Source organism: Micromonospora sp. DT233, assembly GCF_049841815.1.
Classification (GTDB): Bacteria; Actinomycetota; Actinomycetes; order Mycobacteriales; family Micromonosporaceae; genus Micromonospora.
In genome coordinates this window covers 1-57671 of record NZ_JBNCLB010000003.1, presented here as the reverse complement: position 1 = coordinate 57671, position 57671 = coordinate 1, and the positions used below count along the sequence as shown (strand labels likewise).

At 73.8% G+C, this 57671-nt stretch carries 34 protein-coding genes and 2 pseudogenes; 6 read left to right on the top strand and 30 right to left on the bottom strand.

What is annotated here, in order from left to right; translation table 11 throughout:
- Positions 1-136: 136 nt before the first annotated feature.
- From manA to ACLQ2V_RS08200, 7 genes are all read right to left on the bottom strand, one after another.
- Positions 137-1297 (bottom strand): mannose-6-phosphate isomerase, class I, encoded by a 1161-nt coding sequence (gene manA / locus ACLQ2V_RS08230; protein WP_425717793.1) that lies wholly within the window; start codon positions 1295-1297, stop codon positions 137-139.
- A gap of 2 nt (positions 1298-1299) precedes the next feature.
- Entirely contained in the window at positions 1300-2358 is a 1059-nt protein-coding gene (locus ACLQ2V_RS08225; RefSeq protein WP_425717792.1) for a cation diffusion facilitator family transporter, read from the bottom strand.
- A 28-nt stretch (positions 2359-2386) separates the two neighbouring features.
- Positions 2387-3583, bottom strand: coding sequence for an SIS domain-containing protein (locus ACLQ2V_RS08220; protein WP_425717791.1), 1197 nt, complete (start codon positions 3581-3583; stop codon positions 2387-2389).
- The gene (locus ACLQ2V_RS08215) at positions 3580-3765 is read right to left on the bottom strand and encodes a Trm112 family protein (protein WP_425717790.1); all 186 of its coding nucleotides are present in this window, start codon (positions 3763-3765) and stop codon (positions 3580-3582) included. Before ACLQ2V_RS08215 ends, ACLQ2V_RS08220 begins: the two co-directional genes overlap by 4 nt.
- A gap of 60 nt (positions 3766-3825) precedes the next feature.
- Entirely contained in the window at positions 3826-5205 is a 1380-nt protein-coding gene (locus ACLQ2V_RS08210; protein WP_425717789.1) for a phosphomannomutase/phosphoglucomutase, read from the bottom strand.
- A 68-nt stretch (positions 5206-5273) separates the two neighbouring features.
- On the bottom strand, positions 5274-6317 hold the full coding sequence (locus ACLQ2V_RS08205; protein ID WP_425717788.1) for a hypothetical protein: 1044 nt from the start codon (positions 6315-6317) through the stop codon (positions 5274-5276).
- Between the two features lie 45 nt (positions 6318-6362).
- The gene (locus tag ACLQ2V_RS08200) at positions 6363-6536 is read right to left on the bottom strand and encodes a hypothetical protein (protein WP_425717787.1); all 174 of its coding nucleotides are present in this window, start codon (positions 6534-6536) and stop codon (positions 6363-6365) included.
- Positions 6537-6594: 58 nt separating this feature from the next.
- Here ACLQ2V_RS08200 and ACLQ2V_RS08195 point away from each other — a divergent pair, with 58 nt between their 5' ends.
- Positions 6595-7143 carry a hypothetical protein gene (locus ACLQ2V_RS08195; protein WP_425717786.1) on the top strand — a complete coding sequence of 183 codons (549 nt, stop codon included), beginning with the start codon at positions 6595-6597 and terminating at the stop codon, positions 7141-7143.
- Positions 7144-7170: 27 nt separating this feature from the next.
- Here ACLQ2V_RS08195 and ACLQ2V_RS08190 read toward each other — a convergent pair whose 3' ends face one another.
- From ACLQ2V_RS08190 to ACLQ2V_RS08180, 3 genes are read right to left on the bottom strand one after another with little or no spacing between them, the layout of a single operon-like run.
- Positions 7171-7896 (bottom strand): Clp protease N-terminal domain-containing protein, encoded by a 726-nt coding sequence (locus tag ACLQ2V_RS08190; RefSeq protein WP_425717785.1) that lies wholly within the window; start codon positions 7894-7896, stop codon positions 7171-7173.
- Between the two features lie 32 nt (positions 7897-7928).
- Entirely contained in the window at positions 7929-12317 is a 4389-nt protein-coding gene (gene eccCb / locus ACLQ2V_RS08185; protein WP_425717784.1) for a type VII secretion protein EccCb, read from the bottom strand.
- Between the two features lie 2 nt (positions 12318-12319).
- A complete protein-coding gene (locus ACLQ2V_RS08180; RefSeq protein WP_425717783.1) occupies positions 12320-12796 on the bottom strand; it encodes a hypothetical protein in 477 nt (158 codons plus the stop codon).
- A 414-nt stretch (positions 12797-13210) separates the two neighbouring features.
- Here ACLQ2V_RS08180 and ACLQ2V_RS08175 point away from each other — a divergent pair, with 414 nt between their 5' ends.
- Positions 13211-14626 carry a glycoside hydrolase family 43 protein gene (locus ACLQ2V_RS08175; RefSeq protein WP_425717782.1) on the top strand — a complete coding sequence of 472 codons (1416 nt, stop codon included), beginning with the start codon at positions 13211-13213 and terminating at the stop codon, positions 14624-14626.
- Between the two features lie 94 nt (positions 14627-14720).
- A complete protein-coding gene (locus ACLQ2V_RS08170; protein WP_425717781.1) occupies positions 14721-17048 on the top strand; it encodes a beta-L-arabinofuranosidase domain-containing protein in 2328 nt (775 codons plus the stop codon).
- Between the two features lie 64 nt (positions 17049-17112).
- On the opposite strand, the gene mmsB is transcribed toward ACLQ2V_RS08170, so the two are convergent.
- The 7 genes from mmsB to ACLQ2V_RS08135 form a co-directional block, all read right to left on the bottom strand.
- Positions 17113-18366 carry a multiple monosaccharide ABC transporter permease gene (gene mmsB / locus ACLQ2V_RS08165; protein ID WP_425717780.1) on the bottom strand — a complete coding sequence of 418 codons (1254 nt, stop codon included), beginning with the start codon at positions 18364-18366 and terminating at the stop codon, positions 17113-17115.
- Positions 18363-19901, bottom strand: a complete 1539-nt coding sequence (gene mmsA / locus ACLQ2V_RS08160; RefSeq protein WP_425717779.1) for a multiple monosaccharide ABC transporter ATP-binding protein — start codon at positions 19899-19901, stop codon at positions 18363-18365. The genes mmsB and mmsA overlap by 4 nt, the downstream gene beginning before the upstream one ends.
- Positions 19902-19986: 85 nt before the next feature.
- On the bottom strand, positions 19987-21129 hold the full coding sequence (chvE, locus tag ACLQ2V_RS08155; protein WP_425717778.1) for a multiple monosaccharide ABC transporter substrate-binding protein: 1143 nt from the start codon (positions 21127-21129) through the stop codon (positions 19987-19989).
- Between the two features lie 248 nt (positions 21130-21377).
- The gene (locus tag ACLQ2V_RS08150; protein WP_425718310.1) at positions 21378-22886 is read right to left on the bottom strand and encodes a glycoside hydrolase family 27 protein; all 1509 of its coding nucleotides are present in this window, start codon (positions 22884-22886) and stop codon (positions 21378-21380) included.
- Between the two features lie 351 nt (positions 22887-23237).
- Positions 23238-25643: a ricin-type beta-trefoil lectin domain protein gene (locus ACLQ2V_RS08145; RefSeq protein WP_425717777.1), complete on the bottom strand. Its 2406-nt coding sequence runs from the start codon at positions 25641-25643 to the stop codon at positions 23238-23240.
- 51 nt (positions 25644-25694) lie between these two features.
- Positions 25695-26999, bottom strand: a complete 1305-nt coding sequence (locus ACLQ2V_RS08140; RefSeq protein ID WP_425717776.1) for an extracellular catalytic domain type 1 short-chain-length polyhydroxyalkanoate depolymerase — start codon at positions 26997-26999, stop codon at positions 25695-25697.
- A gap of 85 nt (positions 27000-27084) precedes the next feature.
- On the bottom strand, positions 27085-28461 hold the full coding sequence (locus tag ACLQ2V_RS08135) for an endo-1,4-beta-xylanase (RefSeq protein ID WP_425717775.1): 1377 nt from the start codon (positions 28459-28461) through the stop codon (positions 27085-27087).
- A 488-nt stretch (positions 28462-28949) separates the two neighbouring features.
- Between ACLQ2V_RS08135 and ACLQ2V_RS08130 the strand changes: the two genes are divergently transcribed.
- A complete protein-coding gene (locus ACLQ2V_RS08130; protein ID WP_425718309.1) occupies positions 28950-29777 on the top strand; it encodes a DUF72 domain-containing protein in 828 nt (275 codons plus the stop codon).
- Positions 29778-29884: 107 nt separating this feature from the next.
- Here ACLQ2V_RS08130 and ACLQ2V_RS08125 read toward each other — a convergent pair whose 3' ends face one another.
- The gene (locus ACLQ2V_RS08125) at positions 29885-30925 is read right to left on the bottom strand and encodes an MsnO8 family LLM class oxidoreductase (protein ID WP_425717774.1); all 1041 of its coding nucleotides are present in this window, start codon (positions 30923-30925) and stop codon (positions 29885-29887) included.
- On the opposite strand from ACLQ2V_RS08125, the pseudogene ACLQ2V_RS08120 reads away from it, so the two are divergent.
- Positions 30912-31136 (top strand): annotated as a pseudogene (locus ACLQ2V_RS08120) (MarR family transcriptional regulator); the annotation flags it as partial. The gene ACLQ2V_RS08125 and the pseudogene ACLQ2V_RS08120 overlap by 14 nt on opposite strands.
- 297 nt (positions 31137-31433) lie before the next feature.
- On the opposite strand, the gene ACLQ2V_RS08115 reads toward ACLQ2V_RS08120, so the two are convergent.
- Positions 31434-31958 (bottom strand): MarR family winged helix-turn-helix transcriptional regulator, encoded by a 525-nt coding sequence (locus ACLQ2V_RS08115; protein ID WP_425718308.1) that lies wholly within the window; start codon positions 31956-31958, stop codon positions 31434-31436.
- A 54-nt stretch (positions 31959-32012) separates the two neighbouring features.
- Here ACLQ2V_RS08115 and ACLQ2V_RS08110 point away from each other — a divergent pair, with 54 nt between their 5' ends.
- Complete coding sequence (locus ACLQ2V_RS08110; protein ID WP_425718307.1) at positions 32013-32693, top strand: FMN-dependent NADH-azoreductase; 681 nt, start codon at positions 32013-32015, stop codon at positions 32691-32693.
- 34 nt (positions 32694-32727) lie between these two features.
- Here the strand turns inward: ACLQ2V_RS08110 and ACLQ2V_RS08105 are convergent, their stop codons facing one another.
- The 11 genes and pseudogenes from ACLQ2V_RS08105 to ACLQ2V_RS08055 form a co-directional block, all read right to left on the bottom strand.
- Positions 32728-33999, bottom strand: coding sequence for an ATP-grasp domain-containing protein (locus ACLQ2V_RS08105; protein WP_425717773.1), 1272 nt, complete (start codon positions 33997-33999; stop codon positions 32728-32730).
- Positions 33978-34745 (bottom strand): aspartate/glutamate racemase family protein, encoded by a 768-nt coding sequence (locus ACLQ2V_RS08100; RefSeq protein ID WP_425717772.1) that lies wholly within the window; start codon positions 34743-34745, stop codon positions 33978-33980. Before ACLQ2V_RS08100 ends, ACLQ2V_RS08105 begins: the two co-directional genes overlap by 22 nt.
- Positions 34742-35998 carry an MFS transporter gene (locus ACLQ2V_RS08095; protein ID WP_425717771.1) on the bottom strand — a complete coding sequence of 419 codons (1257 nt, stop codon included), beginning with the start codon at positions 35996-35998 and terminating at the stop codon, positions 34742-34744. Before ACLQ2V_RS08095 ends, ACLQ2V_RS08100 begins: the two co-directional genes overlap by 4 nt.
- A gap of 9 nt (positions 35999-36007) precedes the next feature.
- On the bottom strand, positions 36008-36328 hold the full coding sequence (locus ACLQ2V_RS08090) for a hypothetical protein (RefSeq protein WP_425717770.1): 321 nt from the start codon (positions 36326-36328) through the stop codon (positions 36008-36010).
- 267 nt (positions 36329-36595) lie between these two features.
- Positions 36596-37948: a crotonyl-CoA carboxylase/reductase gene (ccrA, locus tag ACLQ2V_RS08085; RefSeq protein WP_425717769.1), complete on the bottom strand. Its 1353-nt coding sequence runs from the start codon at positions 37946-37948 to the stop codon at positions 36596-36598.
- Between the two features lie 60 nt (positions 37949-38008).
- Positions 38009-39202: a cytochrome P450 family protein gene (locus ACLQ2V_RS08080; RefSeq protein WP_425717768.1), complete on the bottom strand. Its 1194-nt coding sequence runs from the start codon at positions 39200-39202 to the stop codon at positions 38009-38011.
- Positions 39199-40677, bottom strand: coding sequence for an MFS transporter (locus tag ACLQ2V_RS08075; RefSeq protein WP_425717767.1), 1479 nt, complete (start codon positions 40675-40677; stop codon positions 39199-39201). The genes ACLQ2V_RS08080 and ACLQ2V_RS08075 overlap by 4 nt, the downstream gene beginning before the upstream one ends.
- Before the next feature lie 10 nt (positions 40678-40687).
- Positions 40688-41452, bottom strand: coding sequence for a thioesterase II family protein (locus ACLQ2V_RS08070; protein ID WP_425717766.1), 765 nt, complete (start codon positions 41450-41452; stop codon positions 40688-40690).
- Entirely contained in the window at positions 41449-45294 is a 3846-nt protein-coding gene (locus ACLQ2V_RS08065) for a type I polyketide synthase (RefSeq protein ID WP_425718306.1), read from the bottom strand. The genes ACLQ2V_RS08070 and ACLQ2V_RS08065 overlap by 4 nt, the downstream gene beginning before the upstream one ends.
- A gap of 209 nt (positions 45295-45503) precedes the next feature.
- Positions 45504-54509: pseudogene (locus ACLQ2V_RS08060) on the bottom strand (SDR family NAD(P)-dependent oxidoreductase); the annotation flags it as partial.
- 132 nt (positions 54510-54641) lie between these two features.
- Positions 54642-57665, bottom strand: a complete 3024-nt coding sequence (locus ACLQ2V_RS08055; RefSeq protein WP_425718305.1) for an SDR family NAD(P)-dependent oxidoreductase — start codon at positions 57663-57665, stop codon at positions 54642-54644.
- Between the last annotated feature and the right edge of the window lie 6 nt (positions 57666-57671).

Genomic DNA, 57671 nt, shown 5'->3' with positions numbered 1-57671 from the left:
GCGCTCTCGGACCTTCGTCGCGATGACGCTGCGTACTCATATGTTTACGACGCGACACCAGAAAGTCAAGCCATTCCGGAAATTTCGGATATGTGGCGGGAGGCTGCGGCCCGCCTTTCCCCGAACGGGTGACGGCTCAGTCGAGTCCGGCGGTGGCGACGTACGCCTCACCCGCGCCGGCCAGCACCAACGGGCCGGCCTCGGCCGCGCCGACCGCCGCCTGCCCCGGCGCGAGCGCCACCGCGCCCCGGCCGTCGTCAACCGAGAGCCGCCCGGCCCGGCAGAGCACCACCCGGGGCCCCGGCACCGCCAGCCGCACCGGCACGCCGCCCGCGACCGTCACCCGATGCAGCGCGAAGTCGTCGACGGGCACCGGCCAGCGGAGCACGCCGGCCGCCACTTCCTGCGGGGCCACCAGCGGGTCCTCCAGCACCTCGAAGCGGAGCACCCGCAGCAACTCGTCGACGTCGACCCGCTTGGGGGTCAGCCCCCCGCGCAGCACGTTGTCACTGGCCGCCATCACCTCCACGCCCAGCCCGCGCAGGTAGGCGTGCAGGTTGCCGGCCGGCATCCAGATCGCCTCGCCGGGCGCGAGCCGGACGTGGTGGAGCAGCAGCGCCACCAGCACCCCCGGGTCGCCGGGGTAGTCGGCGGCCAGGGACCGGGCCAGCTCCGCGTCGGGCCCGGCGACGTCCGCCGCCACCACCGCCGCCACCAGTGCGGACCGCTCGGCCTGCGGCCAGCTCAGCAGCAGCCGGACCGCCTCGGCCAGCCCCGTCGTGCCGCCCCGCAGCGCCGCCACCACCGGCTCCAGCGCCGGTACGCCGAACGCCGCCAGCGCCCCGGCCGACTCCGCCGGGTCGCGGAACCCGCAGAGCGCCTCGAACGGCGACAGCGCCACCAGCAGTTCCGGCTTGTGGTGCGGGTCGGCGTAGTTGCGCTCCGCGGCGGGGCGCTGCGCGTCGGCCGCGTGCCCGGCGCGGGCCTGCGCCGCGTCCGGGTGCGCCTGCAGGCTCAGCGGAGATTCCGCAGCGAGGACCTTGAGCAGGAACGGCAGCCGGACGCCGAAGCGCTCGACGACCCGCGCGCCGAGCCACCGCCCGGGATCGGCGGCCACCAGGTCGGCCAGGCTCACCGGCTCGCCGTCGCGCCGCACCGTGGCCGGGGCGCCCGGGTGAGCGCCCAGCCAGAGCTCGGCCTCCGGCCCGGCGCTGGGCGTGGGCCGCCCCTGCAAGTGCGCGAGCGCCGAGCGCGAACCCCAGGCGTAGTCGCGGATCGCCCCGTCCAGCGGTTCCACGCTCAGCTCCTGACGCGGCTCTCGCCGTCCGCGCCCGCCGTCGGGTGGGCCGCCGCGCCCGGGTCCGCCGTGGGCGACACCGCCGTCGGCGATCCGGCCTCCACGACCGCCGTGGGCGCGGCGGCGCCGGTGCCGGCCCGCTCGGCCGCGACCGAGAAGATGTCCGGCTCCAGGTAGATCACCCGGGCGACCGGGACGGCCTGCCTGATCCGCACCTCGACGGCGTTGATCCCCCGAGCCAGCGCCTCGGCGCTCTCGCACGGCGGCACCGCGATCTTCGCGGCCACCAGCAGCTCCTCCGGGCCCAGGTAGAGCGTCTTCATGTGGATGATCCGCTCGACCTCGGGCCCGGCGACGACCGCCCGCTCGATCGCGGCCACGTCCTTCGCCTCGGCGCCCTCGCCGAGCAGCAGGCTCTTGGTCTCGATCGCCAGGACGATCGCGATGATCACCAGCAGCACGCCGATCATGGCGGTGCCGGCCGCGTCCCAGATGCCGTTGCCGGTGATCAGCGTCATTCCGACGCCGAAGAGGGCGAGGACCAGACCGACCAGCGCGCCGAAGTCCTCCAGCAGCACCACCGGCAGCTCCGGGGCCTTGGAGCGGCGGATGAAGTGCACCCAGGACTGGTTGCCCCGGGTGTGGTTGGACTCCACGATCGCGGTCCGGAAGGAGAAGCCCTCCATCACGATCGCCGCCACCAGCACCAGCACCGGCACCCACTGCCAACTGTCGATCGGGTGCGGGTCGGAGGCCTTGTGCCACGCCTCGTAGAGCGCGAAGAGACCGCCGACGCTGAACAGCACGATCGAGACGATGAACGCGTAGATGTAGCGCTCACGGCCGTACCCGAAGGGGTGCTGGGGGGTGGCCGCCCGCTTGGCCCGCCGGCCACCGAGCAGCAGCAGGCCCTGGTTGCCGGAGTCGGCCACGGAGTGGATCGACTCGGCCAACATCGACGAGGAGCCGGTCAGCATGAACGCGATGAACTTGGTGACCGCGATCCCGACGTTCGCCAGCAGTGCCGCGAGAATGGCCTTCGTACCGCCGTTGGCGCTCACACTGTTCCCCGTTCGATGGCGCGCGTGTTCACTGGTTCGCCAGCTCCTTCATTTCCGTGATGGCCGGAACCGCCATCGGGTCCAGTCCGTGGGCCAGGGCGAGGTAGACGGCGGCGAAGTCCGGCACCGCGACCAGGGAGGCCAGCCGCTCCAGCGCCGAGCCGCCCTCGGCGGTGACCACGTCGCAGCGCACCCCGCGACGCTCGGCGAGGGTCTGCACGGCGTCCGCCCGGCGCTCCTCGACCGCGAGCGGCTCGTCGGCGTCGTCCTCGGCGTTGAGCCCGCCGTCGCGCAGCAGCACCAGCCGCAGCCGGGTGCCCTCCGTCTCGGTGGCCCCCGGGTCGGCGAAGATGTCCCGCTCCCCCTCGGCCAGCCCGCCGAAGACGCCGTCGAGCAGGCCGACCCGACCCCGGCCGGCCTCGCCGAGCGCCCCGCTGACCACCGGGTAGCGGGCGTTGGCCGACAGGGTGTCGCCGAAGCGGCGGGCCGCCACGGTGGCCAGCGGCGACGATCCCCAGACGATCGGGATCGACCCGGCCAGCGCCAGCGCCAGCGACTTCGCCGGGTTGACGAACGACTCGGCGGTCGGGCGGCACCGGTCGGCGTCCGCGTCGAGCCGCGCCGCCGTCTCGGCCAGGTCCGCCTCGTTGACCTTCACCAGCCCGAGCGTACGGGCGGCCAGCAGAACCGGCACGGTGAGCGCCCAGAGGCTGGCCCTGGCCGGGGCGCGGCGGGGCACCGGGATGAACGGCGCGCGGGCGCGCTCCGCCACCGACTGCAGTTGCGAGTCGGGGGCGCCGACGGCGACCAGCCGGGCGCCCCGGCGGTGCGCGGCCTCGGCGGCGCCGAGCGCCTCGGGGCTGCGGCCGGAGGCGCTGACCGCGATCACCACGTCGGCGGCACCCACCCAGCCGGGCACGCCCGCGCTGCGGTGCGCGATGACCGGCACGGGGCAGCGGGGGCCGGCGACCGTGGCCAGCACGTCGCCGGTGCGACCGGCCGTGCCGATGCCGGCGATGACGACCGCCCGGGGGCGGCCGTCGTCGGCGAGCACGGCGAGGTTGGCCTCGGCGGCCAGGGCGGCGGACTCGCGCACCTGGGCGCCGGCGGAGGCGGTGAAGCGGAGCATCCCGCCGGGGTCGAGCTCGGCGAGGGCGGCCGGGTCGTCCAGCAGTGCCTCGTCGGCGTGGCGGCGGCCGCTGACCCCGGCCGTGCCCTCCATCATCGCTGTTGCGCGGGTCCGCCGCGCGCCTCGTCGAGCAGGAGCACCGGCACGTCGTCGCGCACCTCGAAGATCCGGCCACACTCGACGCAGGTCAGGGTCTGCGCCGCGGCGTCGTAGTCGAGTGGGGCGTGGTGTGTGTCGGGACAGGCGAGGATCTCGAGCAACTGCGGGTCCAGGGCCATGGTTCGGCTCCTTCCACGGTGCGTAGCGGCGGCCGGCGGTGCCGACCTGCGCAGGGGATCTTATCGGCGAACCCGGTCGAGCACCTCGTCGCGGAGTGAGATCATTCGCTCCTCGGTCGGCGCCTCGACGTTGAGCCGCAGCAGCGGCTCCGTGTTGCTGGCACGCAGGTTGAACCAGGCGCCGTCGGGGAAGCTCAGGGTGAGCCCGTCCAGCTCCTCGGCCGTCGCCTGCGGGTACGCGGCCCGCACCTCGGCCACCTTCGCCGCCTGGTCGGCCACCGTGGAGTTGATTTCCCCGGAGGCGACGTAGCGCTCGTACTTCGAGGTCAGCTCGGAGAGCGGCAGCCCCTGCTCGCCGAGCGCCGCCAGGGTGTGCATGGCGGCCAGCATGCCGGTGTCGGCGAACCAGAAGTCCCGGAAGTAGTAGTGGGCGGAGTGCTCGCCGCCGAAGACGGCGTTGGTCCGGGCCATCTCGGCCTTGATGAAGGAGTGCCCGACCCGGGCCACCACCGGCTTGCCGCCGTGCTCGGCGATGATCTCCGGCACGGCGCGGGAGGTGATCGGGTTGTGGATCACCGTGGACCCGGGGTGCCGGGCCAGCTCGCGGACCGCCACCAGCGCGGTGATCGCCGACGGGGAGACCGCCTCGCCGCGCTCGTCGACGACGAAGCAGCGGTCGGCGTCGCCGTCGAACGCCAGCCCCAGGTCGGCGTCGTGCTCGCGGACCGCCCGCTGCAGGTCGACCAGGTTCGCCGGGTCCAGCGGGTTGGCCTCGTGGTTGGGGAAGGTGCCGTCCAGCTCGAAGTAGAGCGGCACGATCTCCAGCGGCAGCGCCGGCAGCACGGCGTCGCCGAGCACGCTCGGCACCGTCCAGCCCCCCATCCCGTTACCGGCGTCCACCACCACCTTCAGCGGCCGGATGCCGGCCAGGTCGACCAGCGTGCGCAGGTGCGCCGCGTACTGCGGGCGCAGGTCGCGCCGCTCGGTCGGCGCGTCGGCCCGCAGCCGCGCCGCGCCGGAGTCGAGCAGCGCCTGCGCCCGGTCGCGGATCTCGGCCAGGCCGCTGTCCTGGCCGACGGGGCGGGCCCCCGACAGGCACATCTTGATGCCGTTGTAGCGGGCCGGGTTGTGGCTGGCGGTGAACATCGCCCCGGGCAGCCCGAGGATGCCGGAGGCGTAGTAGAGCATGTCGGTGGAGGCGAGGCCCAGCTCGATGACCGACCGCCCCTCGGCGGCGACCCCGGCGGCGAACGCCGCGGCCAGGCCCGGCCCGCTGGCCCGCATGTCGTGCCCGATCACCACCGCGTCGCCCGGCTCGCCGAAGGCGCGCAGCACCTGGCCGAAGGCGACGCCCAACGCCTCGGCCGCCCGCTCGTCCCACTGGTCGGGAACGGTCCCCCGGACGTCGTACGCCTTCACGATCCGGGACAGATCAGACACGGGGCTCGCTCCTCGCCGCAGGTGGTCAACGCACCTGAGCGTATCGGAGCGCCCCGTCGCGCCCCGCCTCAGTCGGGCAGGCGGGGCATGATCGTCGTGGCGTCGCCACCACCGGCGGGCGGCTGGCCGGGCCCGCCCGGCCCCGGAGCGGGTGGTCGGGGCGGGCCGCCCCCGTATCCCCCGGCCCCCGGCGGCGCGGCCGGGCCGGGGCGGGCGCCGTACACCGCGCCGGAGCCGGGCGCGGCGGGTCGGCCGTACACCCCGCTGGCGGGCGGGGCCGGCGGCTGACCACCGGAGCGGTACGTGGTGCCGCCCGGGTTGCGCGGCACCGGCCGGTACGCCCCCGGGTCGTCGTCGGCCGGTTCCCGGTCCGCCCGGGAGCGGCGCACCAGCAGCACGATCAGGCCGGCGCCCACCACGAACAAGCCGATGCCCACCAGCATGAACACCGGCAGCCCGCCGGAGTCCTCCGCGGCGGCGAGGGTGCCGCCCGTGCTGGCCTGGGCGGCGACCGCGGCCAACGGGGCGTCGTCGGTGCGTACCCCCTCGGTCGGGGCGACGGTCGGGCTCGGCGTGGGCCGGCGCGTCGGGGTGGGCGACGGGGTCGGGCGCTTGCTCTGCCCCACCACCCGGGCGGCGGTGGCGTCCCGGCCGATGGCCCGGCCGCGCGCGTTGGTCGCCTCGCCGATCACCTCCAGCCGGCCGCCGGGGGCACCGGGGCGGAACGCCACCCGGTAGCGCACGGCGAGACTCTTGCCCTTGCACAGGGCCGGGTTCGACGGCGTCACCCGGTTGACGGCCACCGCGCCGCCACCGCCGGAGACCGCGACCGGCACCCAGCGGCCGGCGCTGGCCACCTCGACGGAGACCTGCTCCGCGGCGAGACCGGCGAGCCGTAGCCCCAGGCCGGTGCGGACGACCGCGCAGCCCCCGGTGCCCTTGCGCACCGCCACGGTGACCGCGCCCGGCGAGCCGCCCGGCCGGAAGCTGTCGGTGGCGCGCACCCGCACCGAGTCGCCGGCGGCCACGGCCGGCGCTGCCCCGAGGGCCGTGAGGCCGCCCAGCATCACGCAGACCGCGGCCAACCGGCTCGCCTGCCGACGTACTGCCATGATCACCTCGCCACTCGTCCCCCGGGGTGGGTCGGGCTCAGGCTACTACCGGGGCCAAGCGGGGGCCGGCCGGCCGGTCTGGCGGGTCGCCCGCTCCAGCGCGGCCAGCAGCGCGGGCAACTCGCGGAAGACGAAGAGCCCCGGAGCCCAGCCCGGACCGCCGCCGGCGTGGTCGGCGGGCGACACACCCGGCCCGGTCCAGCCGGGTCCTTCGCACACCTGTCGGGTAACTTTCTGTGGTCCGAGATCCCGGTCAGCGACAGGAGAAGTTCCGCGCATGGGCAAGAAGACGATCCACGTCTCCGACTTCAGCGGCACCGTACTGCGGCCGGACGACGAGGTGGTCCGCGTCGTCGTGCTGGAGCACCCCGACCTGGTCGCCGGGCCCGTGCGGTTGGACGCCACCACGGCCGAGGTGGAGAGCATCGACGACGCCTCGCTGGACGTCGCGGTGGTGGAGATCCACGACCGGCACGGCGGCGGCGAGCCCCGCCGGGTGGTGCTGACCGCCAGCGAGTTCGACGCGATGGCCACCGACGTCCCGATGGCCCAGTTGCTGCGGACCGCCGAGCGGGTCCGCCCGCCGAAGGCGCGCAAGACCGCCGAGAAGGTGGACTACGGCACCATCGAACACGCCGGGCGGCCGCACCGGGGCCGGGTCACCGAGGAGGAGGCCCGGCTGGTCCGCGAGCGACTCGACGAGGTCAACAAGCGGCTCGCCGAGGCCGGCCTGCGGCAGGTCGACCCGGCCGACCCCGAGCACGCCGCCCGCTACGGCTTCCCCCCCGCCGCGCTCGACCCCGCCGCCCGGCCCGCCGAGGCCTGAGCCGCGGGCCGGGAGCGGGGCGGGGGATCACTCCTGGAAGGCGGCGAGGGCCTCGGCGACGGCGGCCTCCGTGGCGGCCTTGTCCAGGCCGAGCCCGGCGAGCAGGCCGTCGCCGTTCTCCCGCTCCAGCAGGCCGAGCAGGATGTGCTCGGTGCCGACGTGCTGGTGACCGAGGCGCAGCGACTCCCGCATGGTCAGTTCGAGGGCCTTCTTGGTGTCGGCGTCGAACGGGATCAGGGCGGGCACCGCGTCGGCCGGCGCGGGCAGGGCAGCGGTGGCGGCGTCGCGCATTCGCTCCAGCGGCACGCCCTGGGCGACGATGGCCCGCGCGGCGAGGCCGTCGGGCTCGCGGAGCAACCCGAGCACCAGGTGCTCGGGGCGGATCTCGGCGTTGCCGGCGGCGCGGGTCACCTCCTGGGCCGCGATCACCACGTTGCGGGCCCGGGGGGAGAAGTTGTCGAACCCGCGCCGCGGGTCGACGGTCGTCGGCTCGGTGGACGCCCGGGGCACGAAGCGCTTCTGCGCGGCCTGCTTGCTCACCCCCATGCTGCGCCCGATGTCGGTCCAGGACGCGCCGGAGCGGCGAGCCTGGTCGACGAAGTGGCCGACCAGGTGGTCGGCGACGTCGCCGAGGTGGTCGGCGACCACGACCGCGCCGGCGAGCTGGTCGAGCGCGTCGGAGTGGGCCTTCTTGATCCCCGCGATGAGGTCGTCGAGTCGGATGGTGTCGGGAAGTTGCATCGGTTCCGTCATGCGTCAACCCTAGGTTGACGCGCCCGCCTCCGTCAACCCTTGGTTGACGGCTTTTCGCCCTCGGTCTCCACCAGCGCCGTCTGGATCAACTGCGCCCCGTGCCGGCGGCGGACCAGCCAGCCCCGCCCCGGCGGCAGGGGCCGCAGCCGCAGCCCGCCCCAGAGCGGCCCCTCCTCGCGGTCACCGGACATCAGCAGCCCGGCGGCGCCCATCTCGCGCAGGCTCTGCAACACCGGCTCGTAGAGCGCCCGGCCCGCCCCGCTCGAGCGCCGCGCCAGCACCAGGTGCAGGCCCACGTCGCGGGCCACCGGAAGCAACTCCCGCAGCGCCCCCAGCGGGTTGTTCCCGCCCGCCGCCACCAGGTCGTAGTCGTCGACGAGCAGATACACCTCCGGCCCCTTCCACCAGCTGCGCTCGCGCAACTGCTCCGGGGTGACGTCCGGCCCGGGTAGGCGCTCGCGCAGCGCGGTACGGACCTCCGCGATCGTCTGGGTGAGGTACGACTCGGAGGGCGCGTAGTCGAGCAGGTGCCCGCTCTCCACCGCGCCGAGCAGGCCACGGCGGTAGTCGGCGATCACCAGGCGGGCCTCCACCGGCGAGTGCCCGGCCACGATCTGCCGGGCCAACAGGCGCAGCAGGTTGGTCTTGCCGCTCTCCGCGTCGCCGAAGACGACCAGGTGCGGCTCGGTCAACGGATCCAGCGCGACCGGGTCGAGGGCCGACTCGTCCAGCCCGATCGGCAGGTCGGGCCCGCCCGGCGGCCACGCCCGGTCCAGCTCCGTGACCGTCAGCCGCAACGGCAGCAGCCGGACGGGGGGCGCGGGCGCCTCCGGCCACGCGGCGGCCACCCGCTGCACCAGCGCGGCTGCGGTTTCGGCCAGGTCGGTCGCCCCGTGCCGGCCGTCGAGGCGGGGCAACGCCGACCGGAAGTGCGCCTGGTCGGGCGTCAGGCCGCGCCCGGGAGACCGCTCGGGGACGTTCGTCGCGACCCCCCGGTCGATCTCCGACTCGTCCGGGTCGGTCAGTCGCAGTTCCAGCCGGGTGCCGAGCTGGGCGCGCAGGTGGGACCGGATGTCGAACCAGCGGCCGGCGGTCAGCACCAGGTGCACGCCGTGGGCCGGCCCCCGATGGGCGACGTCGCTGATCGCCTCCTCCAGCTCCTCGTGCGCCCGCAGGAGCGTGTGCCAGCCGTCCACCACCAGGAAGACGTCGTCGGCCGGGTCCTCGGGGAACTCGCCGGCCGTGCGCAGCCGCCGGTACTCCTCCATCGACCCGATCCCGGACGTGTCGAACCGCGCCACCCGCTGCGCCAGCGTCCGCGTCACCTCGGCGACGGTCCGGCGCACCGCCTCGGCGTTGCGCCGCCCGGCCACCCCCGACACGTGCGGCAGCCCGGTCAGCACGCCCAACGTCCCGCCGCCGAAGTCGAGGCAGTAGAACTGCGCCTCGCGGGGGGTGTGGGTCAACGCCAGGGCGGCGACCAGGGTGGCCACCAGGGTGCTCTTGCCGGCCAGCGGAGCGCCGACCACGCCGACGTTGCCGCCCGCCCCGTCGAGCTCCACGGTCAGCGGGGCGCGGCGCTGCTCGTACGGCCGGTCGACCAGGCCGATCGGCACGGTCAGCCGCCCCGGGCGGGCGTACAGCGGCCGGGGCGCGGGCCCGTCGCCCGACCGCACCTCGTTCGCGTCGAGCAGCTCGTCCAGGCTGGGCGGGGCGTCCAGCGGCGGAAGCCAGATCTGCCGCGCCCGGCGCTGGGCGTCGCGCAGCCGGTCCACCACGATCTCCAACACGCTACGCCCGGTCAGCTCCGGCGGTGGGGTCTCGCCGTGGCTGGCCCGCAGGCCGAGCGTTCCCGAGACGTACGCCGCCCGGAACCGGACCGGGTCGCCGGGGCCGGTCCGCAGGAAGCCGTGCCCCGGCGCGCGCGGCAGCCCGTACGCGTCGGGCATGCCGATGAGCATTCGGCTCTCCGGGGCGGAGAAGGTGCGCAGCACGATCCGGTACGACAGGCTCCGGTCCAGCCCACGCAGCCGGTCCTCCTCCACCCGGCTGGTCGCCAGCAGCAGGTGCACCCCGAGCGCCCGGCCGATCCGGCCGATCCGGCCGAAGATCTCCGTCAGCGCGGGCCGGGCGGCGAGCAGGTCGGTGAACTCGTCGCAGACGACCAGCAGCACCGGCAGCACCGGCAGCTCGCTCGGCGGGCCACCGGCCGCCCGGGCCTGCTCATACGCCCACCAGTCGGGCAGCCCGCCGGCCTGGCGCAGCAGCTCCTGCCGGCGGGCCAGCTCGCCGCCGAGCGCATCCGAGAGGCGGTCGAGCAGGGTGAGGTCCTCGGCGATGTTGCCGACGTGCCCACCGACGTGCGGCAGGTCGCCCAGCGGGCCGAAGACCGACCAGCCCTTGAAGTCGATCATCATGACGTTGAACCGGTCGGCGGAGTGCCGGGCCGCCAGCCCGAGCACGACGGCGCGCAGCAGCTCGCTCTTGCCGGAGCCGGTCGCGCCGACCAGCAGCCCGTGCGGGCCCACGCCGTCGCGGGCGGACTCCTTGAGGTCCAGCAGCACCGGCTCCCCGTCGGTGTCCAGGCCGAGCGGCACCCGCAGGAAGCCCGCGCCGAGCGGCTCGTCCCGGCCGGTGAAGTCGCGCAGCTCGGCGAAGTCCGTCAGCCCCAGCAGGGTCAGCGCCTCGTCGTGCCGCCCCTGGAACGGCACCCTGCGGGCTGCGGTCTCGACGGGTTCCTCCGCGTTCGACCAGGCCTGCGCGATCAGCGAGATCATCAGGCCCGCCCCGTCCGGGCCGCCGGCGGCGGGCTCCGGCTCGGGGTCGGCGTCGCTCACCGCGAGGTCGGGCAGCGCGATGCGGAAGGCGCGTCGGCCATGGATCGCCCAGCCCGGCAGGTTCGCCGGCAGCCGGGCCGCGAGGTCGGGGTTGACCAGCGACTCCTGCGGCTGGGACAGCCGGGTCTCGACGCGGGCCTGCGGCAGCTCCAGCAGCTCCTCCGGGATCGCCCGCCAGCTCCGCTCGACCACGGCCACGTGGATGCCGTACCCCAGGCCCTTGTTGGCCAGGTCGACCACCCGGGCGGTGAAGTCGGGCAGCAGGGCGGCGAAGTCCTGCCAGCGGTCGACCACCAGGAACACGTCCGGGTACGGCCCGCCGTCCAGGTCGCCGCGACGGGCCCGCAGGCTCGTGGGCGACTCCAGCTCGTGGCGGCGGAAGAGCTGCTTGCGGGCGAGCACGTCGCGCTCCAACCGGTCGAGCAGGAGCCGGACCTCGTCGACCTCGTCGTCGCCGACGACCGCGCGCACGTGTGGCAGCCGGCGCATCGGCCCCAGCCAGTTTCCGCCGGACTCCAGGCAGTCGAACGCCACCTCCTGGTCGGAGTGGGTCAGCGCCAGCCCGCCGACGATGGTGCGCAGCAGGGTCGTCTTGCCGGTGCCGGCCCGCCCGACCACCAGCAGGTGCCCCTCGGAGGAGGCGAGGTCGAGCGAGAGCGGCTCGCCGGCCGGCTGGTCGATGCGGTGGGCCTGGCCGACCGGCACCCGCAGCAGCCCGCGCCGCCGCCAGTCCACGGCGCAGAGCTTGACGTCGTCGGTCGGCTCCAGCGGCCCGAGCAGGTCACCGAGGCGCAGGTCGCGGTGGTCGCGGCGCTGCCGCTGACGGTGGTGCCCCTCCCGGGACAGGGCGAGGTGGATCTCGTCGCTGACCTGGCCGAACTGGCACGGGGACTGTGACGGCGCCCGCCTCGGCAGCTCCATCCGCACGTACCGCCACAGGTCGTCGGGGGTGATCCGGCCCTGGCCGGTGAGGTCCGCCGCGCCGGTGCTGAGGCCCTGGATGACCGTCTCGGTGAACGCCGAGCGCAGCCGGGGGGCGGTTTCCGACGCCGGCCGGCCGTCGTCGGCCCGCTCGACGGAGTTGGTGGCGGTGACGACGTACCGGCCGTAGCCGGTCTTCAGCTCGCCGTCGAGGGCGAGGTCGTCGGTGGTCTTCAGGCCCTGCCCCTCGAACGCGCCGCTGTAGCAGCAGTCGAGCAGGATCACCGAGCTGGCCGCGTCCGACTCGTCGAGCAGTTCCCGGACGAACGACGCTGAGACCGCCGTCGAGGAGAGGTGTTCCACCTCCGTGTTCGCGACCGCCAGGTGCAACCGGCCGCGCTTGCTGCTGCGCACCCCGTGGCCGGAGAAGTAGAGCAGGACCAGGTCCTCCGGGCCGGCCGCGCGCAGCATCGTCTCCATGGCGCGCTCGATCGAGCTCTTCGACTCGTTCTCCAGCAGCACCGTCTGGTCGAACGCCCCGATGTCCGCGTCGGCCAGCAGGCTCAGCAGGTCGCGCGCCTCCTCGCGGGGGGCGTAGAGGTCGCTCAGCGACTCGTCGACGTACCGGTCGTTGGCGATCAGCAGGGCGCGACGCTGTCCCACCGTCAGCCCCCGGCGGCGGCACCGTCGCTCGGCCCCGCCGGGAGCGTGCCGCGCCGGGCCGCGCCGCCGAGCGTGGCGGGGCCGGCGGCCGGGGCGGGGTCGGCGGCCGGGGCGGGGTCGGCCAGCAGCGCGGCGACCTGGGCGACGAGGGCATCGTCGATCTTCGTCGTGCCGGTGATCGTCAGCTCGCGGTCGCCCCGGCGCAGCCGGATCGAGCGCGCCTTGATCCGGTCGGCGTAGGCCACCGCCACCACCGCGATCGTCCGCATGGTGGCGGCCGAGAAGAGGCCGCCGACCACCAGCATCCCCAGCTCCCAGGCCTGCTGCGACTTGCCGTGGGCGGCCGTCGGCGACTGGGCGTGCGCGACCCGCAGCCCCCGGACGGACCGCAGGTCGTCGGCGAGGCCGGCGGTGAGTCGGTCGACCCGCTCGGCGGGCACCGCCGTCGCGGGCTCCACGAGCAGCAAGAACTCGGACACGCGGACCTCCCGGCACGACGAGTGGCTGGCTCACCCATTCAACACGATCCCCGCCACCCGCCGCACTACGTCCAGGGTTGTCTATGTTAGCGCTAACAGCTATCGTCGGCCGCGGAGGCGAAGGGCACTCCTCCACTCTCCACCGGCCGGTGCCACGACGCACGGGCAACGCCGACGGGCCTCCGGGCTGCCCCCGCCGGGCGTTTCGCGTCACCACGCCGACCGGGCGGCACTCCCCGTCGCCGGGCCACGGCGCGCACCCGTCCGCGTCGCCGTGACGACCACGCACCGCACCGCACCGACACCCGGCACAGGTCAGGGCCGCCGCTCCGCCCGGGTCGGCGAATCCGCCACCGGCGTCCCGACCGGTCGTGATCGGCCGGTCACCCCCCATCCACCGCCCTGGAGGCACTGGTGAAACCCGCATCGCCACCGCTGCTCGGACTGCGGCGCTCGGCCGCCTGGCTCGTGAGCCTGCTCATGGCCTGCACGCTGCTGCCCGCCACCGCCGCGCAGGCCGACAACCCCATCGTCCAGCACATCTACACCGCCGACCCGGCCCCGCTGGTGCACAACAGCCGGGTCTACCTCTACACCGGACACGACGAGGACGGCTCCACCTACTTCACCATGAAGGAATGGCGGGTCTGGTCGTCCGCCGACATGGTCAACTGGACCGACCACGGCTCGCCGCTGAACGTCGCCACCTTCAGCTGGGCCAAGGCCGACGCCTGGGCCGGCCAGGTCATCGCCCGCAACGGCAAGTTCTACTGGTACGTGCCGGTGACCGCCAAGTCGACCAACTCGATGGCCATCGGGGTGGCGGTGAGCGACAGCCCCACCGGCCCGTTCCGCGACGCCATCGGCCGCCCCCTGGTGGGCAACGGCGAGATCGACCCGACCGTCTTCGTCGACGACGACGGGCAGGCGTACCTGTACTGGGGCAACCCCAATCTGTGGTACGTCAGGCTGAACGCCGACATGATCTCGTACTCCGGCAGCGCGACCAAGATCCCGCTGACCACCGCCGGGTTCGGCACCCGCAACGGCAACGCGAACCGGCCCACCCTGTACGAGGAGGGGCCCTGGGTCTACAAGCGCAACGGCCTCTACTACAACGTCTTCGCGGCGGAGTGCTGCTCCGAGTTCATCGCCTACTCCACGGCCCCCGGCCCGACCGGGCCCTGGACCTACCGCGGCACGATCATGCCCCGGCAGGGCGGCAGCTTCACCAACCACGCCGGGGTGATCGACTTCAACGGCGGGTCGTACTTCTTCTACCACAACGGCGCGCTGCCCGGCGGCGGCGGCTTCACCCGCTCGGTCGCCGTGGAGAAGTTCAGCTACAACAGCAACGGCACCATCCCGACGATCAACATGACCAGCAGCGGCGCACCGCAGATCGGCACGCTGAACCCGTACGGGCGCCAGGAGGCCGAGACCATCGCCTGGGGCTCCGGCATCGAGACCGAGCCCGCCAGCGAGGGCGGGATGGACGTCGGATACATCGAGAACGGCGACTACATCAAGGTCAAGGGCGCGGCCTTCGGCGCCGGCGCGACCTCCTTCGCCGCGCGGGTCGCCTCGGCGGCCGGCGGCGGCACCCTCGAGGTACGGCTGGACAGCCCCACCGGCACCCGCGTCGGCGCCTGCACCGTGCCCGGCACCGGCGGCTGGCAGAACTGGCAGACCGTCTCCTGCCCGGTGACCGGCGCGACCGGCACCCACGACCTGTACCTGCGCTTCACCGGCGGCAGCGGCTACCTGTTCAACGTCAACTGGTGGCAGTTCCAGGCCGGCTCCGGCCTGGCAGCGGCCCCCGCCGCCTGACCGCCCCGGCGGCCCGCCCCACCCGCCCCGGCGGCCCGCCCCACCCGTCGGGGCGGGCCGCCACCCCCACCACACCGCCCACCCGGAGGTTTCCATGTCATCCCTGCCCATCAGCCGACGCCGACTACTCCAGGCCACCGGCGCGACCGCAGTCGTCTCCGCGACCGGCGCCACCGTCTTCGACCAGGGCCCGGCCAGCGCGGCGGTCATCCCCCCGGCCCGGGCGGACATCGGCGTCTCGGCGTACCCGTTCGACCTCGGTCAGGTACGGCTGACCGCCGGCCGGCTACAGGACAACCAGAACCGCACGTTGAACTACCTGCGCTTCGTCGACGTGGACCGGATGCTCTACAACTTCCGGGCCAACCACCGGCTCTCCACCAACGGGGCCGCGACGAACGGCGGCTGGGATGCCCCGAACTTCCCCTTCCGCACCCACATGCAGGGGCACTTCCTCACCGCCTGGGCCCACGCCTACGCCGTACTCGGCGACACCACCTGCCGGGACAAGGCCAACTACATGGTCGCGGAGCTGGCCAAGTGTCAGGCGAACAATGGCGCCGCCGGGTTCAACACCGGCTACCTCTCCGGCTTCCCCGAGTCCGACATCACCGCGGTCGAGGCGGGCACGCCCGTCGCCGTGTCGTACTACTGCATCCACAAGACCCTGGCTGGGCTGCTCGACGTCTGGCGCTACATCGGCAACACCCAGGCCCGCGACGTCCTGCTGCGCTTCGCCGGCTGGGTCGAGTGGCGCACCGGGCGGCTGAACTACAGCCAGATGCAGACGGTCCTGAACACCGAGTTCGGCGGCATGAACGAGGTGCTTACCCAGCTCTACCAGTACACCGGCGACCAGCGCTGGCTCACCGTCGCCCAGCGCTTCGACCACGCCGCCGTCTTCGACCCGCTGGCCGCCAACTCCGACACGCTCAACGGCAAGCACGCCAACACCATGCTGCCCAAGCTGGTGGGCGCGGCGAGGGAGTACAAGCAGACCGGCGCCACCCGCTACCGCGACATCGCCAGCAACTCGTGGAACATGATCGTCGGGGCGCACACGTACGTCATCGGCGGCAACAGCCAGGCCGAGCACTTCCGGCCGCCCAACGCGATCGCCGGCTACCTCAGCAACGACACCTGCGAGCACTGCAACACCTACAACATGCTCAAGCTGACCCGGGAGCTGTGGCTGACCGACCCGAACCGGGCGGCGTACTTCGACTACTACGAGCGCGCCCTGCTCAACCACCTCGTCGGCGCGCAGAACCCGGCCGACAGCCACGGTCACATCACCTACTTCACCCCCCTCAAGCCGGGCGGCCGCCGGGGGGTCGGCCCGGCCTGGGGCGGCGGCACCTGGAGCACCGACTACAACTCGTTCTGGTGCTGCCAGGGAACCGGCATCGAGACGAACACGAAGCTGATGGACTCCATCTACTTCTACAACGACACGACACTGACCGTGAACCTGTACGTGCCGTCGGTGCTGACCTGGTCGCAGCGCGGGATCACCGTCACGCAGACCACCAGCTACCCGGCCAGCGACACCAGCACGCTCACCCTCGCCGGCACGATGAGCGGGTCGTGGAGCATCCGGGTGCGGATCCCGGCCTGGACCAGCGGCGCGACGATCGCCGTCAACGGCGCGACGCAGAGCGTGGCCACCACGCCGGGCAGCTACGCCACGGTCACCCGCACCTGGGCGGCGGGCGACACCATCACCGTACGTCTGCCGATGCGGGTCGTCGTGCAGGCCGCGAACGACAACCCGAACGTCGGCGCGGTCACGTACGGCCCCGCGGTGTTGTGCGGCAACTACGGCAACACCGCGCTCAGTGCCCTGCCGGCGCTCAACGTCTCCTCGATCACCCGGACCAGCACCAGCTCGCTGGCGTTCACGGCTACCGCGAACGGCTCAACGGTCAACCTCGGGCCGTTCCACGACGCCCAGGGCTTCAACTACACGGTCTACTGGAACACCAGTGGCGGCACCGGCGGCGGCAGCCACCGACTCGTCAACGTCGGCACCGGTCTGGTCCTCGGCGTCAAGGACATGTCGACCGCCGACGGCGGGCTGGCCGTGCAGTGGGGCGACAGCGGCACCGCCGACCACAACTGGGTCGTCGTGACCGACGGGAACGCGGTCCGGTTCCGCAACGTCAACAGCGGCAAGGTCCTCGGCGTGCAGAACATGTCCACCGCCGACAACGCCATCGTGTTGCAGTGGGCCGACAACGGCACCGCGGACCACCGGTGGACCCTCCTGGCCCAGGGCGACGGCACCTACAAGATCCGCAATGTCAACAGCGGGAAGCTGCTCGGCATCCTCGACGGCTCGACCGCCTGGGGCGCGCAGGCCGTGCAGGACTCCGACAACGGCAGCGCGGACAACCGCTGGCGACTCGTGGCCAACCAGTAGGCGCGGCGGCGGCCGGGCCCCGAAGGGCCCGGCCGCCGCGTCGTACCCGATGGTGGGGTCGTGCTCAGCGGGCCGTGCCGGCCCGGCGCTTGTTGTAGACGTCGAAGGCCACGGCGACCAGCAGCACCAGCCCCTTGACCACCGACTGGCTCGACTGGTCGACGCCCATGAGCTGCATGCCGTTGCTCATCACCGCCATGATCAGGCCGCCGACCATGGCACCGACCACGGTGCCCACCCCGCCGGTGACGGCCGCGCCGCCGATGAAGGCCGCGGCGATCGCGTCCAGCTCGAACATGTTCCCCGCCGCGGGCTGCGCGCCGTTGGAGCGCGAGGAGTAGATGACGCCGGCCACCCCCGCCAGGAAGCCCATGTTGACGAACATCCAGAAGTTGACCGTCCGCACCTTCACCCCGGACAGCTTCGCCGCCGCCAGGTTGCCGCCGATGGCGTAGACCTGCCGACCGAAGACGGTGCGCCGGGTGAGCAGCCCGTAGACCAGGACGAGGACGGCCAGCACGATCAGCACGATGGGCAGCCCTCGGGCGTGGGCCAACTGCCAGGCGAAGTACATGATGACCGCCGCGACCACCGCCACCCGGGCGACGAAGAGCGGGAACGACTCCACCGGCTGCTGGTACCGGACCCGGGCCACCCGGGTCCGGAAGCCGCTGACCGCGTACCCGGCCACCGCGACGGCCCCGATGAGCAGGGTGAACGCGTCGAAGCCCTGACCGCCGAGCAGCCCGTTGAGGAAGCCGGCGGCGACCTGCTGGTAGTCGGCCGGGAACGGCGACAGCGAGACGTTGTCCAGCACCCGCAGCGTGAGGCCGCGGAAGAGCAACATGCCCGCCAGGGTCACGATGAAGGCGGGAATTCCGGCGTACGCGACCCAGAAGCCGTGCCAGGCGCCGACCGCCACCCCGACCGCCAGCGCGGCCAGGATCCCGATCCACCACGGGTAGCCCTCCCGGATCACCAGCACGGCGGAGACCGCCCCGGTGAGCGCGACCACCGAGCCCACCGAGAGGTCGATGTGCCCGCCGATGATCACGATGACCATGCCGATGGCCAGCACCAGGATGTAGGAGTACTGCAACACGATGTTGGTGATGTTGCCGGGGCTCAGCGACACCCCGTCGGTCAGCACGGCGAAGAGCGCGACGATGACGACCAGGGCGACGTAGATGCCGCTCTGCCGCAGGTTGTTGAGCACCAGCGCGCGCAGGTCGCTGGTGCCGGTGTGCAGGGCGACGCCCGGGGACTTCTGCCCGGCGGGCTGCGGGGCGGGGGTCGGCGGGGTCTCGACGCTGGTCATCCCACGCGCTCCTTGTCCTTCGTCATCAGGTCCATCAGGTTCTCCTGGGTCGCCTCGGCCACCGGCACCTCGCCGGTGATCCGGCCGGCGGAGAGGGTGTAGATGCGGTCGCACATGCCCAGCAGCTCCGGCAGCTCGGAGGAGATCAGGATGACCGCCTTGCCCGCGGCGACGAGCCGGTTGACGATCGTGTAGATCTCGAACTTCGCCCCGACGTCGATGCCTCGGGTCGGCTCGTCCAGGATCAGCACGTCCGGGCCGGTGAAGAGCCACTTGGAGAGCACGACCTTCTGCTGGTTGCCGCCGGAGAGCTTGCCGACGACCGCCATCACGCTGGGCGTCTTGATGTTCATCTCGCGCCGGCTCTGCTCGGCGACCTTGATCTCCTCGTTGCCGTTGACCCAGCCGAGGCGGGCGAGCCGGCCCAGTGCGGCGGCCGAGACGTTGCGCCGCACGTCGTCGATCAGGTTGAGGCCGTAGCGCTTGCGGTCCTCGGTGACGTAGGCGATGCCGTGCTCGATCGCCTGGGCCACGCTGTCCGCCCGGACCTGCCGGCCCCGCACGAAGAGCCGGCCGCGCACGTCCCGGCCGTACGACCGACCGAAGACGCTCATCGCCAGCTCGGTACGCCCGGCGCCCATCAGCCCGGCGATGCCCACCACCTCGCCGGCGCGGACGTCCAGGCTGACGCGATCGACGACCAGCCGGTCCTGGGTGGGGTGCCGCACGCTCCAGTCCTCGATCCGCAGCACCTCCTCCCCCGGCGACGAGACCCGGTCGGGGTAGAAGCTCTCCAGGTCCCGGCCGACCATCCCCCGGATGATCCGCTCCTGGGTGACGGCCCCCGAGGCCATGTCGAGGGTCTCCACCGTGCGCCCGTCCCGGATCACGGTGGTCGAGTCGGCGATCGCGGTGATCTCGTTGAGCTTGTGCGAGATCAGGATGCAGGTGATGCCCCGGTCCCGCAGCCGGCGCAGCAGGTCCAGCAGGTGCGCCGAGTCGACGTCGTTGAGGGCGGCGGTCGGCTCGTCTAGGATGAGCAGGCGCACCTTCTTGGAGAGCGCCTTGGCGATCTCGACGAGCTGCTGCTTGCCGACGCCGAGTTGCAGGACCGGGGTGACCGGGTTCTCGGGCAGGCCCACCGAGGCCAGCAGCTCGGCGGCGTCGGCGTTGGCCCGGTTCCAGTCGATGAGGCCGCTGCGGCCCCGGCGCTCGTTGCCGAGGAAGATGTTCTCGGCGATCGACAGGTGCGGCACCAGGGCGAGCTCCTGGTGGATGATCACGATGCCCTGGGCCTCGCTGTCGCGGATGCCCCGGAAGTGCACCGGCCGGCCGTCGAAGACGATCTCGCCGTCGTAGGAGCCGGTCGGGTGCACGCCGGAGAGCACCTTCATCAGGGTGGACTTGCCGGCGCCGTTCTCGCCGCAGATGGCGTGGATCTCCCCCCGGCGCACCGCGAGGGAGACGTCCTGAAGTGCGGTGACCCCGGGGAAGGTCTTCGTGATGCGGCGCATCTCGAGGATGGTGTCGTCCATGGTCAGCGTCCTGATCGTCGGGTCCGGTGACGGGCAAGCGACACGGTGGGCGCGGCGACGGTCGTCGCCGCGCCCACCGTACGAGTCACTTCTTGGCCTGGCCGGCGGCGACCTCCTCGGCCGTCCAGAAGCCGGAGTCGATCAGCACCGGCTTGATGTTGTCCTTGTAGACGGCGTGGATCGGCAGCAGGTACGCCGGGACGACCTTGACCCCGTTGTTGTACGTCTTGGTGTCGTTGGCCTGCGGCTGCTGGTCCTTGAGGTACGCCTCGGCCGCGATGACCGCCTGGTCGGCCAGCAGCCGCAGGTCCTTGAAGACCGTGGAGTTCTGCACCCCGTCGTTGATCAGCTTGATCGAGGCGATCTCGGCGTCCTGGCCGGTCACCGCCGGCAGCTTCTTCTTGCCCTTGCCGTAGCCGACGTTCTGCAGGGCGGTGATGATGCCCCGGGAGATCCCGTCGTACGGCGACAGCACGCCGTGGATCTGGGTGCCGTCGGCGTAGCTGGAGGTGAGCAGGTCCTCCATCCGCTTCTGCGCGGTCTCCTGCTGCCAGCGCAGGGTCGCCGCCTGCTCGATGCGGGTCTGGCCGGACTTCACCTTCAGCGAGCCGTTGTCGATGAACGGCTTCAGGGTGTCCATCGCCCCGCCGAAGAAGTACTGCGTGTTGTTGTCGTCGAGCGAGCCGGCGAAGAGCTCCACGTTGAACGGGCCGGTGGCGCTGCCCTTGGAGCCGTCCTTGTTGAGCAGGCCGAGGCCGACCAGCAGCGCGGTCCCCTGGGCGACGCCGACCTTGTAGTTGTCGAAGCTGACGTAGAAGTCGACGTTCTTGCTGCCCCGGATCAGCCGGTCGTAGGAGATCACCGGGATCTTCGCGTCGGCGGCGGCCTGGAGCTGACCGCTCAGGGCGGTGCCGTCGATCGCCGCGATGATCAGGACGTCGGCGCCCTGGGTGATCATCTGGTCGACCTGCTGGGACTGGGTGGGGATCTCGTCATTGGCAAACTGAAGGTCGACCTTGTAGCCCTTGGCCTCCAGCTTCTCCTTCACCGCCTTGCCGTCGGCGATCCACCGCTCGGAGGTCTGGGTCGGCATCGCGACGCCGATGGTCAGCTCACCGGGTTTCTCCCCGCTCGTGTCGCCACCACTGCCGGCGCCCTCGCCGCTGCAAGCGGCCAGACTGAGCGCCAGTGCCGCACTACCGAGAGCGACCAGGAACTTCCTGCGCACAGGTTTCTCCTCTCCGGAACCCGCCGAACGCCGGGGACCACCTGTCACCTTTGGAGGTGAGTGTTAGCGCTCACATCACCCCTCGTCAACACCTCCGCCGGAAATGCAGATGTCACGTTCTCGTAACGAGGGTCCCACGAACCGTACGGCCAGCTCGCCCCGCCCGCCTCCCGGCACCGCCGTCGCCGCTCCCGCCGGTGTGGACCGCACCGCAGTTCGCAATCCACACCGGCGGTCGCGGCGCCCGGTCAGCGCTGGGTCCAGCGCTGGTTGGCCGCCCCGGTGCAGGTCCAGAGGATCACGGCCGTGTTGTTGGCGGTGCCGTTGTCGTAGACGTCCAGGCAGAGGCCGGACTGCGCGCCGCTGATCGTGCCGTTGGCGTTGCGGGTCCACCGCTGGTTGGCCCCGCCGTTGCAGTCCCAGAGCTGGACCTTGGCGCCGGCGGTGGCGTTGAGCGGGGCGTCCAGGCACTTGCCGAGCGACTGCAGGGTCTGGCCGTTCGCCGTCCAGAGCTGGTTGGCGGCCCCGTTGCAGTCCCAGATCACCGGCTGGGTGCCGTTGGTGGTGTTGCTCTGCGGGACGTCCAGGCAGCGGCCCGAGGAGACGCTGGCCAACGCGCTCGCCGTCGGCGGCGGAACCGTCCCGCCGCCGCTGACCCGGTACACCACCGTGCCGTGCGACGGCACGCTGGCGCTGATCGTCCCGCTGCTGGTGGTGGTCGCGTTGGTCCAGGCGTCCACCAGGGTGAAGGAGGAGCCGGACTTGCCGACGGCGGCGGCGGTGGTGGAGATCGTCGTGGTCGAGCCGCCCTGGTTGAACAGGGCGACGGCCACGTCACCGTTGGCCAGCCGCTTGGCCAGCACCCGGCGGGTGCCGTCGAACGAGACCTGGGCGCCCTGCAACCCCAGCGGGTCCTGGTTGATGGCGATCAGGTTGGCGTTCTTGAGGATGGTCTGGGTGGCCGAGTTCATGGAGCGGATGTCGTTTCCGGCGATCAGCGGCGAGGCCATCACCGCCCACATCGCGAAGTGGCTGCGCATCTCCGTGTCCGTCATGCCGCCCCGGCCGACCTCCATCATGTCCGGGTCGGCGAAGGCCCCGGGCTTGGCGTACGGGGCGAGCGGGACGGTCACGTCGATGATGTTCTGGATGCCCATCGGGTAACCGTTGGTCTGGCCGGTGTTCCAGGCGTTGGTGATGTCCTCGGTGGTGCGCCACATGTTGGCCACGTCGCCCCAGTTGCGCTGGGGGCCGGTCTTGGCGTGGATGCTGTTGGGGTTGATGCTGTAGACGATCGGCCGCCCGGTCGCGGCCAGCGCGTCGCGCATCTTGGCGAACGTGGCGACCTGGTCGTTGATCGATCCGGTCGGCGAGCACCAGTCGTACTTGAGGAAGTCGACACCCCAGGCGGCGAACTGCCGGGCGTCCTGCACCTCGTGGCCCCCGCTGCCGGTGGCGCCGGGGTACGAGCCGAAGTACTGCGCGCAGGTCTTGTCCAGCGGCACCTGGTAGATGCCGAACTTCAGCCCCCGGGCGTGCAGGTAGTCGCCGAGCGCCTTCATCCCGCTGGGGAAGCGCGTCGGGTCGCCCTGCAGGTTGCCGGCGGAGTCGCGGTTGGGGTTGAACCAGCAGTCGTCGACGACGACGTACTGGTAGCCCAGGTCACGCATCCCGCTGCTGACGATCGAGTCGGCCATCTGGCGGATCAGCGCCTCGCTGATGTTGCAGCCGAAGGAGTTCCAGGAGTTCCACCCCATCGGGGGCGTGCGGGCCGCCCCGTTGTCGAGGGCCTGCGCCGGGGCCTGCACCCCGGTCAGGACGCCGGCCAGGAGCAGCCCGGCCGCCAGGGCCCGCCCCCATCGCCGGGCTCGCACGAATCGCTTCACCAGAGTCTCCCGTCAGTCACGCCGTCCGGAGGGCGGAGGCGGAATGGAGCGGGACGCTGAGCTCGCCCCGCCGGTATTTTGTGAACGTTCACATTGACCGTGCTCATATTACGATAATGTTTCGACGCATTCAACAGGGTCATTCTTCGAAGTGTCGCCGCGTCGCCTGCCGGCCGCTGAGCGCCCCGTGCGCACGCTCACGCGGCCGGCGGCGGCCCGGCGTCAGCTACGCGTCCACTTCTGGCTGTTGGCCCCGGTGCAGGCCGCGAGGACCAGTGGGGTGCCGTTGGTGGCCCCCGCAGCGTTCGGGGCGAGGCAGAGCCTGGACTGCGCGCCGGTGATCGTGCCGTCGGCGTTGACGTTCCACTGCTGGTTGGCCCCGCCGGTGCAGTCCCAGATGATCACCCGGGTGCCGGCGGTGGTCCCCGCGCGCTCGGCGTCCAGGCACTTCGTGCCGTACACCTGGAGTTGCTGGCCGGCCGTCGTCCACTGCTGGTTGGGCCCGCCGTTGCAGTCCCAGAGCACGAGCTGGGTGCCGTTCGTCTGCGACTGCGACGGCACGTCCAGGCAGCGCCCGGCGTCGACGTTGCGCAGCGCGACCGGCGTCCCGCCCGCCCCCGCGACCACGGAGAGGTTGTCGAACTGCGCGGTCTGGCCCTGGCTGGTGCCGAAGCCGACCAGGCCCGCGCCGTACGCCGAGTCGGTGGCGGTGCCCACGGTGACCCCGTCGACGGCGGCGGTGATGGTGCTGCCGGAGAAGCCCAGGGCGAGGCGGTGCCAGCGGTTGGTGCCCAGCGCCGCGACGGTGCCGCTGCGCAGGGTGGTGAGCTGGTTGCTGGTGCTGTTGCGCAGGATCGACCAGGTGCCGCCGTCGGTGACCCGCAGGAAGTAGGCGTTCTGGGCGCTGACCGGATCGAGGGTCTGGCTGCCGACCCGGCCCTCCAACTGGACGTAGCCGGCCTTCTCCAGCAGCACGTCGGCGGAGACGGTGTAGTTGGTCCAGTTCAGGTTCCCGCCGTACGTGCTGGGATCGGCCAGGGTCTTCCAGGTGATCGGCGCCATCGGGGAGGACTGGCGCAGGCACCCGCCGGACCGCCCGCCGCCGCACGCCGCCGTCTCGAACGCGCCCTGGTTGTCCTGGAGGTACCTGGCCAGTTTGCCGGCCGGGTAGCTGTCGAAGTCGTCGCCGTAGGGCAGGCCCAACTGCCCCTGGGCGGGGCTGGTCGCGGTGCCCTTGCCGCCACCGGTCGTGGTGGTGATCGTGTAGAGGCGGCCCGGCTGCACGGTCAGCGAGTAGGCACCGCCCGACGGGGTGATGTCGGCGCCCCGGACGAAGTGGTCGGCGGGGTTGCTGGAGTTCAGGTTGGTAGACCACACCCGCACGGCCCCGGTGGAGAGCCCGCCGGTGACGCGCAGGTCCAGCGTCTGCGCGGCGGTGGCGTCCATGGTCTCGACGACCGTGGTGTAGTCGGAGTTGTTGGGCGACTTCAGCGACACGTAGCTGCCGTTGCCGCGCACGCCGCCGAGATAGCCGCCGGAGGAGTCCAGGTACTTCCAGCCCGGCGCGGTGAACTGGGTGGTGTGCGCGACGGTCCAGGCGTTCTTGCCGACCGCGTACCAGCCGGACCAGGGCTGGTTGGCCAGCATCAGACCGACCGTCGCCCAGGGGATGTTCGGCGTGGTCGCGCCGATCAGGTTCCAGTTGATGTACGCGGTCATCCGCCCGTCGAGGTAGCCCCGGTTGATGCCCCGCGCCAGCGGCTTGGCGCCGTCGTTGTAGTCCTGCGAGCCGCCCTCGCTGTTCCACAGCGTCTCGCCGGTGGCGGTGGCGTTGGCCGACACGGTGCAGGTGGACTGGGCGGCCAGGTAGCCGCAGGGGTAGTGGCCCCCGATCACGTCGATCGCGCTGCGCAGCGCCGCGTTGTTGACGACCACGTTGGCCGGGTTCCAACTGCCCGGATAGTCGTCACCGAAGATCAGCTTCACGCCGCCGTACCCGTTGGCGTTCAGCGCGGCGCGGAGGTTGATGGTCCAGTTGGCGTCGTACCGCCGCTCGTTCTGCGCGGCGGTGAGGTAGTCGATGGTCAGGTTGTGCTGCCGGGCGCAGCCCAGCCAGGTGAGGTGGTAGTCGATCGAGTCCTGGGACATGAAGTTGCCGTTGCCGATCCAGCCCGGTGCGCCCCAGGCCAGCCCGACCAGCTTGATGTTCGGGTTGCGGAGCTTGGCCTGCTCCATGATCCACCACTCGTAGCCCCGGTTGCAGTCGAGGTCGCCGCGGAAATGGGCGTGGCTGGGCTCGGCGCCGCTGGTGGAGTTGGTGTCGCCGCCGATCTCCACCTTGAGGATCTGCAGCGAGGCGCCGTAGTTGGGCTTGAACAGGTAGTCCAGGATCTGGCCGCGCTGGGGCTCGGGGTAGTCGATGAGCAGACGGCTGTTGCCGCCGCCGCCGCTGACCGCGCCGACGCCGTCGAACGTCCGACCGCCCGACGCGCCGTCGATCGTGATGGAGGTGGCCGCCCGGGCGGGCGACGCGAGGCCGCCCACCGCGCCACCGGCGGCCAACACACAGCCCACGACCAGGAGCGCGACGGACGACGGACGACGGAGCAACCAACCGATGAGTGACATGAGCGGATCTCCTTCGGGAGCACGGCAGGGGTACGAGCCGCCGGCGGGCGGTCAGCTCGCGGTGCAGGTGGGGGTCGCGCCGGGGCCGCCCCCGGTGCCCTGGAAGCCGAACTCGGTGACCTGACCGGCGGAGAGCTGGCCGTTGTAGTCCACGTTCGTGAACCGCACCGTGCCCGCGCTCCCGCCTGCCGTGGCGCTCCAGACACCGGTCACGGTCGACCCACCGGGCAGCGCCACCGACACGCTCCACCCACGGGTGCCGGCCGGACCCGCCGTCACCTGCACCGTCGCCACGAACCCGCCGGACCACGAGTTCAGCGACACCGAAGCCGCACACCCACCCGGCGCGGGAGTCGTCGGCGCGGGCGTGGTCGGCGGCGGAGTCGTCGGCGCGGGCGTGGTCGGCGGCGGAGTCGTCGGGCCCGCGGTGTCGAGGCCGAGGAAGCGGACGGCCTGGGCGGCGTCGAACGGGATCGAGTGGCCGTACCCCTGGAAGCTGATCGCCTCGACCGGCGCGGTGCCGCCGGTGCCGCCGTAGCGGGTACGGGTCGCGCTGGCCTGCGGATAGTCGGTGTAGCTGGGGGTCTGCGACAGCCCGTGCACGTTCGTCCACTGCTTGATCTGCTCGCCGAAGTTGACGTAGCTCAACGTGGTGTCGGTCGTGCCGTGCCAGACCTGGACCCGGGGGCGCCTGCCGGTGTAACCGGGGTACGAGTTGCGCACCAGGTCACCCCACTGCTGCGGGGTCCTGACGAGCCGCCCGCCGGAGCATTCGCTGTTCCACTCCGAGCCGTTGGTGGTGGCGAAGCAGCCGAACGGCACGCCCGAGGAGCTCACCCCGGCGTTGAACAGGTCGGGATAGAGGCCGAGCATGACGTTGGTCATCATGGCCCCGGACGAGAAGCCGGCCACGCTGATGCGGCCCGCGTCGACCGGGTAGCGGCTGCGCACGTGGTCGACCATGGATTTGAGGCCGACCGGATCGCTGCCGCCGTCGCGCCGCAGGGCCTGCGGGGAGGAGACGTCCCAGCACTTGCTGCTCCGGGTCACCGACGGATAGATCACGATGAAGCCGTAGCGGTCGGCGAGGGAGCTGAGGCCGAAGCCGGTGTGCACCGCCGGGCCGCTGCCGGTGCAGTAGTGCAGGGCCAGCAGCAGCGCCGGGCGGGCGGCCACCCGGTCCGGGACGTACAGGTGCATCTGCAGGTTGGTGGGGTTGGCGCCGAAGTTGGTCACCTGCGTCAGCGTCGCGGCCGACGCCGGGGTGGCGGCCGTGACCACGGCCGCCGTCGTGGCCAGGGCGGCGGCCACGGCGGCGGCCACGGCGGCGGCCAGCAGCGCGATCTTCGATCTCATCGGCGTTCCTCCGTCCGAGTCGAGGGTCGGGTGGCGGGGGTGGTGCGTGCCGGTCCGGCCCGGTGCGGGCCGGACCGGCGCGCTGTCAGCTGGCCGTGCAGGTGGGCGTGGCGCCGGGGGCCGCGCCGGTGCCCTGGAAGCCGAACTCGGTGACCTGACCGGCGGCAAGCTGGCCGTTGTAGTCGACGTTGGTGAACCCCACCGTGCCGGTGCTACCGGCGGCCGTGGCGGACCACGCGTTGGTGACGGCGGAGCCGCCCGGCAGGGCCACGCTCACGGTCCAGCCCCGAGTGCCGTTGGCACCCGCCGTGACCTTCACCGTCGCCACGAAGCCACCGGACCACGTGTTCAGCGACACCGAGGCCGAACATCCACCCGTACCCGGCGGGGGCGAGGTCGGGGGCGGCGTCGAGGTCGGCGGCGGGGGCGTCGAGGTCGGCGGCGGCGTGCTGGTGCCGCCCGCGTTGAGGGCGTTCAGGACCGAGGTGTACGCGGCCTTCTTGTTGCCGTTGCAGTCGAAGAGCAGGGCGTTGTCGGACCCGCGCCAGGAGTCGCAGTCGCGCACCCCCCACACGGTGATGCTGGTGCAGCGCGAGATGGCCAGGCAGGCGCGGGTGACCGCGCCGTAGATGTTGGCCTGGTTGGACCCGGTCATCACGTCCAGCTCGGTGATCTGCACGTCGACGCCGAGGTCGGCGAAGCGTTGCAGGTTGGCCTGGTAGTCACCGGCCAGCGTGGTGCCCAGGTGCGACTGGAAGCCGACGCAGTCGATCGGCACGCCACGGGACTTGAAGTCACGCACCATGTTGTAGATGCCGGTCGACTTCGCGTTGATCCCGTCGGTGTTGTAGTCGTTGTAGCAGAGCTTCGCGCCCGGGTCGGCGGCCCGCGCGGCCCGGAACGCCGCCTCGATCCAGTCGTTGCCGGTGCGCTGCAGGTTCGAGTCCCGCCGCCCACCGCTGCCGCCGTCGGCGAACGCCTCGTTCACCACGTCCCAGGCGTAGACCTTGCCCCGGTAGTGGGTGGCGACCTGGGTGACGTGGTTGATCGCGGCGCTGCGCAGGGCGCTGCCGGAGAGGCCCTGCGCCCAGCTGGGCTGCTGCTGGTGCCACAGCAGGGCGTGGCCGCGCACGCCCATGCCGTTGGCCTGCGCGTGGCTGACGAGCCGGTCGCCGCCGGTGTAGCTGAACCGGCCCTGGGAGGGCTCGGTGGCGTCCCACTTCATCTCGTTCTCGGCCGTGACCGAGTTGAACTCGCGGTTCAGGACGGTGGTGTACGCGCTGGTGGAGAGCTTGCCCGTGGCGACCGCGGCGCCGAAGTAGCGCCCCTTCTCGGCCGCCGAGGCCCGCAGGGTCGTCCCGGCGCTGGCGGCGGGGGCCAGCGCCACCGTCATGCCGGCGGCGAGCACGCCGGCGACGGCGAGGGTCAGTGTCGCTTGAAGTGTTCTCGTGCGTGGTCTCATCGCGATCCTTGTCAGTGGGGCTTCGGTGGTGGGGTTGGTGCCCGGATCCGCTCGTTCGGCGCGGTCGCAGCCGTCCGGCGTGATCGCCGCGCGGTCTGGAGAGGTGGACGTCGCGCGAGCCACCCGCGCGCCGTCGACGCCGGCCGATCGGTCGAGAGCGGGACGCGCCCGGGGAGCCGGAGCGCCGCACCGGCCTGCCACGTGGTCCCGCAACGGCGTCCCGCATGCCCTGGGGGGACGACTCGACCCGAGGTGCGACCGGCATAGCCCGCCCGGTGAGCCGTAGCGCCGTCGCCCTCGTCCATCGACTGTGAGCGCTAACATGCCGTTCGTCAAGTGGTAACACATCCTCATGCTTCGATTCGTTGGCCACCGCCCGGCGCACCGGGAGCCCGCCCGATCCGGAGGATGGATCCGGGGCCGGGCCGCCGGGGCCGGGCTCCCCAGCACGGAAGGGGCCGACGATGCGGTTGCACGTGGGGTGCGCGATGTGGACCCACAAGTCCTGGCAGGGCCGCCTGGTGGCGCACCCGCTCCCGGCCCACGAGCGCCTGCGGCACTACGCCGGCTGGTGCGACGCCGTCGAGGGGAACACCACCTTCTACGCGACCCCGACCAGGGCGACCGTGGCGTCATGGGCGCGGCAGACGGAGCCGAACTTCCGCTTCGTACTCAAGCTGCCGAAGCTCATCACCCACGAACGCCGCCTCGCCGACGCCGACGAGGCGCTGCGGGGCTTCCTCGACGCGATCGAGCCGCTCGGCCCCCGCGCCCACGCCCTGTGGATCCAGTTGCCGGCGTCGTTCGCCCCCACCGACGTCGCCGCGCTCGCCGGCTTCCTGCGCCGGCTGCCCCGCGATCACCGGTACGCCGTGGAGGTCCGGCACCCCGCGTTCTTCACCCAGCCCCGCGCGGCGGCGCTGCTGGAACAGGCACTCCGCGCGGCCGACGCCGAGTGGATCCCGTTCGACACCACCGCGTTCTTCCGCAGTCTGCCGACCAGCGACGCGGAGCGGGAGGCGTGGAGCAAGAAGCCCCGACTGCCGCTGCGCTCGGACGCGCTGACCGCTCGGCCGATCGTGCGCTACCTCGGCCGCGACGACCCGGCGCAGACCGCGCAGGGCTGGCAGCACTGGGTCGACACCGCCGCCGGCTGGCTGCGCGAGGGGCGCTCACCGACCGTCTTCGTGCACACCCCGGACAACGCCGACGCGCCCGTGCTCGCCCGCCGCTTCCACGACGACGTACGGGCGCGGGTGCCCGAACTGGCGGCCCTGCCCGACCCGATCCCCGCCGCGCCCCTGACGTTGTTCTGACCCCCGCCGCCGACCGGTCGTACCCCGGCTCGGTGCCGACCCGGTGCCCGGCCGGTGGGCGCGGTGCCCGGCAGGCCGGCGCGGTGCCCGGCCGGTCGGCGCGGCCGTCAGGTGGTCGCGGGCGCGGGGCGGCGCGGGGCGAGGCCGAACGCCTCGGCCAGGAGTTCGTGGGAGCGCCGACGGTCCGCCGGGTCGGCGATCAGGTTCTGGATCATCAACTCGTCCGCGCCGCTCTCCTGCGCCATCCGTTCCAGGGTGGCGCGCACGTCGGCCGGACCGCCGGCCACGAAGCGCGGCCACTGCCCGTCCACGATCGTCACCGGCTCGTCGCGCTGCGTCGGGCTCAGCTCGCGTGCGCCCTCGTCGGCCGACGGGATCAGGGCGTTGCCGCCGGTGCGGCCGAGCCGGGCGTAGAAGCCCTTGGCCGAATTCACCAGGTGCTCCCCGTCGGCCCTGGTCTCGCCGACGGTGACGTTGACCGCGAGGATCGCCCGGGGCGACTCCAGCCCGAAGCCCTGCGGTCGGAACGTCTCGCGGTAGTGCCGCAACGCGGGGGCGGCGGCGCGAGGATTGATGAATCCGGCGAAGGTGTAGCCGATGCCGAGTCCGGCGGCGAGGTTCGACCCGCTGGGGCTCGACCCGAGCAGCCAGGTCTGCGGCACCTCGGCGACCGAGTCCATCAGCCGCTTGCCGGCGAAGGGGTGGCCGTCGGGAAACGCCTCGTACAGCCAGGCGAGCGTCTCCAGCACCTGTTGCTGGTGATCGGCCTGGGCGGGGTTGGCCCGGTCGCGCTGCAACGCCAGGTCGATCACGGGGCCGGCCGTCGCGCGCCCCATCCCCAGGTCGATCCGGCCCGGTGCCATCGCTTCGAGCTGCTTGAACATCTCCGCGACCTTGAACGGGCTGTAGTGGTTCATCAGGACCGCGCCCGAGCCCAACCGGATGCCGGTGGTCTGCATGGCGGCCGCCGCGATCAACAGCTCGGGATGGTGGGAGGCCCCCGAGCGGCTCAGGTGGTGCTCGGCGAACCACACCCGGTGGAAACCGGTCGCCTCGGCGTGCCGGGTGATCTCCAACGAGTCGGCCAACGCCTCGATCTGCGTGGTGCCGGGCGCGACGGTCCCGAGATCGACGATGGAGAGCTTCATGGACGGACTCCTCGGAGCTGCGGCGGACGGCCTGGTTCCGTTGTCGACCTCAGGCGGGCGGGCCGACTCTACCGCCGGCTACGACCTGCCCCCGGCGTCCTGGTCGCTGCTGGAACACCTGGCCGCGCGCGGTTCCCTGCGGGTCTCCGACATCGCGGCCTGCCACGGGGTCGACATCTCCTCGGTCACCCCCCGCCTCAAGCGCCTCGAGACGGCGGGGCTGCCGACCGACGCCCGCGCCTTCCTCATCAGCATCACCGACGAGGGCGTAGCCGCCCTGGAGAGCGTGCACGCGGCTCGCGGCCGAGCCCGCCCGCCCCGCCTGAGGCCGCGACCCGCGCCGGCCCACCGGGCCGCCTCGCGGATCGCCGGGCCGGTCCGCCCGGCCCACCCGTACCCGGCCTGGCGGGCCGTCTCCGGCGGGTTGGGCGCCCGCTTCCGCGGCTCGCCGGCGCCCGCCGACCCCGGTCGGCCGCCGCCGGCACCGGTCAGCAGTCGCCGGCACCGGTCAGCAGTCGCCGGCTCGGCGGCACTCCTCGGCGGCCCCCGCCAACACGGTGGCGCTGATGGCGCGGGCCGCGTCGCCGAGCGCGGCGAGCTGCTCCGGGCTGAGCACGTCGACGACGAGGCGACGGGCCTCGCGGACGTGACTCGGGGCGATCTCTTCGAGCTTCGCCAGACCGGCGTCGGTGAGCAGCGCCTTCGCGCGCCGGCCGCCCCCGTCGGCCCAACTGTGCCGCCGCACCCACCCGGACCGTTCGAGTCGGGTGATCGCGTGGGAGAGCCGCGACAGCGACCCCTGGGAGAGCCCGGCCAGCTCACTGAGCCCCAGGGTGCGCCCGGGGGCCTCGGAGAGGGTGGCGAGCACCTGGTACTCGAAGAGATTGACCCCCGCGTTCCGCTTGAGCTGCGCCTCCATCGCCGGGGGCAGGGTCGCCAGCAGGACGACCAGCGCCCGCCAGTCACGCTGCTGCTCGGGCGACAGCCACGGCACGTCGTCCGGGGTGGCGGTCTCGTCGGCGTCGGCGCTCACAGTTGTCACCCTATCCCGCCACTTGAACATTCAAGCAGGGCGAGTAGTCTCCACTTGAACATTCAAGCAACCCTCACCGTCCGGGAGACCCGCATGTCCCTGCTCCGCATCGACGCCAGCATCCAGGGCGACCGCTCCGCCAGCGGCGCCCTGGCCGACCTCGTCCTCGACACGTTCACCGCCGCCCGCCCCGAGGTCCCGGTCGTACGGCGTCACCTCGGTCAGGACCCGCTGCCCGCGCACCACTGGGCCACCGCGATCGCCGCCAACTACACCCCGGAGGGGGACCGCACCCCCGCCCAGCGCGAGGCGCTCGGCACCGCCGAGCAGCTCGCCGCCGAGTTGCGCCAGGCCACCGGCGCCCTGCTCGCCCTGCCGCTCTACAACTTCGGCGTCTCCCAGCACGCGAAGACCTGGATCGACCTCGCCATCGCCGGCGCGCCGCAGGGCACCCGCCTGCTCGAGGGGACCCCGACCGTCCTGGTCGCCACCCGTGGCGGCGCCTACGGCCCCGGCACGCCCCGCGAGGGCTGGGACCACAACATCGACTTCGTACGCCGGATCCTCGTCGACATCTGGGGCGCCGACCTCACGGTGGTCGAGCGGGAGTTCACCCTCGTCGGCGTGAACCCCGCGCTCGACGAGTTCACCGAGCTCGCCACCACCATGCGCAAGAGCGCCGAGGAGGCGGCGGTGGCCGCCGGCGCGGCACTCGCCGAGCGCGCCGCCGCCTGAGCCACCGGGTCGCGCCCCGACCCGTGGCGCTGGCTCAGCCCGTGACCCGGGCCGCCTGGTCCAGCTCGGCGACCAGGTCACGGTGCTGGGCCAGGTCCTCCCCGTCGCCCGCGGGTTCGGTGACGAAGGTGAGCCGGTCCGCCAGCGAGGCGGCCAGGCCGCGCGCCTCCTCGCTGGTCCCGGCCGTCACCACCAGGTACCCGGCCCGGTCGAGCGACCAGCGGACGGCGGGGATGACGTCACCGGCGGCGAAGTTGACGTGGAACTCGCGTACCGCCGGGTGGTTGCGGACCTCGTCGACGTTCTCCACCCGCACCAGGCGCCCGGGCTTCGCCTCGAAGAAGATGACCGCCGCCGCACCGTCCGCCTTCGGGCGCTCGGGGAACTCGGCGAGGTCCCCGACGGCCCAGCCGAGCCCGCTCTCCTCCAGGTCGATGCCGTACACCGCCTCGGTCATCGTGTTGATCCGGTCGCCGCCCCGGCGGTTGTGCCCCTCGATCACCCGGGGGCCGGCCGGGGTGAGCTTGAGCTCCGTGTGCGAGAGGCCGTCGCGGAGCCCGACCGCGTCCAGGAACTCCGCCACCGCGTCGCAGACCGCCTCCTCCAGATCGCCGTCGAGCGGGGCGGGGATGACATGGCCGAACTCGACGTGGTTGGTGCCGGTGGTCTTCGCCGCGATGGCGACCACCACGTGCCGGCCGCCGAACGAGAGCGCGTCGACGCTGATCTCCGGGCCGTCCAGGTACTCCTCGATCAGGAACCGGTCGATGCCCAGGTTCTTCAGGGTCGCGTACGCGGTCTCGACCTGCGACGGCCCGGCGATGCGCTGGATACCGACACTCGCCGAGCCCGCCACCGGCTTGGCGATGAGCGGATACCCGACCCGCGCGCCGAAGGCCGCGATGTCCTCGCGCGTCGAACCGATCGCCGCCTGCACCGCACCCGCCCCCCGCTCCGCCAGGTGCCGACGCATCCGCCACTTGTCCGTGAGCAGCGCCACCGTCTCGAAGCTGACCCCACCCAGACCGAGCGCGTCGTTGAGGCGGGCCGCGGCGAGGACACCCTCCTCCTGCACGGTGACCACCGCGGCGAACGGCGCCCGCTCGTGCAGGGCACGCAGCGTCTCGATCAGCAGTCGGGGCTGGTCGTGGTAGGGCAGCACGACGCTGAGCACGTCCTGCGCGGCGTCGACCGGCAGCTTGCGGATCTCCTGCGGGGTGAAGACACCGACCGCGTCGAGACCGAGCCGGCGCGCCCGCTCCAGCATGGGCGGCTTCGGTGAGATCAGGCAGACGCGCTTACGCATGGAGACTCCTTGTCGGAACGGTTCCAGTTCTGGGTTCGGGCCAGCTCGACGACCTCCTCGGCGAGCGCCGTGGTGGCGTCGAAGACGTCGCGGCCGCCCGTGCGGGAGCCGAGGATCAGGGGCAGCTCCGTGCAGGCCGCGACCACGACCTCGGCGCCCGCGGCGGCCAGCGCCCGGACCGGGGCGTCCACCGCGCGCCGCGCGGCAGCGAGCTCACCGGCCTTGACCAGGCGGATGGCCCGCATCGTCGACTGCTGGTGCCGCTCGGACGGCACCAGGCAGTGCACCGCCCGCCAGTGGAAGGCTGCCTGGTACATCCCCGCCGTGACGGTGCCGGTGGTGGCCAGCAGCCCGACCGAGGAGACCTGCGGCCGGGCCGTCACCAGCCGGCGTACGGTGGCGTCGACCATGCTCACGATCGGCTGGCGGACGGCCCGGCGCAGATGCGGCAGGAAGGCATGCGCCGTGTTGCACGGCATGGCGATCAGCGTCGCCCCCGCTCCGTCGAGCACCCGCAGGCCCGCCAGCAACCGCGGGATCGGGCTCGGCCCCCGGGCCAACAGCGCCTCGGTGCGGTCCGGGATGCTCGGATCCGACCAGACCAGCGTCGGCAGGTGGTCCTGGTCGGTGACCGCCGGGGTGGCGCGGACCAGTTTCGCGAAGAAGTCCGCGGTCGCGGCCGGGCCCATGCCACCGAGGACGCCGACCAGCGGACGCCCGGCGGGAAACGGGTGCGGACCGGTCACAGCGGCGCGGGCTCCCGGGTCAGGGCGTGGTGCCGCAGGACCAGCCAGGGGATCAGGCCCGCGACGAGCACCAGCGCGCCGATGAGCAGCCACAGCGGGGTTCGGTAGCGCAGCAGCGGGGCCACCACGAGGACCGGCCCGATGAGGTCCTGGCCGACCCGGCCCAGGTTGTAGAACGACAGGTAGCGGCCGAGCGACTGCCTCGGCGCCAGCTCGAAGGAGAGCGGCGTGCTGGCCGTGAAGAGGCACTCGCCGGCCGTGTGCGCCAGCATCGCGACGGCCAGGACCGCCAGCGCCAGCCAGCCGTACGACACCGTGCCGGAGATGGCGTACGCCACGCAGGCCACGCCGACCGCCGCGCCGCCCAGCGCGGAGGCGCGCAGCGCGGCGGCGAAGGTGGCGAAGCGGCGGTTGACCGGGATCTGGGCCGCCATCGCCAGCACGCCGTTGAGCGCCAGCAACGCCGTCAGACCCCAGGCGGGGGACCGCGTCTGCTGGGTGATCCACAGCGGCAGCACCAGCGAGAGCACCGTGTTGTGGGTCAACGCGACGCCGCTCACCACGGTGATCATCAGGTAGCGGCCGTCGCGCAGCGGCGCGGGACCGCGCGCAGGAGCGGACCCGGCGGGTCGGGGGACCCGCTCGATCGGCGGCACCTGGATCCGGGCGACCAGGGCGGCGCTGACGATGAACGACACCGCGTTGATGCCGATGCCGACCATGTAGAGCGCCGGCGAACCGGTGATGACCGGCACCGTGGCGGCCAGCGACCCGAGGACGATGGCCCCGTTGCGGGCCGAGAAGATCGTGCCCAGGATGGTGGCCCGGTCCGTGCTGCTGAAGACCCGGCCGATCAGCGCCTGGTTCAACGCCGGGCTGGCCCGGTCGGCGGTGGTCACCAGGCACGCCAGCGCCACGAACACCCAGTACCGCTCGGCCTGCAGGTACAGCGCGTACCCGACGGCCCGGACCAGGAAGAGCACCATCAGGCAACGCTTGGTGTCCCAGCGGTCGGCGAGCGTCCCGATGCCCGGCCCCAGCAGGAAGGCGCAGAGGCTGCCCAGCGAGATCGCCAGCCCCACCCTGGAGACCTCGAAGCCACGCACCTGGGTGAAGAAGAGCACCGAGGTGGCGGTGAAGATGCCGGTCCCGAACGAGTCGGCGGTGACGCTGGCGAGGAAGAGCCGGGTCTCCCGCCGATCGAGCAGGATGACGTCGCGCAGCCTCGACCAGAGCGTCGCCTCGGCGACCATCAGTGCTTCTCACCCCGCGATGGTGGGTAGCCGGCGGCCCTCGAGCACGTCGGCCGGGATCTCGTCATCGGGCAGGATGTGCCCGCCGCTGATCGTGCCGTCGCCCTGGGCCGCCCGCAGCTCGAGCTTGACCGCCGAGCGCAGGTATTCGCGGAACGGCCCCCGGCTGCGTGCCTCGGCTGCTGCCACGGACGCGTCCAGGTGGGTGTGCAGCATCAGCGAGATGATACCGGCCTGCGGGTCGAAGCCGGGCTCCTGGCGGGCCCGCCGGTACGACGTGACCTCTTCCGTCAACTCCTCGATGGTCTGTCCGATCAGGTGGGTCAGCACGTTCAGGCCCCCGCGCCCCCGCGTCCTGGCACGTCCGAGGGCTGCCCGACGAGGTGATCCAGACCGGCAGGCTCGGCTGCACCGGCGCCGGGCGCGCTGAGCCGATCGTGCACACCCCGGTGGACGCGTTGCTCTGCTTCCTACGGTCGAACATCGACTGCCTGGTGCTGGAGGAGTTCGTGATCGACCATGCTCCAAGGCGCACGCCGACGGCCGGGGCGGCTCCCGACGCGCGGAAGCCGCCCCGGCCGTCGGGGCACAACCCGCCTACGGCGTCGGCGCGTACCTGCGGAAACGGTTGATGGCCGTTTCGTGCCGGGCGCGGAACTCCGGGTCGTCGACGCCGGTGCCCTCGGTCTCGGCCAGGCAGAGCACGCCGACCTTGCCGTGGTGGCGGTTGCGGTACACGTCGTCGACGGCCTGGCCGATCTCGTCGAGCGGGTACGTGCGCGACAGCGTCGGATGCAGGCGGCCCCGCACGATGAGCCGGTTCGCGTGCCAGGCCTCGCGGTAGTTGGCGAAGTGCGAGCCGATGATGCGCTTGACGTGCATCCACAGGTAACGGTTGTCGAACTGGTGCTGGTAACCGCTCGTCGAGGCGCAACTGACGATCGAACCGCCCCGGCGGGCCACGTAGACGGAGGCCCCGAACGTCTCCTGGCCCGGGTGCTCGAAGACGATGTCGACGTCCTCGCCGCCGGTCAGCTCGCGGATCCGCTGACCCAGCCGCCGCCACTCGCGGGGGTCCTGGGTGTGCTCGTCGCGCCAGAAGCGGTAGCCCTCGACGCTCCGGTCGATGATCGCGGTGGCACCCATGTCGCGGCAGATCTGCGCCTTCTGGTCGTTGGAGACCACGCAGATCGGGGTGGCGCCGCCGGCCAGCGCGTACTGCGTCGCGTACGAGCCGAGGCCGCCGGCCGCACCCCAGATGAGGATGTTGTCGCCCAGCTTCATGTTGGCGCCGTTGCGGGAGACCAACTGCCGGTACGCCGTGGAGTTGACCAGGCCCGGCGCGGCCGCCTCCTCCCAGGTCAGGTGGGCCGCCTTGGGCATCAGCTGGTTGGCCTTGACCAGCGCGAGGTCCGCCAGCCCGCCGTAGTTCGTCTCGAAGCCCCAGATCCGCTGGTCCGGGTCGAGCATGGCGTCGTCGTGCCCGTCCGGGTCCTCCAGCTCGATGGAGAGACAGTGCGCGACCACCCGGTCACCGGCCGACCACCGCCGCACCCCCGCCCCGGTCCGGACGACGATGCCGGCGAGGTCGGAGCCGACGACGTGCCAGGGCTGGTCGTGCCGGGCCGCCAACCCGCCGGTACGCGCGTACCGCTCGAGGAACGCGAACGTGGGGATCGGCGAGTACAGCGCGCTCCACACCGTGTTGTAGTTGATCGCGCTGGCCAGCACGGCCACCAGCACCTCGCCCGGCCCCGGCTCGGGCGTCGGCACCTCCCGCACATGCAGCGACTTGGCCGGTTCCCGCTCGTTGACGCCGATGCCGTCGAACATGTGCTGCTCCTCCTTGAGCAGCACCGCCGCGCGGTAGTGGTCCGGGACGGGCAGCGCGGCGATGTCGTCCCGGCCGACGTCGGCCGCGCGGATGGTGTCGAGGAAGGATCGGTCCACGGTCAAGCCTCCATGTCGATGGGGGGTGCGGGCGGGCCGGGCAGGCCCGCCCGGCGGGTTCTACTGGTTGAGGCGGACCGGGAACTCGGTGAGGCCGCGCATGACGATGCCGGGGCGCCAGTTCAGTTCGGCCTCCGGATCGACACGCTCGATCTTGGGAAAGCGCTCGAGGAGCTGGCGGAAGGCGATCTGCGCCTCCAGCCGGGCCAGCGGCGCGCCGAGGCAGTAGTGCATGCCGTAGCCGAACGCCATCTGCGGGTTCGGGTTGCGATCGATGCGCAGCTCGTGCGGGTCGTCGAAGACGTCACCGTCGCGGTTGGCCGACAGCAGCGAGATGAGCACCAGCTCACCCTCGTTGATGGTGCGCCCGGCCAGCTCCAACGTCTCGGTGGCCACCCGGAAGCTGGCACCCGGCACCGGGCTCTCGTACCGCAGGAACTCCTCGGTCGCGGCCGGGATGGCCTCCGGGTCTTGGCGCAGCCGCGCGGCCAGGTCGGGGTTGGTGGTCAGCAGCTGGCCGCCGTTGCCGATCAGGTTCACCGTGGTCTCGTAGCCGGCGATGATCAGCAGGAAGCACATCGAGGTCAGCTCGGTCTCGGAGAGGCGGTCGTCGTTGTCCCGGGCCGAGATCATCGCGGAGAGCAGCTTGTCGTCCGGGTGCTGCCGCTTGTCGGCGACCAGCTCGCGCAGGTAGTGCACGAACTCGGTGACGACCTGCACCGGGAAGTTCGGCGTGCCGACCCCGGCCAGGTACGCGTTCGACCAGTTGCGGAAGCGTTCCCGGTCGGCCAGGGGCACGCCCAGCAGCTCGCAGATCACCTGCATGGGCAGCGGGAACGCGAGGTGGTGGATCAGGTCGGGCTCCGCCGCGGCGGCCATGGCGTCCATCAGGTCGCTGGTCATGACCTCGATCATCGGGCGGAGCTTCTCGATGCGGCGGGCGGTGAAGACCGACGACACCAGGCGGCGCAGCCGGGTGTGGTCGTTGCCGTCGACGCGCAGCATGTGGGTGCCCATGCTGGCCCGGATCTCGGCCGGCAGCTCGCTCTGGGCGACGATGCGGGTGCCGATGCGGTTGGAGAGCCGGGCGTCGCCGAGCGCCTGCCGGCAGTCGGCGTAGCGGGTGACCAGCCACAGCGGCACCCCGTTGGGCAGCGACACCTGCTCCAGGGGCCGGTCCTCGCGCAGCTTGTCGAACAGTTCGTGCGGCGTGGCGACGCCGTAGGTCGCGTAGAGCTCGGCGAAAGTGGTCACGAGTCACTCCTGGAGGGGTTCGCGCCCGCCGGGGCGTCGGAACGGGCCGGTACGGGCGGTTGCCCGGCACCGGGGGCGGTGGCCGCGGCCGGCGGCCGCGGCGAGGGGATGGCCGCGGCGAGCACCGCGCCCACCAGCAGCACGACGACGCAGATCCAGAGGCCCGGGACCATGCCGTCGGTGAACGCCTGTGGGGAGGCGTAGCCGCCACGTACGGTGAAGACCGTGGTCAGGACCGCGATGCCGAGCGCGCTGCCGATCTCGCGGACGGTGGTGTTGGTGCCGGAGGCCTTGCCGATGTCCTGCGGCTGCACCGACGACACCACCACGGCGGCGCTGGGCGCGAAGATGAGCCCCGTGCCCAGGCCGGCCAGGATGAACGGGACGACCAACGCCACGTCCGAGGTGTCGGCGCCGACCACCAGCGCGCACCAGCCCAGCCCGACGGCCGAGAAGCCCAGGCCGGCCCCGATCAGGCGGTTGGCACCGAGCTGGGGGGTGAGCTTGCCGGCGAACGGCGCGACGAACATCGGCACGATCGCCCACGGCAGGGTCCAGAGGCCGGCCACGAACGGCGAGTGCCCGCGCACCACCTGCAGGTACTGGGCGAGGAAGAAGATCGAGCCGAACAGCCCGAAGTAGACCGCGAGCGAGGCGAGGTTGACCAGGGTGAACGCCCGGCTGCGGTAGATACGCAGCGGGAGCAGCGGCGCGGCGGCCCGGCGCTCCCACAGCACGAAGCCGCCGAGCAGCAGCACCGCCGCCACGAAGAGGGCGACGACGCGGCCGGAGCCCCAGCCGTGCTCACCGGCGTCGATGATGCCCCAGACCAGGCTCAGCACGCCCAGACAGCCCAGGACGAGGCCGAGCACGTCGAGCCCGGCGCGCTGGCCGTGACTCTCGCCGACCCCGCGCAGCACCAGCGGCACCGCGATCAGGCAGATCGGCACGTTGATCCAGAACAGCCAGTGCCAGCCGATGCCGGTGGTGATCGCGCCGCCCAGCAGCGGCGCGACCCCGACGGCCAGGCTGCTGACGCTCGACCAGACGCCGATGGCGACGCCGCGCTTCTCGGGCGGCACGGCCACGGTCAGCATGGTCAGCGACAGCGGCATCACGGCGGCCGCGCTGATGCCCTGCAGCGCGCGGAACACGATGAGCATGCCGTCCGAGGTGGACAGGGCGCAGCCGATGGAGAACGCCGTGAAGGCGATCAGCCCGGTCAGGAAGACCCGCCGCCGGCCCAGCCGGTCGCCGAGCCCGGCCGCCACCAGCAGGAAGCCGGCGAATCCGAGGATGTAGGCGTTCGTGATCCATTGCAGGCCCTGCACGGTGGTGTCGAGATCCCGCTTGATCTCAGCGAGGGCGTTCGTCACCACCAGGTTGTCCAGCGCCACCATGAACATGGGGATCGAGACGGCCGCGACCGCCAGGCCGAAGGCGGGACGTCGCAACGCGCCCGTTTCCGTTGACATCAGTTACTCCTCAGTTATCAGTCGCGAAGCGTCGAATGTCGTCGACGATCGCGCTCGCCACGTCGGCCTGCCGATCGGCCAGATAGAAGTGACCGCCGGGGAAGACCCGCATCCGGAACTCCCGCGCCGTGAACCCCCGCCAGTCGTTCGCCTCGGCCACGGTCACCTGCGGGTCGGCGTCCCCGACGAGCACGCTCACCGGCACCGGCAGCGGCGGGCCCGGCTGGTGGGCGTACGTCTCGACGGCCTGGTAGTCGGAGCGCACCACCGGCAGGATCATCCGCACCAGGTCGTCGTCGTCCAGCAGCGACGCGTCGGTGCCGTTCAGGGCCCGGATCTCGTCGATCACGCCCGCGTCGTCGCGCAGCCGCACCCCGTTGTCCCGGGTGCGCGACGGCGCGCAGCGGCCGGAGGCGATCAGGCCGAGCAGCGTGCCGGACGGCTCGGCGACCATGCGCCGGGCGACCTCGTACGCGACGCAGGCCCCCATGCTGTGACCGAAGAGCACCAGCCGACGCCCGGCGTGCCCGCGCAGCGCGGCCAGCACCTCCTCGGCCAGTCCGGTGATGGTCTCCAGCGGGCGTTCGGAGCGCCGGTCCTGCCGGCCCGGGTACTGCACGCTGAGCACGTCGAACTCCGGCGACACCAGGGCCGACAGCGGGCGGAAGTAGCTGGCCGACCCGCCCGCGTGCGGCAGGCAGACCACCGTCACGTCACCGGCCGGGGCCGGGTGGTAGCGGCGGAGCCACAGGTCGGTGGTGGTCGGTGCGCTCATGCTTCCTCCGTGAGGTCGAGCCAGGCCGCGACGGCGTCCGCAGTGGTGCGGTGGTGCTCGTCGAGCATCGAGAAGTGGTCACCGGGCACCTCGACGACCTCGTGCGCATGCTCCCAGCCGGGCCGGGGCCCGTCCGGGGTCGGCACGCCGGGCACCCCGGCCGTCGCCCGCAGCAACAACTCGGGGGTCGCCAGCCGCGCGGGCGCCCAGTCGGCGAAGATCCGGAAGTAGCCGCCCATGGCGATCAGCCGGCGGTCGTCGAGCAGGGCTGCGGTGTCGTCGTCGTCGAGCATCGAGGCCACCATCAGCCCGGTGGCGTCCCGGTCGGCCGAGCGCGGGTAGGTGTCGGCCAGCACCACCGCCGAGGCGGGCGTGCCCAGCCCGGCCAGCCGCTCCGCCACCGCGTGCGCGATCCAGCCCCCCGAGGAGCGGCCGAGCAGCACCAGCCGGTCGCCGCCGGCCAACTCACGCGCCTGGGCGGCGTGCGCGTCGACCAGCGCCTCGCGGCTGCGCGGCAGCGGCTCCCCGGCGGCGAAACCCGGGTGGGGCAGGGCGATCACGGTGGCGGCGTCGGCGAGGGCGGCACCGAGGCGCAGGTACTCCTGGGGCCCGGAGACGGCGCTGAGCGAGGGGAAGCAGAGCACCGTCGTGCCGGTCGCTCCCCGGGCGATGCGCACCGGGGTCGGCCAGGCCCCGGCCTCCTTCCGGTCGGCGAAGTCCGGTTGCAGCGCGGCCAACGCCGACAGCATCTGGAACCCGTCGGCCAGCCGGCCGGTGTCGAACGCCCGGCGGAACAGCGCCGTGATCTCCCCGCTGGCCTGCGCCTCGTCCTCGGTGAGCAGCGCCAACACCCGGGCCGAGAGGTCGGGCAACGTCGGGTGATCGAAGATCAGCGTGACCGGCAGGTGCACGCCGAGCCCGTCGCCGAGGCGGGTGCGCAGCCGCACGGCGGTCAACGACTCGAAGCCCATCTCCACGAAGGACCGCTGCTCGTCGATGGCGTCCGGATCGTCGTGGCCCAGCACGGCGGCCACCGCGGCGCGGACGTGTGCGGTGACCGCCTCGGCGCGCTCGGCGGCCGGCAGGCCGGCCAGGCGCTGCCGCGCATCGGGTTCGGCCGGAGCGCCGGTGCCGACCGGGTCGGCGTCGACCACGGCCGCCGGGCGGGAGTCCAGCCAGTAGCGGCGGCGCTGGAACGCGTACGTGGGCAGGGGCGCCCGGTGCGGCCCGGCACCGACGGCCGGGCTCCAGTCGACGGCCGCGCCCCGCGTCCACAGCTCCGCCACCGAGGCCAGGAAGCGGGCCGGGCCGCCCTCGCCGCGCCGCAGCGACTCGGCCACCGCGACCACCGCCCCGGGCCCGGCCGCCGCTGCCGTCTCCTGCACGGCGCCGACCAGCACCGGATGCGGGCTGGCCTCGACGAAGAAGCGGAAGCCGGCGGTGACCAGCGCGGTCACCGCCCGATCGAGGCGCACCGGCCGGCGCAGGTTCGCGTACCAGTACTCGGCGTCGAGCCGGCCGCCGTCGAGCGCCTCGCCGGTCACCGACGAGTAGAACGGCACGTCCGCCGGCTTCGGCGCGACCGGGGCCAGCGCGGCCAGCACCCGGTCGCGGATCAGCTCGACGGCCGGGGAGTGCGAGGCGTAGTCGACCGGGATGCGGCGCACCTGCACGTCGTGCGCCGCGCACCAGCCGGCCAGCTCGTCGAGCGCGTCGTCCGGGCCGGAGATCACCGTGAAGCCGGGCCCGTTGACCGCGGCCACCGCCAGCCGGCCGTCCACGGCCGCCAGGCGCGGGGTCAGGTCGTCGACCGCCATGGCCACCGACACCATCCCGCCGTGGCCGGCGAGCTCCACGATCGCCTGGCTGCGCAGCGCCACCACGAGCGCGGCGTCGTCCAGCGACAGCGCGCCGGCGACGCAGGCCGCGGCGATCTCGCCCTGCGAGTGGCCGACCACGGCGGCCGGTTCCACGCCGTACGAGCGCCAGAGCGCCGCCAGCGACACGTACACCGCGAAGAGCGCCGGCTGGACCACGTCGACCCGGTCGAGCGAGGGCGCGCCCGGCACCCCGGTCAGCACGTCCAGCAGCGACCAGCCGGTGTACGGGCGCAGGGCCCGGTCGCAGTCGCGGAGACGGTCGGCGAAGACCGGCGCCGCCGTCAGCAGCCCGGTGGCCATCCCGACCCACTGCGAGCCCTGGCCGGGGAAGACGAAGGCGACCCGGCCGGCGGCCCGCCGGGCGGGGCCGGTGACCAGGCCCGCCCGCTCGCCGCCGGCCGCCAGCGTCTCCAGCGCCGTCAGCAGCTCACCGGGGTCGTCACCGAGGACGACCGCCCGGTGCTCCAGCGCGGCCCGGCCCCGGGCCAACGCCCGGCCCACGCCGCGGGCGTCCCAGTCGGTGCGCTCGCCGAGGCGTCGGCGCAGCCGGTCGGCCTGCGCGGTCAGCGCGGCCCGGCTGCGGGCCGACAGCACCCACGGCACCACCGCGCCGGGCGCGGCCGGCGCCTCGGCCGGGACCGGCTCGACTTCGGGCTCCTCCAGCACGACGTGGGCGTTGGTGCCGCTCATCCCGAACGACGACACGGCCGCCCGCCGGGGCCGGTCCCCCGCCGGCCAGGGCTGCTCGCGGGTGAGGAGCCGGACCCCGCCGGCCGACCAGTCCACCTCGGCGGTCGGCTCGTCCGCGTGCAGGGTGCGGGGCAGCACCCCCGCCCGCATCGCCATGACCATCTTGATGACGCCGCCGACACCGGCGGCGGCCATCGTGTGCCCGATGTTCGACTTCAGCGAGCCGAGCCAGAGCGGCCGGCCGGCGGGCCGATGCCGGCCGTACGTGGCCAGCAGCGCCTCCGCCTCGATGGGGTCGCCGAGCCGGGTGCCGGTGCCGTGCGCCTCCACCGCGTCGACGTCCGCCGCCTCCAGACCGGCCGAGCGCAGCGCCTGCCGGATCACCCGCTGCTGGGCCCGCCCGTTGGGCGCAGTCAGCCCGGTGCTGGCCCCGTCCTGGTTGACGGCGGACGCCCGGATCACCGCGGCCACCGGATGTCCCAGCCGCCGGGCGTCGGCGAGCCGCTCGACGAGCAGCACCCCCACACCCTCGCCCCAGCTGGTGCCGTCCGCGCCGGCCCCGAACGACTTGCACCGGCCGTCGGCGGCCAGGCCGCCCTGCGCCGTGAAGTCGGCGAACGCGCCCGGCGAGCTCATGATGGTGGCACCGCCGGCCAGCGCCATGACGCACTCCCCACGGCGCAGCGCCTCCACCGCCAGGTGCAACGCCACCAGCGACGACGAGCAGGCCGTGTCCACCGAGATCGCCGGGCCTTCGAGGCCCAGCAGGTAGGCGATCCGGCCGGAGGCCACGCTGCCGGAGTTGCCGGTGCTGAGGTAGCCGAGCACGCCCGCGGGCACGGCCTCCAGCCGGGTGGCGTAGTCGTGCAGGTTCACCCCGGCGAAGACACCCACCTCGGTGCCTCGGACGGTGCCGGGGTCGATGCCGGCGTCCTCGAACGCCTCCCAGGCGGTCTCCAGCAGCAGCCGCTGCTGCGGCTCCATGGCCAGCGCCTCGCGGGGCGAGATGCCGAAGAAGTCGGCGTCGAACTCCGCCGCCGTGGCGAGGAACCCACCGGCGCCGCCGTCGCGTTCGGGCCAGCCCCGGTCGCCGGGGAAGCCGGTGATGGCGTCCCGGCCGTCGTGCACGAGTCGCCACAGCTCGTCGGGGCCGTCGACGCCGCCCGGGTAGCGGCAGGCCATGCCGACGATGGCGATGGGCTCCCGGCGCTGCTCCTCCAGCTCGCGGATGCGCTGTCGGGCCTGCCGCAGCTCCAGCGCCGACCGCTTCAGATAGTCGAGGTACTTGTCCGCGTCGGTCATGGCATCTCCAGTTCGCTGTCGAGCAGCCGGAAGATCTCCTCGGCGGTCGCCGCGGACAGGTCGTCGGTCGCCTGCGCCCGCTGGTCCGCGACCGGGGCCGACGCGCGGACCAGCGTGCGCAGGCGGGCCTCGACGTCGTCGCGATGGGCACCGCCCTCCGGCAGCGCGGTCAGCATCTCGCCGAGCCGGTCCAGCATCCGGTGGATCTCGCCGGCACCGGACGCCTCCGCCTCGACCTCCTCGGCCAGCCGCTCGGCCAGCGCGGCCGGGGTCGGGCAGTCGAAGAGCACGGTCGGCGGCAGGCGCAGCCCGGTGCTGCCGGTGACGTGGTTGCGCAGCTCCACGGCGGTCAGCGAGTCGATGCCGAGCTCCTTGAACGACTGCTCGGGGTCGAGCTCGGCACCGTCGTCGTGGTGGAAGACGGCCACGGTGGCCCGGCGGACCACGGCGGTCAACTCGTCGGCGCGCTCCGCCGGCGACAGGGCCAGCAGGTGGTCGAGGAACGCCCGGCCCGCCCCGGCCACGAACCGCCGCCGCACCCTCGCCGGGGCGGCGGAAACCTCACCGGCCGGCACCGGCAGCTCGCCGGGATGCACCGGCGCGGTGACGACGTGGGCGAGCAGCCCGACCGGGACGCCGTCGGGGTCGGCCAGCTGCACCGTCGACCCGCCGACGCCGTCCGGCGCGATCCGCACCCGCAGCCGGGTGGCGCCGGAGGACCACAGGCAGACCCCGGAGAGCGCCGACGGCAGCCGAGGCACGCCGTTCTGCAGGGGTTGCAGCGCGGCGTCGAGCAGCGCGGGATGCAGCGCGTAGCCGGCGGCCTCGCGCGCCTCCGGCTCGGCCAGACAGACCTCGGCGAAGATCTCGTCGTCGCGACGCCACAGCGCCTGCAAGCCCTGCAACGCCGGCCCGTAGTGGACGCCGCGACCGTTCGCCTCGTCGTACCAGCCGGCCACGTCGACCGGCGTGGCCGACGGCGGCGGCCACACGCCGAGGTCGAACGCGGGCCCGGGCCCTCCGGCGCGGACCCGGCCGGTCGCGTACTCCCGCCACGGCCCGTCGCCGCCCTCGGGGCGGGCATGCAGGGTCACCGGCCGGGCCCCGCCGCCGTCCGGGCCGCCGACGGCCAGCCGCAGGTGCATCGCGCCGCGCTCGGGCAGCACCATCGGGGCCGGCATGGCCAGCTCGTCGACCAGGTCGCAGCCGGCCTCGTCACCGGCGTAGCGGAACAGCTCGGTGACCGTCGCCGCCGTCATCACCCGGACGCCGGCCATCCGCTGGTCGCCCAGCCACGGCAGGGCCTCCGGCGCGAGCCGCCCGGTGAAGAGCAGCGCGTCCTGGCCGGGCAGGTCGACGGCGGCGCCGAGCAGCGCATGCCCGGCCGCGCCGAGCCCGGCCGCGCTCAGGTCGCCGGCCGCCGAGGCGGGTGCCTCCAGCCAGTAGCGCTGGCGTTGGAAGGCGTAGGTCGGCAGCTCCGCGGCCAGGGCGCTGCCGTCGGCGGTGACGCCGGGCGTCACCGCGTCGAGGAACGCGGCCCAGTCGAGCCCGGCGCCCCGCGTGTAGGCCGCCGCCATGGCGTCCGCGACCGTGCCCGGCTCGGCGCGCCCGGCCCGCAGCGTGGCCAGGAAGGCCGGCCCGTCCGGAAGGCACTGCCCGCCCATGGCGGTGAGCACGGCGTCCGGGCCGATCTCGACGAACGTCGTCACCCCGGCGGCGGCGAGCGCGGTGACCGCGTCCTGGAAGCGGACGGTCTCCCGGGCATGCCGGACCCAGTACCGGGGGTCGCTCAGCGTCGTCGTGTCCACCGGTCCCCCGGTGAGCGCCGAGACGAAGACCGTGTCGCAGGCGCCGAACGGCATCCGCCCGGCCACGTCGGCGAAGTCGTCGAGCATCGGGTCCATGAGGGCCGAGTGGAACGCGTGGCTGACCGCGAGCCGGCGCGTCTTGACGCCGCGTTCGCGCAGCTCGGCCGCGACGGCCAGCACGGCCGCCTCGGCGCCGGAGAGGACGACGGCCGCCGGCCCGTTGACCGCCGCCACGTCGACGAGCCCGTCGCGGAGGGCCGGCAGCGCGGCCACCTCGTCGATGCCGGCCTTGACGGCCACCATCGCGCCGCCGGCCGGGAGGCGCTGCATCAGCGCGCCGCGCGCGGCCACCAGCTCCGCCGCGGCGGCCAGCGGCAGCAGCCCGCTCACGTGCGCGGCGGCCAGCTCGCCGATCGAGTGCCCGGCCACCGCGTCGGGCCGGATGCCCCAGCTCTCCACCAGCCGGTACAGCGCCACCTCCAGCGCGAAGAGGGCGGGCTGGGTGTAGCCGGTCTGCTCGATCAGGGCCGCCTCCGGGCTCTGCGGATCGGCCAGGACCACCTCGCGCAGCGGGCCCGGCAGGTACGGGTCGAGCGCCTCGCACACCGCGTCGAAGTGGCGGGCGTACGCGGGCACCGCCTCGTACAGCTCGCGGCCCATGCCGGGGCGCTGGCTGCCCTGGCCGGTGAAGAGGAAGGCGAGCTTGCCGCCCCGGTGCTCACCGCCGGCGTCCGCGCCGGCCGCGACCGCGTCGAGGCCGGCCAGCAGCTCGTCGCGCCCGGCGGCGGTCACCACCGCCCGGTGCGGGAACGCCGACCGGGTGGCCAGCAACGCCCGGCCGGCCGCGACGAGGTCGAGGCCGGGGCGCTCGGCGACGAACCGGTGCAGCCGCCCGGCCTGGTCACGCAGGGCGGCGGCGGAGCGCCCGGAGATCACCCAGGGCATCGGGCCGGCGGCCTCCTGCGGCGCGACCGGGGCGGGCGGGGCCTGTTCGAGGACGAGGTGGGCGTTGGTGCCGCTGAGCCCGAACGACGACACCGCCGCCCGACGCGGCCGCGCCAGCTCCGGCCAGACCCGCGAACCCGTCAACAGAGCCAAGTGGCCACTACCCCACTGCACGTGCGACGACGGCCGGTCGACGTGCAGCGTCGCCGGCAACACCCCGTGCCGCAACGCCAGCACCATCTTGATGACCCCGCCGACGCCGGCCGCCGCCTGGGCGTGGCCGATGTTCGACTTCAACGACCCCAGGTACACCGGCTCCGCATCCGCCGGCCGCTGCCCGTACGTCGCCAGCAACGCCTGCGCCTCGATCGGATCGCCCAACCCGGTGCCGGTGCCGTGACCCTCCACCACGTCCACGTCCGCCACCCCCAACCGGGCATCCGCCAACGCCTGCCGGATCACCCGCTGCTGCGACGGCCCGTTCGGCGCGGTCAACCCGTTCGACGCCCCGTCCTGGTTCACCGCCGAACCACGAATCACCGCCAGCACCGGACGGCCGTCGCGCACCGCGTCGGAGAGGCGCTGCACGACGAGCACGCCGACGCCCTCGGCCCAGCTCGTGCCGTCGGCCGCCTCCGCGTACGCCTTGCACCGCCCGTCGGCGGCCAGCCCGCCCTGACGCGAGAAGTCCAGGAAGGCCGCCGGCGACGACATCACGGTCACCCCGCCGGCCAGCGCCAGCGAGCACTCGCCGCGCCGCAGCGCCTGCACGGCCAGGTGCAGGGTGACCAACGACGACGAGCACGCCGTGTCGACGGTCAGGGCCGGGCCCTCGAAGCCGTACGTGTAGGAGAGCCGGCCGGCCGCCACGCTGCCCGCGGTGCCGGTGCCCCGGAACGCCTCCAGGTCCTCCGGGATGGCCGGCAGCCGGGTGAGGTAGTCGCGGTTCATCAGGCCGACGAAGACCCCGGTCGCGCTGCCCCGCAGCGAGTCGGGCACCAGCCCGGCCCGCTCCAGTGCCTCCCACGACGTCTCCAGCAGCAACCGCTGCTGCGGATCCATCGCCAACGCCTCCCGGGGCGAGATGCCGAAGAAGGCCGGGTCGAACTCCGCCGCGTCGTACAGGAAACCGCCCTGCCGCGTCGAGACCGCATTCGTGTCGAACATCCGCTCCAGGTCCCAGCCGCGGTCCGCCGGGAAGTCGCCGACGCCGTCCCGGCCCGACGCGACCAGGTCCCACAGGTCCTCGGGCGAACGCACCCCGCCCGGGAACCGGCAGCCCATCCCCACGATCGCGATGGGCTCGTCCGCCGGCGCGATGGCGCCGACGGGCGCGACCGGCGCGACGGCGGGCAGCAGCCGCTCGTTCAGGTGGGCGGCCAGCGCGGCCGGGGTCGGATAGTCGAAGACCAGCGTCGCGGTGAGCGTCAGCCCGGAGGCCTCCGCCAGGGCGTTGCGCAGCTCCACGGCGCTGAGCGAGTCGACACCGAGGTCCCGGAACGTCTGCGCCGGCCCGACCGCCTCGGCGTCGGCGTGCCCGAGGACCGCCGCGGCCCGCTTGCGCACCAGGGCCAGCAGGAACTCCTCCCGGTCGGCGGCCGGCAGGCCCGCCAGCCGCTCACGCAGCGACGTGGCCGGGGCACCGGCGGCCCGTGCCGGGCGGCGTGGCCCTCCGGTCAGCCGGTCGAAGAGCCGATCCCGTACGACCGTGAGCCGCACCCGCATCGGCACCAGGACCGCCTCCTCGGCGGCGCAGCCGGCATCGAAGTGGGCCAGCGCCTCGTCGCGGGTGAGCGGCTCCAGCCCGGCGCGCGCCAGCCGGCTCACGTCGGCCGGGTCCAGCGCGGCCATCATGCCGCCCGGCTCCGCCCACGGTCCCCAGGCGAGCGAGACGGCGGGCCGGCCCTCGGCCCGGCGGTGCCGCGCGAGCGCGTCGAGGAACTGGTTGCCGGCCGCGTACGGCGCCTGGGCGGCACCGCCGAGCACCCCCGAGGCCGACGAGAAGAGCACGAAGGCGGCGAGCGGCCGGTCCCGGGTGAGCCGGTGCAGGTGCAGGGCCGCGTCCACCTTCGGTCGCAGCACCGCGTCGACGCGCTCGACGGTCAGCGACTCCAGCAGGCCGTCGTCGACGACGCCCGCCGCGTGCACCACCCCGGTCAGCGGGTGGTCGGCGGGGATCGCGTCGAGGACCTCGGCCAGCCGGTGCGGGTCGGCCACGTCGGCGGCGGCCAGCCGCACCTGGGCCCCCAGCTCGGTCAGCTCGTCGCGCAGCGCCCGCGCGTGCGGTGCCGCCTCGCCCCGGCGGCTGGTCAGCACCAGGTGCCGGACGCCGTGGGCGGTGACCAGATGGCGGGCCACGGCCGCGCCGAGCGCGCCGGTCCCGCCGGTGACCAGCACGGTTCCGCCGGGTGCGAACGACACGCCCGGCCCGGCCGGTGGGGCCGCGCGGACCAGCCGCGGCACCCGCCACGCGCCGTCGCGCACGACGAACTGCTCCTCGTCGCCGAGCAGCGCCTCGGTGGCCAACCCGTCGCGGGTGTCGGCGTCGACGAGCACGAACCGGCCGGGGTGCTCCGCCTGCGCGGAACGGACGAAACCCCACACGGCGGCGGCCGCGAGGGCGGGGGCGGCGCCGTCGTCGACCCAGACCGCGCCCCGGACGACGAAGGCCAGCCGCGCGCCGGTCCGCCGGGGGTCGGCCAGCCAGGAACGGATCAGCCGGGCGGCGTGCTGCACGGCCTCGTGCACGGCGGCCGGTTCGGTCTTCTCGGCGGCCGCCCTGGCATGCCCGCAGGCCACCAGCACCAGCTCCGGCGACGCCCCGGCCGCTTCGACGGCGGCCAGCTCGGCGTGCCGGGCCGGGTCGAGCGCGGGAGTGGCCGGGACCGGCTCCCACGCGATCCGGAACAGGCTGTCGCGGCGCGGCCCCGGCCGCTCGGTCAGGGGCCGCAGGGCGAGGGAATCGACCTGGACCACCGGCCGTCCGTCGACGTCGGTGGCCCGGATCCGCAGCGCGTCCGGGCCGGCCGGGCTCAGCCGCACCCGCAGGGCACGGGCCGCGCCAGGCCACAGCCGCACACCGGACCAGGCGAACGGCAGCAGCGGCCGCCCGTCGGCGGGCGGCCCGGTCAGCCGCCACGCGTGCAGGGCGGCGTCGAGCAGCGCCGGGTGCACCCCGTAGCCGTCGGCCGGCACGGGCGGGTCGTCCGGGAGCGCCGCCTCGGCCAGCACCTCGTCGCCGAGGCGCCAGGCCGCGCGGACGCCACGGAAGACCGGGCCGTAGTCGAGGCCGCCGCCGGCCAGTTCGTCGTAGAGCGCGTCGACCGGCAGCGGCACGGCGTCGGCCGGGGGCCACGGCGCCGTGTCCCGGGCCGGCTCGGCACCCCCGCACGTCAGGACGCCCTCGGCGTGGCGGGTCCACGGGTGGTCGAAGGGCGCCTCGGCCGGGCGGGCGTGGACGGTGACGCTGCGCCGGCCGTCGTCGCCGGCCGGGCCGGCCGCCACCTGCACGGCCACGCCGCCGGTCTCCGGCAGCACCAGCGGCGTCTCGAGCGTCAGCTGCTCCACCACGTCGGCGCCGACGAGCGCGCCGACGGCGACGGCCAGGTCGACCAGCGCCGCGCCGGGCAGCAGGACGACGCCGTCGACGGCGTGGTCGGCCAGCCAGGGCTGCCCGGCCAGATCGATCCGACCGGTCGTCAGGCCCCCGTCCGCGCCGGCCAGGGCGACCGCCGCGCCCAGCAGCGGATGCTGGGTGGCGGTCAGCCCGGCGGCGGTCGCGTCGGCCGGCCGGGTCCGCAGCACGTCGCGCAGCCAGTAGCGGCTCGGGGCGAAGCCGTAGGTCGGCAGCCCCTCCGGCACCGGGCGCGCGTCGCCGAACAGCCCGGCCGCGTCGAGGCTGGCACCACGGACGAACAGCGCGGCGGCGGCCATCATGGCCGACCAGGCCTCCGGCAGGCCGTCGCGCAGCGACGGGACCAGGGCGGCGGCGTGCGGCTCGGCCAGGCAGTCCTGCGCCATCCGCGACTGCATGGCGACCGGCCCCACCTCGAGGAACTCGCGGAAGCCGGCGCTCTCCAGGGTGCGTACGCCGTCGAGGAAGCGGACCGCCCCGCGCACGTGCCGGCCCCAGTACTCGGGCGTGGTCAGCTCGGCCGGGTCGGCGAAGTCGCCGGTCAGGCAGTCGATCATCGGCAGGGCCGGCGCCGCGAGCGGCAACGCCCGGACCGCATCGGTGAAGGGCGCCACCACCGGGTCCATCCGGGCCGAGTGGAACGCCTTCCCGAAGCTCATCCGGTGGGTACGCCGGCCCCGCGCCGCCCAGCCGGCCTCGACCGCGTCCACCACCTCCGCGTCGCCCGAGACCACCACCTGGCGCGGGCCGTTGACCAGGGCCACCGCGACCGTGCCGGTGACGCCGCGCAGGCTCTCGGCGACCTCCTCCTCGGAGGCCTCGATGGCCACCATGGCACCGCCGTCGGGGGTGCCCTGCAGCAGCCGGCCACGGGTGGCGACGAACCGGGCCGCGTCCGGCAGCGACAACATGCCGGTGACGTGCAGGACCGCCGAGTCGCCGTTGGAGCCGCCGAAGACGGCGGCCGGGGTGATGCCCCAGCTCTCCAGCAGCCGGTAGAGCGACACCTCGAGGGCGAACACCGCCGGGTGGCCGTACTCCGGCCCGTCGAGCAGCGCGGCCTCGGCGGTGCCGGCGGCGGCGAAGACCACCTCGCGCAGCGGGTGGGGCAGGTGCCGGTCGAGCTCCGCGCAGAGCAGGTCGAAGTGCCGCGCGTAGACCGGGAACGCCTCGTACAGCTCGCGCCCCATGCCGGGGCGCTGACTGCCCTGGAAGGTGAACAGGTAGGCCAGGCGCGGCTCGCCGGCGACGCCACGGACCACCCCGGCCCCGGTCTCGTCCGCCGCGAGGGCGGCCAGGCCACGCAGCACGTCGTCGCGGTCGCGGGCCACGACGACGGCACGGTGCTCGTGGGTGGCACGGGTGGTCAGCAGCGCCCGGGCGGCCGCGACGAGGTCGACGCCGGGGTCGGCGGCGAGGTACTCCCGCAGCCGTTCGGCCTGGTTGCGCAGCGCGGCCTCGGAGCGCGCCGAAAGCACCCAGGGCAGCAGCGCCGGCTCGCCGACCGGAACGGGGACGGGGGCGGCCGGCGGGGCCTGTTCGAGGACGAGGTGGGCGTTGGTGCCGCTGAGCCCGAACGACGACACCGCCGCCCGACGCGGCCGCGCCAACTCCGGCCAGACCCGCGAACCCGTCAACAGAGCCAGATGCCCGGCCTCCCACCGCACCTGCGACGACGGCCGGTCGACGTGCAGCGTCGCCGGCAACACCCCGTGCCGCAACGCCAGCACCATCTTGATGACCCCGCCGACACCGGCCGCCGCCTGGGCGTGGCCGATGTTCGACTTCAACGACCCCAGGTACACCGGCTCCGCATCCGCCGGCCGCTGCCCGTACGTCGCCAACAACGCCTGCGCCTCGATCGGATCGCCCAACCCGGTGCCGGTGCCGTGACCCTCCACCACGTCCACGTCCGCCACCCCCAACCGGGCATCCGCCAACGCCTGCCGGATCACCCGCTGCTGCGACGGCCCGTTCGGCGCGGTCAACCCGTTCGACGCCCCGTCCTGATTGACCGCCGAACCACGAATCACCGCCAGCACCCGCTGGCCGTCGCGGAGCGCGTCGGAGAGGCGCTGCACGACGAGCACGCCGACGCCCTCGCCGAAGCCGGTCCCGTCGGCCGCCTCCGCGTACGCCTTGCACCGCCCGTCGGCGGCCAGCCCGCCCTGACGCGAGAAGTCCAGGAAGGCCGCCGGCGACGACATCACGCTCACCCCGCCGGCCAGCGCCAGCGAGCACTCGCCGCGCCGCAGCGCCTGCACGGCCAGGTGCAGGGCCACGAGCGACGACGAACACGCGGTGTCCACCGTCAGGGCCGGGCCCTCGAAGCCGTACGTGTAGGAGAGCCGGCCGGCCGCCACGCTGCCCGCGGTGCCGGTGCCCAGGTATCCCTCGAGCTCGGCGGGCACCTCGGCCACGCCGGCCGCGTAGTCGTGGTACATCAGGCCGACGAAGACCCCGGTCGCGCTGCCCCGCAACGACTCCGGCACCAGCCCGGCCCGCTCCAACGCCTCCCACGACGTCTCCAGCAGCAACCGCTGCTGCGGATCCATCGCCAACGCCTCCCGGGGCGAGATGCCGAAGAAGGCCGCGTCGAACTCCGCCGCGTCGTACAGGAAACCGCCCTGCCGCGTGGTGATCGCATCCGTGCCGAAGAGGCCGCCCGGGGCCCAGCCCCGATCGGTGGGGAACTCGCCGATGGCGTCCCCGCCGGAGGCCACCAGGTCCCACAGTTGCTCCGGCGAGCGCACCCCGCCCGGGAACCGGCAGCCCATCCCCACGATCGCGATGGGCTCGTGCGCCTGCTCGTCGACCTCGTTCAGGCGCTGGTGTGCCTGGCGCAGGTCGGCGGTCATCCGCTTCAGGTACTGGACCAGCCGGTCGTCCTCAGCCATGTCTCCCCGTCTCCACGATTGCCGGCCGGTCGGTCAGACCGCGCCGAATTCCTTGTCGATCAGGTCGAGCAGCTCGTCGGTGGACGCTGCCTCGATCGGGTCGGTACGGCCCGCCGGGGCGGGGTCGCCGCCGCGGTCGAACCGGTTGGCCAGCACCCGCAGCCGGGCCGCGACGGTCTGCGGCGCGCCACCGTCGCCCCGGGCCAGAGCCGCCTCCAGCCGGTCGATCGCGGCGAAGACGTCGTCGTCCTCCGCCTCCGGAGCGGCCAGTTGGTCCCCGAGAGAGGCGGCGAGGGCGGCCGGGTTCGGATGGTCGAACACGAGCGTCGACGGCAGCGTCAGCTCCAGCGCGGCGGCGAGCTGGTTGCGGAGCTGGACCGCGGTCAGCGAGTCGAAGCCGAGATCCTTGAACGGGGCGTGGCGACCGACCGCCTCGGGACCGGGGTGCCGCAGCAGGGCCGCGACGTGCGTGCGGACCAGGTGGTCGAGGGCCTCGGCGCGCTCCTCCGGGGCCATCTTCTCGAGGCGACGGCGCTGCTCGGCCCCGTCGGCGACGGAGGCACCGGCGGAAGGGCCGGTGGGTGCCGGGCGTGGGCCGGCGAGGTCGGCCAGCACCGGGGGCACGTCGTCGCCGGCCAGGGCCGTCCGGTCGAAGCGGACCGGGAAGAGCACCGGCCGCCCGGCGCCCACCGCGGCGTCGAAGAGGTCGAGCGCCTGCGCCGTCGGCAGCCCGACCACCGGGCGGGCCCCGCGCAGGCCGGCCGTCATCGCGCTCTCCTGCGCCCACAGCCCCCAGCCGAGCGCCGTGGTCGGGTGTCCCCCGGCCGACCGGTGGGCGGCGAAGGCCTCGAGGAACGCGTTGGCCGCCGCGTACGCCGCCTGCCCGGGGCTGCCGAGCACGGCCGCCGCCGAGGAGAACAGCACGAGCCGACCCGGCGCGGCGTCGGCCAGGACCCGGGCCGCGTCGATCTTCGGGGCGAGCACGGCGGCCAGCCGTTCGGGCGTCAGGTTGGTGACGGTCGCGTCGTCGAGCACGGCGGCGGCGTGGACGACGGCGGTGACCGGGTGCTCGGCCGGGACGGCGGCCAGCCGGGCGCGCACGGCTTCGGCGTCGGTGACGTCGCAGGCGGCGATCGTCACCTGCGCGCCCTGGGCGCGCAGGTCGTCGGCGAGGTCACCGGCGCCCGGCGCGTCGGGGCCGCGCCGGCTCAGCAGCAACAGCTGCCGTACGCCGTGCCGGCCGACCAGGTGCCGGGCGAGCAGCGCGCCGAGCGTGCCGGTGCCGCCGGTGACCACGACCGTGCCGCCGGGCCCGCCGAGCGACGCCGCGACGCCGGTGGTGCCCTCGCCGGCGGAGTATCGGGTGAGCCGTGGCACGAGGAGGTCGCCGCCGCGGACCGCGATCTGCCACTCGACGCCGAGGGCGCGAAGCGCGGCCGGCACGGCGGCGGGGTCGGCGTCGCCGAGGTCGAGCAGCCCCACCCGGCCCGGGTGCTCCCGCTCGGCCGAGCGCAACAGCCCCCAGATCGGCGCGTGGGCGAGGTCGTCGACGGTGTCGGCCGGGCCGGTGGCGACGGCCCGCCGGGTGACGGCGACCAGCCGGGCACCCGCCCAGCGCGGGTCGGTGAGCCATTCCCGCAGCAACGCGGCCATGGCTGCCGTCGTCCGGACGGCCGTGCCGGCCGACGCCCCTGGCTCACCGCAGACGAGGACGAGGTCGGGCAGCGGGCCCGGCGCGGCGGCCAGCCCCGCGAGGTCGGTGAAGACACCGACGCCGGCGGGCAGATCGGCGGGGGCCACACCGCCCACGGCGAGGACGGCGTGGCGGGGGGTGCCGGCTGACGGGAGGCCGGAGACGGGCCGCCAGGCCAGTTCGTACAGGTCGCGGATGGCGGCACCCCGCAGCTTGGCCTCCTCGACCGGGCGCAGGGTGAGGCGGTCGGCCGTGAGGACCGGCCGGCCGGCCTCGTCGGTGGCCTCGACGCGGACGCTGTCGTCGCCGTCGCCGGTCAGCCGGACGCGCAGGGTGCGGGTGCCCGCCGCAGCCGGGTCGAGACGGACCCGCGACCACGAGAACGGCAGGCGGGCGGCGCCCACGCCGTCGTCGCCGTCGAGGCGCACCAGCGGGTGCAGCGCCGCGTCGAAGAGCGCCGGGTGCAGCCCGAAGCCGTCGACCGGGGTCGCGGCGTCGACCGCGACCTCGGCCAGCAGCTCGCCGGGGCGCCGCCAGGCCCGCCGGACGCCCCGGAAGAGCGGGCCGTACTCGTAGCCGGCCGCGCTGAACTGCCGGTACAGCGCGTCGGCGTCGATCGTCTCGGCACCGGACGGCGGCCAGGCCGGGAAGGCGGGCGGCAGGGTTTCCGCGCCGTCTCCGAGGCGGGCGAGGGCGTGCGTGGTCCACTCGCCGTCGTCGGTGGCCCGGGACCGGACCACCGCCTCGGAGCCGGTGACGCCGACCTGGAGTTGCCTCTCCTCCTGCTCGCCGAGGACCAGCGGGGCGTGCAGCACCAGCTCGTCGAGCCCGGCACCACGGCCGGCGTGCAGCACCATGTCGACCAACGCGGTCCCCGGCACCAGGACCGTGCCGAAGACGGCATGCTCGGCCAGCCACGGCTGCGCACGCAACGACAACCGACCGGAGAAGAGCACCGTCTCGCCGTCGGGCAGGTCGGACCACACGGGCAGCAGGGGGTGGGTCGAGGCGCGGAGACCGAGGGCGTGGGCGTCGACCGGCCCGGTGTCGCCGTCCTCCAGCCAGTAGCGCTGCCGCTGGAACGGGTAGGTCGGCAACGCGAGGGCGTCTGCGCGGGGCTCGGAGGGCCACTCGACCGGCAGGCCGGTGACGAAGGCTTCGGCGCGGGCGCGTAGCCACTGCTCGACGTCGTCCTCGCCACGCCGCAACGTGCCCAGACCCTCACCGATCGCGGGAATCAACACCGGATGCGCACTGCACTCGACGAAAGCGGTTTGCCCCTCCTCGACCAGAGCCTTCGTGACGTCGTGGAACCGCACCGGCTGCCGCAAATTCCGATACCAATACGCCGCATCCAACTCCACACCATC

What these genes read in the sequence shown, in the direction of transcription:
- mmsA (WP_425717779.1), bottom strand. Translation starts at nt 19,901, where the DNA reads ATGGACGACACCATCCTCGAGATGCGCCGCATCACGAAGACCTTCCCC.
- ACLQ2V_RS08075 (WP_425717767.1), bottom strand. Translation starts at nt 40,677, where the DNA reads ATGTCAACGGAAACGGGCGCGTTGCGACGTCCCGCCTTCGGCCTGGCG.
- ACLQ2V_RS08170 (WP_425717781.1), top strand. Translation starts at nt 14,721, where the DNA reads ATGTCATCCCTGCCCATCAGCCGACGCCGACTACTCCAGGCCACCGGC.
- ACLQ2V_RS08205 (WP_425717788.1), bottom strand. Translation starts at nt 6,317, where the DNA reads ATGGCAGTACGTCGGCAGGCGAGCCGGTTGGCCGCGGTCTGCGTGATG.
- ACLQ2V_RS08195 (WP_425717786.1), top strand. Translation starts at nt 6,595, where the DNA reads ATGGGCAAGAAGACGATCCACGTCTCCGACTTCAGCGGCACCGTACTG.
- ACLQ2V_RS08130 (WP_425718309.1), top strand. Translation starts at nt 28,950, where the DNA reads ATGTGGACCCACAAGTCCTGGCAGGGCCGCCTGGTGGCGCACCCGCTC.
- ACLQ2V_RS08150 (WP_425718310.1), bottom strand. Translation starts at nt 22,886, where the DNA reads ATGGGGTGGAACTCCTGGAACTCCTTCGGCTGCAACATCAGCGAGGCG.
- ACLQ2V_RS08070 (WP_425717766.1), bottom strand. Translation starts at nt 41,452, where the DNA reads ATGAGCGCACCGACCACCACCGACCTGTGGCTCCGCCGCTACCACCCG.
- ACLQ2V_RS08215 (WP_425717790.1), bottom strand. Translation starts at nt 3,765, where the DNA reads ATGGCCCTGGACCCGCAGTTGCTCGAGATCCTCGCCTGTCCCGACACA.
- ACLQ2V_RS08125 (WP_425717774.1), bottom strand. Translation starts at nt 30,925, where the DNA reads ATGAAGCTCTCCATCGTCGATCTCGGGACCGTCGCGCCCGGCACCACG.
- ACLQ2V_RS08105 (WP_425717773.1), bottom strand. Translation starts at nt 33,999, where the DNA reads ATGCGTAAGCGCGTCTGCCTGATCTCACCGAAGCCGCCCATGCTGGAG.
- ACLQ2V_RS08140 (WP_425717776.1), bottom strand. Translation starts at nt 26,999, where the DNA reads ATGAGATCGAAGATCGCGCTGCTGGCCGCCGCCGTGGCCGCCGCCGTG.
- mmsB (WP_425717780.1), bottom strand. Translation starts at nt 18,366, where the DNA reads ATGACCAGCGTCGAGACCCCGCCGACCCCCGCCCCGCAGCCCGCCGGG.
- ACLQ2V_RS08190 (WP_425717785.1), bottom strand. Translation starts at nt 7,896, where the DNA reads ATGACGGAACCGATGCAACTTCCCGACACCATCCGACTCGACGACCTC.
- ACLQ2V_RS08220 (WP_425717791.1), bottom strand. Translation starts at nt 3,583, where the DNA reads ATGATGGAGGGCACGGCCGGGGTCAGCGGCCGCCGCCACGCCGACGAG.
- ACLQ2V_RS08095 (WP_425717771.1), bottom strand. Translation starts at nt 35,998, where the DNA reads ATGGTCGCCGAGGCGACGCTCTGGTCGAGGCTGCGCGACGTCATCCTG.
- ACLQ2V_RS08145 (WP_425717777.1), bottom strand. Translation starts at nt 25,643, where the DNA reads ATGTCACTCATCGGTTGGTTGCTCCGTCGTCCGTCGTCCGTCGCGCTC.
- ACLQ2V_RS08135 (WP_425717775.1), bottom strand. Translation starts at nt 28,461, where the DNA reads ATGAGACCACGCACGAGAACACTTCAAGCGACACTGACCCTCGCCGTC.